Genomic DNA, 55,659 nt, shown 5'->3' with positions numbered 1-55,659 from the left:
CCTGGGCGATTCGCCCCAGGCCACTGGCGTAATCCAGACCGACCCCTTCGGCGGCTCCACGCACCAGCCCATTGGCCAGTTGCGCCAGCAATACCCCCACCAACAGCACCAGCGCGGCCCCGAAAACCTTCGGTACATACAGCGCCAACATGTCGAGCGTAGCCGAAACCCGCTCCAGGCCAAGGGATTCTGCAGCAGAAACCAGAAAAATCAGTAATACGAACCAATACACGATTTTACCGATCAAGGTAGAAATCGGTACCTGCAGGCCCGCACGGGACAGCAGCTTGGTCAAACCGGTACCGCCCATCAAGCGGTCCAGGCCCAGCTTGGCGAGCAATTTCGAAAGCAGGGTATCAAGCAGCTTGGCGACCACGAAGCCCAGCAGCAGCACGACCAGCGCGCCAAACAGGTTGGGAATGAAGTTCGCTACCTTGGTCCACAATGCAGTCATCGCAGTGACGAGGCTCTGAGTCCAGAGATCAAGTTCCATATTCAATCAGCCTTATCAGCAGTGCGAGCAGTAGGTTTACGACGGGAAACCGGCGAGATATGGGCCGATCCGTTATTCAGAGCAATCATCAGCGCCGGCAACCAGCGGCCGAGCAGGCTGAACAGATCCCCCGCCCCCACCTGCCGGTTGGCGGTTTTCAGTACGCGGCCCAGGCACGCATCGTCGTCCCGGGTGGACGGTGTGGCCTTGAGCATGTCACGCAACGACTGTTCAAACGGATCGTGCATACGCACCTCTCGATATGTCTGTGAAAGACGCGATCAAAATTCCTTGGGTCACATAGTTCATGATCAGACCCAGCGCAAACGTCGGAATAACCACCACTGTCCCAGCGCTACCAGCGCCATCAGCAGGCAGGCCACCAGAAACCCGTAGGGGCTGTTGGAAAGCGGAATGCCGCCCACGTTGATCCCCAGCAAGCCGGCCAGAAAACTCATCGGCAGAAAGATCCCGGTGATGACCCCGAAACGAAACATGATGCGATTCATGCGCACGCTCAGACGCCGGTCTTCGGCCTCCAGCACAAGCCCCACGCGCTCTCGGGTCAATTCGAGCTCTTCCAGGTAGCGGGTCAGACTGTTGTTCAATTCGTTCCAGTAATCGCCATCGTCATCGGCGAACCAAGGCAGCCTGATGCGGCTGAGCTGACCAAAAATATCCCGCTGCGGGGCGAGGAAACGCTTGAGTCCGGCAGCCCGTCGACGAATCTGCAAAATGTTGCTGTGCTCGGGGGTATACCGTTCGTCGGCATCCAGTTTTTCTTCCTCGGCATCGACCACTTCCGACAGTTCGCTGACCAGGTCCTGCACCTTATGGGTCAGGTACTCAGCCATATAAAGGATGAGTTCGGAGGCGGTTTTCGGTCCCTTGCCCTCGCCCAGCTGCACCAGCAGCTCATCGGTCGCGCGCAATGGCCGCAGGCGCAGAGAGATCACTCGCTGGGCCGAACCGAAGATGCGTACCGAAACCATGTCCTCCGGCTCCGCGCCGGGGTTGAGGTTGATGCCGCGCAAAAACAGCAGGAACTCGGAGTCCGGCAGCGCCAACAGGCGCGGCCGGGTGTTTTCTTCGAGCAGGAGGTCACAGCTGAACTCGCTCAGACCGCTGGATTTACGCAGCCAGGTCTGGGTTTGCGGATGACTGCGATCCCAATGCAGCCAGAGGCTCTCATGGGCTTGCAGCTGCAGGTCGTCCAGTTCAGTTCGGGCAATCGCACGCGCACCACCTTTACCGTCCAGCACCAGGGCATGTACCAGCCCCCATTGCGCGTTGTCTTCCTCGAACATCCTCATCCCTTGCTTGGTCGACTGCTTATTCAGGCATTTTCAACGGGCTTGGCGAAACGATCACGCCATTGTTGTCGGCATAGACATATTCGCCCGGACGGAACGTCACCCCGGCAAAAGTCACCACCACGTTGAGATCGCCAATGCCGCGCTTGTCGGTTTTCATCGGGTGGCTGGCCAGCGCCTGCACGCCCAGGTCGGTTTGCGCGATGACATCGACGTCACGGATGCAACCGTAGATCACCAGCCCTTCCCAACCGTTCTTGGCAGCCTTCTCGGCCAGCATGTCGCCCAGCAGCGCGCGGCGCAGGGAGCCGCCACCGTCGACCACCAGTACCTTGCCGTGGCCCTTGAGCTCGACTTGTTCCTTGACCAGCGAGTTGTCTTCGAAGCATTTGATGGTCACGATTTCGCCGCCGAAGGAGTCGCGGCCACCGAAATTGCTGAACATCGGTTCAACCACCTGTACCAGATCCGGGTAGGCGTCGCACAGGTCGGGAGTGAGGTAATGGTTCATCGAGAAACTCCTGTAATGGAAAGAACACGTCGCGGTGTCGGAATTCGCAGGGTTCATGCTGAGTGACGAGTGCTGGCGGCAAATGTTTAACGCCTTGCCTTGGCCCTCGCCCCCATGCAGCCACCACCATACGCCAATTCCAGCAGGTGCAATGGGCACGAACGGGATACCGAACCAGCGACCGAATGTGACCAAAACCACTCAATGCGTCATATCTTAGCCGCAAGCGCACCGGAACGAAATGCCCCTGTCAGAGCCCTTGAACTCAACTCGCGGCAGCCAGTTCGCTACCCGACGCCAACAACGGGCTCTGCTGATCCGTCAACCAACGCGCCACCAAAGGCCAGACTTCGGCCTGGGCGGCTTTGCTCACCAGCATCTCGACGTGGCCGAAATTGCCGCTGAACCCTTGTTCGCGCCCCAGGCAGACAAACTGCTTGTGCTCGGAACTCAACTGGTCGAACAGCTTGCGACAAGCCCAGGTCGGATCCTGATGATCCCCGGCTGCGCTCACTGCCAGTACCGGCAGCGAAACATCGGACAATCCGGCCCACCAGTCCTTCTGCCCATCCCCGAAACGTCCGAACAGCCCATACCAGCGCATGCCTTCCAGGGCCAGGCCAATGGGCTCGTCCTCGGGGCCGCGCTTGAGCCGCGAGCCGGACAACTGGGCAAAACGCTTGAGAATGAAACGACCGCCCCACTCCACCGCCGGGATTTTCAATGGCCAATAGGTGCGGCTGACCTGACAGCCGAACAGCGCCGCCGATGCCACTGCCGGCTCTCCCAGATACTGGCCGCCCAGGGCCGCCGCCAGGGTAATGCCGCCCAGGGAATGACCGATCCAGTGCGGAACCTGGCCGCTTTGTTCGCGCACGAAGGCGCCGATGGCGGGCAGATCGTATTGCGCATAGTCGGCGACGCGATTCTTGCGGTAGTCGGCATTGCGTCGCGACAGGCCGTGACCGCGCATCTCGGGGATCCATACATCGAAGCCCAGGCGCGCCAGATACGCGCCCAGGCCGATGCCCTTGGGCGAATACCAGAAACGCCGGTTGGAGAAGCTGCCGTGCAACAGGATCACCGGCACGCCACGGGATTCGGGTTCGTCCGCCATCCCCAGGCGGGTGACGGCCAGCTCGACCGTGGTGTCCGGGCTGTTACCGGGCTTCAGGCGGTAGACGTCTTCACTCAGGTCGCCTCGACGTTCGGCACTGATCAAGGCGACGGGAAATAGGTTGCTGCTGCTTTGCATAATGCTCTTGCACAAAAAAGGGCGGCATCCAGATGGAGCCCGCCCTACTTGAATCTCAAAGCACCGGCCAGCCCGAAGGCTGGCCGGTGCTTCATTCCGCTTAGACCGCACCCTGCCCCTCGGCCAGGAAGAACCAGGTTTCCAGTACGGAATCCGGGTTCAGCGAGACGCTTTCGATGCCCTGTTCCATCAGCCACTTGGCCAGGTCCGGGTGGTCGGACGGGCCCTGGCCGCAAATACCGATGTATTTGCCGGCCTTGTTGCAGGCGGCGATGGCGTTGGCCAGCAGCTTCTTGACCGCTGGATTACGCTCGTCGAACAGGTGCGCGATGATGCCCGAATCGCGGTCCAGGCCCAGGGTCAGCTGGGTCAGGTCGTTGGAACCGATGGAGAAACCGTCGAAGAACTCGAGGAACTCTTCGGCCAGGATCGCGTTGGAAGGCAGCTCGCACATCATGATCACGCGCAGGCCGTTTTCACCGCGCTTGAGACCGTTTTCGGCCAGCAGATCCACCACCTGGCTGGCTTCACCCAGGGTACGGACGAACGGCACCATGATCTCGACGTTGGTCAGGCCCATGTCGTTGCGCACGCGCTTGAGGGCGCGGCACTCGAGCTCGAAGCAGTCACGGAAGGATTCGCTGATGTAACGCGAAGCGCCGCGGAAGCCCAGCATCGGGTTTTCTTCTTCCGGCTCGTAGAGCTTGCCGCCGATCAGGTTGGCGTATTCGTTGGACTTGAAGTCCGACAGGCGCACGATGACCTTTTTCGGCCAGAACGCGGCGGCCAGGGTGCTGATGCCTTCAACCAGCTTGTCGACGTAGAAACCGACCGGCTCGTTGTAGCCGGCGATGCGCTTGTCGACGCTTTCCTTGATTTCCAGCGGCAGGCCGGCGTAGTTCAGCAGCGCCTTGGGGTGCACGCCGATCATGCGGTTGATGATGAACTCCAGGCGCGCCAGGCCGACACCGGCGTTCGGCAACTGGGCGAAGTCGAAGGCGCGGTCCGGGTTGCCGACGTTCATCATGATCTTGAACGGCAGTTCCGGCATGGCGTCGACGGAGTTTTTCTTCACGTCGAAGCCCAGCTCGCCTTCGAAGATGAAACCGGTGTCGCCTTCAGCACAGGACACGGTCACGCCCTGGCCGTCTTTCAACAGCTGGGTAGCGTTGCCGCAACCGACAACCGCTGGAATCCCCAGCTCGCGCGCGATGATCGCGGCGTGGCAGGTACGGCCGCCACGGTTGGTGACGATGGCGCTGGCGCGCTTCATCACCGGTTCCCAGTCCGGGTCGGTCATGTCGGACACCAGCACGTCGCCGGCCTGGACCTTGTCCATCTCCGACACGTCCTTGATGATCCGTACCTTACCGGCGCCGATGCGCTGGCCGATGGCGCGACCTTCCACCAGCACGGTGCCGGTTTCCTTCAACAGGTAACGTTCCATGACGTTGGCCTGGGTACGGCTCTTCACGGTTTCCGGACGGGCCTGGACGATGTACAGCTTGCCGTCGTCGCCGTCTTTGGCCCACTCGATGTCCATCGGGCACTTGTAGTGCTTCTCGATGATCATCGCCTGCTTGGCCAGCTCGCTGACTTCCGCGTCGGTCAGGCAGAAACGCGCGCGATCGGCCTTGTCGACGTCGACGGTCTTGACCGAGCGACCGGCCTTGGCTTCGTCACCGTAGATCATCTTGATCGCCTTGCTGCCCAGGTTGCGGCGCAGGATGGCCGGGCGACCGGCTTGCAGGGTGCCCTTGTGGACGTAGAACTCGTCCGGGTTCACCGCACCTTGAACGACGGTTTCACCCAGGCCGTAGGCGCCGGTGATGAACACCACGTCACGGAAACCCGACTCGGTGTCGAGGGTGAACATCACGCCGGCGGTACCGGTTTCCGAACGCACCATGCGCTGCACGCCGGCAGACAGGGCGACCAGCTTGTGGTCGAAGCCCTGGTGCACGCGGTAGGAAATGGCGCGGTCGTTGAACAGGGAAGCGAAGACTTCCTTGGCGGCGCGAATGACGTTCTCGACGCCACGGATATTGAGGAAGGTTTCCTGCTGGCCGGCGAAGGAAGCGTCCGGCAGGTCTTCGGCGGTGGCCGAGGAGCGCACGGCCACGGCCATGTCAGGGTTGCCCGCGGACAGCTTGGCGAACGCGGTGCGGATTTCGCTATTCAGTTGCTCGGGGAACTCGGCTTCCATGATCCATTGACGGATCTGGGCACCGGTCTTGGCCAGGGCATTCACGTCATCGACGTCCAGGGCGTCGAGCGCGGCGTGGATCTGGTCGTTAAGACCGCTCAATTCGAGAAAATCACGATAGGCCTGAGCCGTCGTGGCAAAGCCTCCAGGGACCGATACACCGGCGCCTGCAAGGTTACTGATCATCTCGCCCAGGGATGCGTTCTTGCCCCCCACATGCTCTACATCATGGACGCCGAGCTTATCGAGGGAAACTACGTACTCTACCAAGGTGATCTCTCCACTAACTGTGTTGGAAAAGCTCAGAAGCCGGCTGCTCGGGGGAGCGCTTGCCAGCTGTATGGCCTGGACCTGGAAAATAAGTGAGAATGCGGGCCATTGGAGGCCGGCAAATCGCGCCTATCATATCCAAGATTCGTCACTAGCTTAAGGCCCAAGGTGCAAATGAAACGATCTGCTTTCTTTATCTCCGACGGTACCGGCATCACCGCTGAAACCCTCGGCCAGAGCCTCCTGGCGCAGTTCGAAAACATTACCTTCAGCAAAATCACGCGGCCGTACATCGACAGCGTAGATAAAGCGCGGGCCATGGTACAACAAATCAACATCGCCGCCGAAAAGGACGGATTTCGCCCGATTATCTTCGACACCATCGTCAATCAGGACATCCGTGAGATCCTCGCGACGTCCAATGGTTTCATGATCGACATCTTCTCGACCTTCCTCGCCCCCCTGGAGCTGGAGTTGAGCGAGCACTCGTCGTACTCGGTCGGCAAGTCCCACTCCATTGGCGGCAACTCCAACTATATGGAGCGGATCGAGGCGGTGAACTTCGCCCTCGACAACGACGACGGCGCCCGTACCCACTACTACGACAAGGCCGACCTGATCCTGGTCGGCGTGTCGCGCTGCGGCAAGACCCCGACCTGCCTGTACATGGCCATGCAGTTCGGCATCCGCGCCGCCAACTACCCGCTGACCGAAGACGACATGGAACGCCTGCAGCTGCCGACCGCCCTGCGCGCCCACCAGCACAAGCTGTTCGGCCTGACCATCGACCCCGACCGGCTCACCGCCATCCGCAACGAGCGCAAGCCCAACAGCCGTTATTCGAGCTATGCCCAGTGCGAGTTCGAAGTGCGCGAGGTGGAAAACCTGTTCCGCCGCGAGAACATTCCGCACATCAACTCCACCCATTTCTCGGTGGAAGAGATCTCGGCGAAGATCCTGGTGGAAAAAGGCGTCGAGCGGCGCTTCAAGTAGCGTTATCTGACCAATAGAAGGCTATCGCGAGCAAGCTCGCCCCTACAGGTTTACAAGATCTTGTAGGAGCGAGCTTGTCGCGATCGGACCAAGGGTTCGCCCTGCCCTCAGATCACCAACAGATCCACGAACCGGTGCACCGCCGTAGCTTCCAACTGCGCCTGGTCCTTGCACAGAGCAAAGATCTGCGCCGAACGCTGGGCGGTGAAGCGGGTGGCCAGATTGGCCTTGAACTTGTCTTCCAGCAGCGGAATGCCTTCGGCACGGCGCCGGCGATGGCCGATCGGGTATTCCACCACCACCTGCTCGGTGCTCGAGCCATCCTTGAAGAACACTTGTAGCGCATTGGCGATGGAGCGCTTGTCGGCCTCCAGATACTCGCGGGTGTAGCGCGGCTCCTCGACGACCTGCATCTTCTCGCGCAACTGATCGATGATCGGATGGGCGGCATGGAAGTCGTCTTCATAGTGCTCCGCCACCAGGTTGCCGAACGCCAGCGGCACGGCGGTCATGTACTGGATGCAGTGGTCGCGGTCGGCGGCGTTGGCTAGCGGGCCGACCTTGGAAATGATGCGGATCGCCGACTCATGGGTGGTGATGACGATCCTGTCGATCTGGTCCAGGCGATCCTTGACCTGTGGATGCAGGGTCACCGCAGCCTCGCAGGCGGTCTGCGCATGGAATTCGGCCGGGAAGCTGATCTTGAACAGCACGTTTTCCATCACATAGCTGCCGTACTGCTGCGACAGGCTGAAGCGGCGCTTGTCTTCGGGCTTGAGCGCCAGGTCCTTGTTGGTGTGGCTGAACAGCACGTCGTAGAAGCCCCACTGCGGCGCGCTCAGCACTCCCGGAATGCCCATCTCGCCGCGCAGGGCGATATCCGCCAGGCGCACGCCACGACTGGAGGCATCCCCTGCCGCCCAGGACTTGCGCGAACCGGCGTTCGGCGCATGCCGGTAGGTGCGCAGCGCCTGGCCATCGACAAAGGCATGAGACAGTGCCGCCAGCAGCTGTTCGCGGCTGGCCCCCATCAGCTTGGCGCAGACCGCGGTCGAGGCGACTTTCACCAGTAGCACATGATCGAGGCCAACCCGGTTGAAGGAGTTCTCCAGGGCAATCACCCCCTGGATCTCATGAGCCATGATCATGGCCTCGAGCACCGCGCGCATGGTCAGCGGCGCCTCGCCATTGGCCACACGCTTTTGCGACAAGTGATCGGCCACGGCGAGGATGCCGCCGAGGTTGTCGGAAGGATGGCCCCACTCGGCGGCGAGCCAGGTGTCGTTGTAATCCAGCCAACGGACGATGCAGCCGATATCCCAGGCCGCCTTGACCGGGTCCAGGCGGAAGCTGGTGCCCGGCACTCGCGCGCCAAAGGGTACGACCGTGCCCTCGACCATGGGCCCCAGGTGCTTGGTGCATTCGGGAAAGCGCAGGGCCAGCAGGCCGCAGCCGAGGGTGTCCATCAGGCAGTTGCGGGCGGTATCCAGAGCCTCGCGGGACTCGATCCGGTAGCTCAGAACGTAGTCGGCGATGTCCTGCAGGACCTGGTCGTAATCGGGGCGTTCGTTCAGATCAACGTTGGCGCTCATGGGCAGTTCACTCCATCAAGGGTTAGGTGTGCGTTGCATCCTCAAGGTCAGGCTGATCGAGTTGTTTTTATTCACCCCATTGTAGGAGCGAGCTTGCTCGCGATGACGGAAGGACTGTCGACATCGCTGTCGAGCCTGGCATCGCTATCGCGAGCAAGCTCGCTCCTACAGGGGTTGTTTATGATTTAGAAAGCATCGCCGGGCACACGCACCCAGCCTTCCATCAGCACTCGTGCGCTGCGGCTCATGATGGCCTTGGTCACGCTCCATTCGCCGTTGTCCTGCACGGCTTCGGCGCCGACGCGCAAGGTCCCCGACGGGTGGCCGAAACGCACCGCGCTGCGCTCACCGCCACCGGCCGCCAGGTTGACCAGGGTCCCGGGGATCGCCGCCGCCGTGCCGATGGCCACCGCGGCGGTGCCCATCATCGCGTGGTGCAGCTTGCCCATGGACAGCGCGCGCACCAGCAGATCGACATCGGCAACCTTCACCGTCTTGCCGCTGGAAGCCTGGTAGTCCGCAGGCGGCGCGACAAAAGCGACCTTGGGCGTGTGCTGACGCTTGGCCGCTTCGTCCAGGTGCTGGATCAGCCCCATGCGCAGCGCGCCGTGGGCGCGGATGGTCTCGAACATCGCCAGCGCCTTGGGGTCGCCGTTGATATCGCCCTGCAGCTCAGTACCGCTGTAGCCGATGTCGCGGGCGTTGATGAAGATGGTCGGGATCCCGGCATTGATCATGGTGGCCTTGAAGGTCCCGACGCCCGGCATCTCCAGGTCGTCCACCAGGTTACCGGTGGGGAACATCGAACCACCGGCGCCCTCTTCTTCGGCCGCCGGATCCATGAACTCCAGTTGCACCTCGGCCGCCGGGAAGGTCACGCCATCCAGTTCGAAATCGCCGGTTTCCTGCACTGCGCCGCTGGTCATCGGCACATGGGCGATGATGGTCTTGCCGATATTGGCCTGCCAGATGCGCACCACGGCCACGCCATTCTGCGGGATGCGCCCGGCGTCCACCAGGCCGCTGCTGATGGCGAAGGAACCGACCGCCGCCGACAGGTTGCCGCAGTTGCCGCTCCAGTCGACGAAAGGCTTGTCGATGGACACCTGGCCGAACAGGTAATCCACGTCGTGACCGGGCTTGATGCTTTTCGACAGGATCACCGTCTTGCTGGTGCTGGACGTCGCGCCGCCCATGCCATCGATCTGCTTGTCGTATGGGTCGGGGCTGCCGATCACCCGCAACAGCAAGGCATCGCGGGCCGCGCCCGGCAGCTGCGCCGCCTCAGGCAGGTCTTGCAGGCTGAAGAACACGCCCTTGCTGGTGCCGCCACGCATGTAGGTGGCGGGAATCTTGATTTGCGCTACGAAAGCCATGAATTTCGGTCCTGATAAAGACCGAGGGCGGCGCCTTGCGGCCCGCCCCCGGTACGTCACTTAACTGGCCACAGCCGATTCGAGGAAGTCCTGGGCAAAGCGCTGCAACACGCCGCCCGCTTCGTAGATCGACACCTCTTCGGCGGTGTCGAGGCGGCAGGTCACCGGCACCTCGATGCGCTCGCCGTTCTTGCGCTGGATCACCAGGGTCAAGGTGGCGCGCGGCTTGCGCTCGCCCACCACATCGAAGGTTTCGGTGCCGTCGATGCCCAGGGTCTTGCGGTCGGTGCCCGGCTTGAACTCCAGCGGCAGCACGCCCATGCCCACCAGGTTGGTGCGGTGGATGCGCTCGAAGCCTTCGGCGGCGATGGCTTCCACCCCAGCCAGGCGCACTCCCTTGGCCGCCCAGTCACGGGACGAACCCTGGCCGTAGTCGGCGCCGGCGATGATGATCAGCGGCTGCTTGCGCTGCATATAGGTCTCGATGGCTTCCCACATCCGGGTGACCTGGCCTTCCGGCTCGATCCGCGCCAGCGAACCCTGCTTGACCTTGCCGCCTTCCTGGACCATTTCGTTGAACAGTTTCGGGTTGGCGAAGGTCGCGCGCTGGGCGGTCAGGTGGTCGCCGCGGTGGGTCGCGTAGGAGTTGAAGTCCTCTTCCGGCAGGCCCATTTTCGCCAGGTACTCGCCGGCTGCGCTGTCGAGCATGATGGCGTTGGACGGCGACAGGTGATCGGTGGTGATGTTGTCCGGCAGCACCGCCAGCGGGCGCATGCCAGTCAGGCTGCGCGCGCCGGCCAGGGCGCCTTCCCAGTACGGCGGACGACGGATGTAGGTGCTCATCTCGCGCCAGTCGTACAGCGGCTCGACCTTGGGCCCGGTGTCTTCGTGAATGGCGAACATCGGGATGTACACCTTGCGGAACTGCTCCGGTTTCACCGAAGCCTTGACCACCACGTCGATCTCTTCGTCGCTCGGCCAGATGTCCTTGAGGCGGATTTCCTTGCCGTTGGCATCCAGGCCCAGTACGTCCTTCTCGATGTCGAAGCGGATGGTCCCGGCAATCGCGTAAGCCACCACCAGCGGCGGCGAAGCGAGGAACGCCTGCTTGGCATAGGGATGGATGCGTCCGTCGAAGTTGCGGTTGCCCGACAGCACCGCGGTGGCGTACAGGTCGCGGTCGATGATCTCTTTCTGGATCACCGGGTCCAGCGCGCCGGACATGCCGTTGCAGGTGGTGCAGGCAAAGGCCACGACGCCAAAGCCCAATTGCTCCAGTTCGTGGGTCAGGCCCGCTTCGTCCAGGTACATGGCCACGGTCTTGGAGCCCGGCGCCAGCGACGACTTGACCCAGGGTTTGCGGGTCAGGCCGAGCTTGTTGGCATTGCGCGCCAGCAGGCCGGCAGCGATCACGTTGCGCGGGTTGCTGGTGTTGGTGCAGCTGGTGATGGCCGCGATGATCACCGCGCCATCGGGCATTTTCCCCGGCACCTCCTGCCACTGGCCGGCGATGCCCTTGGCTGCCAGGTCGCTGGTCGCCACCCGGGCGTGGGGATTGCTCGGGCCCGCCATGTTGCGTACCACCGAGGACAGATCGAACTGCAAGCCACGCTCGTACTGCGCGTTTTTCAGGCTGTCGGCCCACAGGCCGGCCTGCTTGGCATAGGTCTCGACCAGTTGCACTTGCTCGTCTTCACGGCCGGTGAGCTTGAGGTAGTCGATGGTCTGCTGGTCGATGTAGAACATCGCCGCGGTGGCACCGTATTCCGGGGCCATGTTGGAGATGGTCGCGCGGTCGCCCAGGGTCAGCGCCGCGGCGCCTGCGCCGAAGAACTCAAGGTAAGCGCCCACCACCTTCTGCTTGCGCAGGAACTCGGTCAGCGCCAGCACCATATCGGTGGCGGTGATGCCCGGTTGCAGCTTGCCGGTCAGCTCGACGCCGACGATTTCCGGCAGGCGCATCCAGGACGCCCGGCCGAGCATCACGCTTTCGGCTTCCAGGCCGCCGACGCCGATGGCGATCACGCCCAGGGCATCCACGTGCGGGGTGTGGCTGTCGGTGCCGACGCAGGTATCGGGAAAGGCCACGCCATCGCGCGCCTGGATCACCGGGGACATTTTCTCCAGGTTGATCTGGTGCATGATGCCGTTGCCCGGCGGGATCACGTCGACGTTCTTGAAGGCCTTCTTGGTCCAGTTGATGAAGTGGAAACGGTCTTCGTTGCGCCGGTCTTCCACCGCGCGGTTCTTGGCGAACGCATCCGGGTCGAAGCCGCCGCACTCCACCGCCAGCGAGTGGTCGACGATCAACTGGGTCGGCACCACCGGGTTGACCTGGGCCGGGTCGCCGCCCTGGTCGGCGATGGCGTCGCGCAGGCCGGCCAGGTCCACCAGGGCGGTCTGGCCGAGAATGTCGTGGCACACCACGCGGGCTGGAAACCAGGGGAAGTCGAGGTCGCGCTTGCGCTCGATCAGTTGCTTCAGGGAAGCGGTCAGGGTCGCCGGATCGCAACGACGCACCAGGTTTTCCGCGAGTACGCGCGAGGTGTACGGCAGGCTGTCGTAGGCGCCGGGCTGGATCGCCTCGACGGCCGCGCGGGTGTCGAAGTAGTCCAGTCGGGTACCGGGTAAGGGTTTACGAAATGCTGTGTTCATCGTCAGGACTCGGTCACGGTAATGGCAAAAGGTGGTGCTGCTGAAACCGCTCCCTGTAGGAGCGAAGCTTGCTCGCGATAGCGGTTTGACGGTCGACACCAATGTTGAATGTCAGTCCGTCTTCGCGGGCAAGCCTCGCTCCTACAGGGCTCTGGGTTTATCCAGGGCGTTCAGGCAGCCACCATTCAGCGACGTTCGATTGGCACGAACTTGCGCTGTTCGACGCCGACGTACTCGGCGCTTGGACGGATGATGCGGTTGTTGGCGCGCTGTTCGAACACGTGGGCCGCCCAGCCGGTCAGGCGCGAGCAAACGAAGATCGGGGTGAACAGCTTGGTCGGGATGCCCATGAAGTGGTACGCCGAGGCATGGTAGAAGTCGGCGTTGGGGAACAGCTTCTTCTGCTCCCACATAGTCTTGTCGATAGCTTCGGAAACCGGGAACAGCACCTTGTCGCCCACTTCATCGGCGAGTTTTTTCGACCAGCCCTTGATCACCTCGTTGCGCGGGTCGTTGTCTTTGTAGATCGCATGGCCGAAGCCCATGATCTTGTCCTTGCGCTCGAGCATGCCGAGGGTGCCCTTGATCGCCTCCTCCGGCGAAGCGAAGCGCTCGATCATCTCCATCGCCGCCTCGTTGGCGCCGCCGTGCAGCGGGCCGCGCAGCGAACCGATGGCCGCGGTGACGCAGGAGAACAGGTCGGACAGGGTCGAAGCACAGACCCGGGCAGTGAAGGTCGAGGCGTTGAACTCGTGCTCGGCGTAGAGGATCAGCGACACGTTCATCACCTTGACGTGCAGCTCGCTCGGTTTCTTGTCGTGCAGCAGGTGCAGGAAGTGGCTACCGATGCACGGCTCGTCGGTCACGCAATCGATGCGCTTGCCGTCGTGGCTGAAGCGGTACCAGTAGCACATGATCGCCGGGAACGCCGCCAGCAGGCGGTCGGTGACGTCACGCTGCTGGGAGAAATCCTGTTCCGGCTCGATATTGCCGAGGAACGAGCAGCCGGTGCGCATCACATCCATCGGATGGGCGTCGGCCGGAATGCGCTCCAGCACTTCTTTCAGCGCCTGCGGCAGGTCGCGCAGCTTGCTCAGTTTCTGAGCGTAGGCGTCCAGCTGCGCCTGGGTCGGCAGCTCGCCGTACAGCAGCAGGTAGGCCACTTCTTCGAACTGGGCGTCGGCCGCCAGTTCGCGCACGTCGTAACCCCGGTAGGTCAGCCCGGCACCGGCCTGGCCCACGGTCGACAAGGCAGTCTGTCCGGCCACCTGGCCACGCAGGCCAGCGCCACTCAATACTTTTGCTTCGGCCATTGCTCTCTCCAATCTTGAATTTGTTAGGGAATCGGCAACTTCATGGGTCGGGACTCAGCCCGACCCTGTAGGAGCGAGCTTGCTCGCGATGTTGATTGGCACACCCCGGTGTATCTGGGGCTGCGCGTTATCGTTGACGTCCATCGCGGGCAAGCCTCGCTCCTACAAGGGTTGGTTCAGCTTTTCTTCTGGGCGAACAGCGCATCGAGCTTCTGCTCGAAGGTGTGGTAGTCGATGCGGTCGTACAGCTCCATGCGGGTCTGCATGGTGTCGATCACGTTCTGCTGGGTGCCGTCGCGACGGATCGCGGTGTAGACGTTTTCCGCCGCCTTGTTCATGGCGCGGAACGCCGACAGCGGGTAGAGCACCAGGGAAACATCCACGGATTTCAGTTGTTCGGTGGTGTACAGCGGCGTGGCGCCGAACTCGGTGATGTTGGCCAGGATCGGCGCTTTCACCCGGCTGGCGAAGATCTTGTACATCTCCAGCTCAGTGATGGCTTCCGGGAACACCATGTCGGCGCCGGCCTCGATGCAGGCGGCGGCACGGTCCAGGGCCGACTCCAGCCCCTCCACCGCCAGGGCGTCGGTACGGGCCATGATCACGAAGCTGTCGTCGGTGCGAGCATCCACCGCGGCCTTGATGCGGTCGACCATTTCCTGCTGGGAGACGATTTCTTTGTTCGGACGGTGGCCGCAGCGCTTGGCGCCGACCTGGTCCTCGATGTGAATCGCCGCCGCGCCGAACTTGATCATCGACTTGACGGTGCGCGCCACGTTGAACGCCGACGAACCGAAACCGGTGTCCACGTCCACCAACAGCGGCAGGTCGCAGACGTCGGTGATGCGTCGCACGTCGGTCAGCACGTCGTCGAGCCCGGTGATGCCCAGGTCCGGCACGCCGAGGGAGCCGGCCGCCACCCCGCCGCCGGACAGGTAGATCGCCTTGAACCCGGCGCGCTTGGCCAGCAGCGCATGGTTGGCATTGATGGCGCCGACCACCTGCAAGGGTCGTTCGCTGGCGACCGCATCGCGGAAGCGCTGGCCTGGAGTGCTCTTGTTGTTGGAACTCATGACTCACCTCGTGGAGTGGCTGTCTGCTTGGCGCCGTCCTGGTAATGACGGGCAATGTTGCGTTTGGAAGCGCCGATGTGACGGCGCATCAACAACTCGGCCAGTTCGCCGTCGCGATCGGCAATGGCATCGAGAATCCGGTGGTGCTCGGCGAACGCCTGGTGCGGGCGATTGGGTGTGGCGGAAAACTGGATGCGGTACATGCGCACCAGTTGGTACAGCTCGCCGCAGAGCATCTGCGTGAGGGTACGGTTGCCGGCGCCCTGGATGATCCGGTAGTGGAAGTCGAAATCACCTTCCTGCTGGTAGTAGCCGACGCCGGCCTGGAACGCCGCATCGCGCTCGTGGGTATCGAGGACCCGGCGCAGCTCGTCGATTTCCTCGTTGGTCATGCGCTCGGCGGCCAGGCGGCAGGCCATGCCTTCCAGGGACTCGCGGATTTCGTAGAGTTCGATCAGCTCGGCATGGCTCAGGGACACCACCCGCGCCCCGACATGGGGCACCCGCACCAGCAGGCGCTGGCCTTCCAGGCGGTGGATCGCCTCGCGCAGCGGGCCGCGGCTGATGCCGTAGGTGCGCGCCAGTTCCGGCTCGGAAATCTTGCTGCCCGGGGCGATCTCGCCCTTGACGATGGCCGCCTGAATGCGCCGGAAGACGTTTTCGGACAAGGTTTCCGAATCGTCCTGAGTCACGACGGGGGGATCGAGCTGATCCAGCATATTGTCGACACCTTGAAAATCAATGCGACAAAAACTAGCCAATACGGCTCATGCAGTCAAAGGAAAAATAGATATTGTCGACAATCGTCTAATAACCCTTTGCACCAAACCGGTACAAAAGCCCCGCCCCGCCGCTGGCGCCATAAAACCAGCATGCTAGAATGCCGCCCGCATTTGCCTGTCATATTAATAAGGCAGCACACGAGGGAGCTTGCGCAGCAATGCCAGTCGCCTTGAACTGAAGAACCCATGCAACGCACCAGGATCTATGAGACTCAAGGCCTTCTCCATACTGCTCTGCCTGCTCGCCCTGCCGGGCCTGAGTGCCGCCGCCGGCAAGACCGTTTACGGCCTCAATGAATACGCCAGACTGTCCGGGATCGACCTGGAAGTCGCCGCCAAGCTCGACACTGGCGCCAAGACCGCCTCCCTCAGCGCCCGCGATATCAAGCGCTTCAAGCGCAATGGCGAATCCTGGGTACGCTTCTACCTGGCCATCGACGCCGCCCATTCCCACCCCATCGAGCGTCCGCTGGCCCGCGTCAGCAAGATCAAGCGCCGTGCCGGCGACTACGACCCCGATGAGGAAAACAACAAGAAGTACACCGCGCGCCCGGTCATCGAACTGGATATCTGCATGGGCGGAGCCCTGCGCAGCATAGAAGTGAACTTGACCGACCGCAGTGCATTCCAATACCCGCTCTTGATCGGCTCCGAAGCACTCAAGCGCTTCGATGCACTGGTCGACCCCAGTCTTAAATACGCTGCTGGCAAACCTGCCTGCGCCACCGACGCTCATACCGCAGAGTAATTCCAATGCGCTCTCTTACCCTCCATCTGAAAATGCTGATCGCCATCCTGGTGGTGCTGGGCATTTCGGTCACGGCCTATCAGATTTTCGTGCTCGGCATCCCGGTGACCGAAGACGCCACCGACGACCTGTGGAACATCGACGCCAAGGTCGAATTCGTCGCCAACGCCAAGGACCCGATCAAGATCCAGATGTTCGTGCCGCCGCTGAGCCGCGACTACGTCAGCCTGAACGAGAGCTTCATCTCCAATAACTACGGGGTGGCGGTGAACCGCGTCGACGGCAACCGCAAGGTCACCTGGTCGGCACGCCGCGCCAAGGGCAACCAGACCCTCTACTACCGCCTGGTGCTGACCAAGCGCTACACCGCGGAAAAAGCCAAGATCAAGGGCCCGACCTTCCGCGACAGCATCGCCGTCGAAGGCCCGGAAAAGATCGCCGCCGAAGCCCTGCTCGCGCCGATCCGCCAGCACTCGGCCGACGTCGAGACCTTCATCAGCGAAGCCATCAAGCGGGTCAACAACAGCAGCGACGACAACGCCAAGATGCTCCTGGCGGGCGATCCGTCGCCGGCGAACAAGGCCAAGATCGTCGACCTGCTGCTGTCCATCGCCCACGTGCCGATGGAGAAGGTCCACACCATTCGCCTGGTGGCCGACCAGCCACAGGCCCCGGAACTGTGGCTGCGCAGCTTCAACGGTACCGACTGGCTGTACTTCAACCCGGAAACCGGCGAACAGGGCCTGCCCAGCGACCGCCTGCTGTGGTGGATCGGTGACGACAACCTGATCACCGTCGATGGCGGCAAGAAAGCCACCGTCACCTTCAGCCTGAACAACAGCGAAATGAACGCCATTCGCCTGGCCAAGCTGACCGACGAGAACACCGACGCCAACTTCCTCGAATACTCGCTGTATGGCCTGCCGCTGCAGACCCAGCAGACCTTCATGATCATGGTGATGATCCCGATCGGCGTGCTGGTGATCCTGGTGCTGCGCAACCTGATCGGCCTGCAGACCCTGGGGACCTTCACCCCGGTGCTGATCGCCCTGGCCTTCCGCGAAACCCAGCTGGGCTTCGGCATTGTGCTGTTCACCGTGATCACCGCGCTCGGGCTGTCGCTCAGGTCCTACCTGGAACACCTGAAGCTGCAGATGCTGCCGCGGCTGTCGGTGGTGCTGACCTTCGTCGTGGTGCTGATCGCCGCCATCAGCCTGTTCAGCCACAAGCTCGGCCTGGAACGCGGCCTGTCGGTCGCCCTGTTCCCGATGGTGATCCTGACCATGACCATCGAACGCCTGTCGATCACCTGGGAAGAACGCGGCGCCGGCCATGCGATGAAAGTCGCCATCGGCACGCTGTTCGCCGCCTCCCTGGCCCACCTGATCATGAGCGTGCCGGAGCTGATCTACTTCGTCTTCACCTTCCCGGCGATGCTGCTGATCCTGGTGGGCTTCATGCTGGCGATGGGTCGCTACCGCGGCTACCGCCTGACCGAGCTCATGCGTTTCAAAGCCTTCGTCAAGGCTGACTCGTAATGTTCGGCCTGTGGAAGACCTGGAAGGCCCTGGAAGCCCGGGGCATCATGGGGATCAATCGGCGTAACGCGGACTACGTGCTCAAGTACAACAAGCGCAGCCTGTACCCGATCGTCGACGACAAGATCATCACCAAGGAACGCGCGATCAAGGCCGGCATCCATGTGCCGGAACTCTACGGCGTGATCTCCACCGAGAAGGAAATCGACAAGCTCGGCGAGATCATCGGCGGGCGCAACGACTTCGTGATCAAGCCGGCGCAAGGCGCCGGCGGCGACGGCATCATCGTGATCGCCGACCGTTTCGAGGGTCGCTATCGCACGGTGTCGGGCAAGATCATCAGCCACGAGGAAATCGAGCACCACATCTCCAGCATCCTCACCGGCCTCTATTCCCTGGGCGGCCACCGCGACCGGGCGCTGATCGAATACCGGGTGACCCCGGACCAGATCTTCAAGAGCATCAGCTACGAAGGCGTGCCGGACATCCGCATCATCGTGCTCATGGGCTACCCGGTGATGGCCATGCTGCGCCTGCCGACCCGCCAGTCCGGCGGCAAGGCCAACCTGCACCAGGGCGCCATCGGTGTCGGTGTCGACCTGGCCACCGGCCTGACCCTGCGCGGCACCTGGCTGAACAACATCATCGCCAAGCACCCGGACACCACCAACGCGGTGGACGGCGTGCAACTGCCCTACTGGGACGGCTTCATGAAGCTGGCGGCCGGCTGTTACGAGCTGTGCGGCCTGGGCTACATCGGGGTCGACATGGTGCTGGACCAGGAAAAGGGCCCGCTGATCCTCGAGCTCAACGCCCGCCCCGGCCTGAACATCCAGATCGCCAACGACTGTGGCCTGACCCAGCGCACCCATGCGGTCGAAGCGCACCTGGCAGAACTGAAAGCCCGCGGCATCAGCGAAACCGTCGAGCAGCGCGTGCAGTTTGCCCAGGACCTGTTCGGCCATATCCCGGCGGTGGAAGGCTGATCCACGACATTCCCCTGTAGCCGCTGCCGCAGGCTGCGATCGGCCGGAACGGCCGTGGNGAAGACCTTCGGTCTTATCGCAGCCTTCGGCAGCGGCTACAGGGTTGTACGTCGTAAACCGGGCAATCCCCGACATCCCCACTAGGAGCAAATCCTTGAGGGGACTACAATCGCCAGCCGCGCTCCTCCGATGGCTGATCCGCCCCGCATGTTGACCTGCTCCGTACACCCGCTGCCCTATCGCACCAACCCCGCCGAGTATTTCGCGGCGATCCGCCATGCCCCGGGCGCCGTCCTGCTCGACAGCGGCCGGCCCAGTGCCGAGCGCGGCCGCTACGACCTGCTCAGCGCCTGGCCACGGGCCCAGCTGGCCGTCCTCAAGGACGAAAGCGGCGAAGATTTCCTGCAACGCCTGCGGCTCAACCTGGACCAGCTGGGCCAGGCGGCGATCCCCGCGCCTTACCAGCTGCCTTTTGCCGGCGGGCTGATCGGCTACCTGAGCTACGACTTCGGACGCCATCTGGAACGCCTGCCCAGCCAGGCCCTGGACGATCTGCAACTGCCCGATGCGCGCTTCGGCCTCTACGACTGGGCGCTGATCAGCGACCATCAGCAGTGCACCAGCCAACTGGTGTTCCACCCCTCCCTGGCCGCCGCCGAACGCCAGCGCCTGATCGCCCTGTTCAGTCAGGTGCCGGCCAGCACCAATGACAGCTTCAAGCTCAGCGGGCCGATGCTCCCCGACCTCAGCGCCGCGCAGTATCAGCAGGCGCTCGAGCGTATCCAGGAATACATCCAGGCCGGCGACTGCTATCAGGTCAACTTCGCCCAGCGCTTTCGCGCGCCCTGCGCCGGCGATCCATGGAGCGCCTACTGCGCGCTGCGCGCGGCCTGTCCGACGCCTTTTTCCGGGTTCCAGAGCCTGCCGGAAGGTGGCGCGGTGCTCAGCCTGTCGCCGGAGCGCTTCGTGCGGATCAGTGAGCGCCAAGTGGAAACCCGGCCGATCAAGGGCACCCGCCCACGCAGCCAGGATGCCGCCGAAGATGCGGCCAACGCCGCCGAGCTGCTGGCCAGCCCCAAGGACCGCGCGGAAAACCTGATGATCGTCGACCTGCTGCGCAACGACCTGGGCCGCACCTGCCGCATCGGCTCGGTGCGGGTGCCGGAGCTGTTCAGCCTGGAGAGTTACCCGAACGTGCATCACCTGGTGAGCAGCGTTACCGGCGAGCTGGCGGACGACAAGGACGCCCTGGACCTGATCGCCGGCAGTTTCCCCGGCGGCTCGATCACCGGCGCGCCGAAGATCCGCGCCATGCAGATCATCGACGAGCTGGAGCCGACCCGGCGCGGGCTGTATTGCGGTTCGCTGCTGTACCTGGACGTGCGTGGCGAGATGGACAGCTCGATCGCCATCCGCAGCCTGCTGGTCAAGGACGGGCAGGTCTGCTGCTGGGGCGGTGGCGGGATCGTCGCGGACTCGGACTGGCAGGCCGAGTATCAGGAGTCCATCACCAAGGTGAAGGTGCTGCTGGAGACCTTGCAGAGCCTTTGAAAGGCATCGCGGGCAAGTCGGATCGCCGCCCGCTCGCTCCTACAGGTCTGCGTCGTACCACATTGCCATGAACGACATCGATCTGTAGGAGCGAGGCTTGCCCGCGATAGGCGCGCCGCTAACCTACAGGCTCAACTCGCGGTTCGAAGCCTTGAGGAATTCCTGCTTCAGCTCGGCAAAGCTGTGCACCGCCGGGAATTGCGGGAACTCGCGAATCACGTTGTCCGGAGCATGGAACAGAATGCCGGCATCGGCCTCGCCGAGCATGCTGGTGTCGTTGTACGAATCCCCCGCCGCGATCACCCGGTAGTACAGGCTCTTGAAGGCCAGCACCGACTGGCGCTTGGGGTCTTTCTGGCGCAGCTGATAACCCGTCACCCGACCGCTGTCGTCGGTGACCAGGCGATGGCACAGCAGCGTGGGGAAGCCCAGCTGGCGCATCAGCGGCTGGGAAAACTCGTAGAAGGTGTCGGAAAGAATCACCACCTGGAAACGCTCGCGCAGCCAGTCGACAAACTCGATGGCGCCGTCCAGCGGCTTGAGGGTGGCAATCACTTCCTGGATATCCGCGAGCTTCAGGCCGTGCTCGTCGAGAATCCGCAGGCGCTGCTTCATCAGCACGTCGTAGTCGGGGATATCCCGGGTGGTCGCCTTGAGGGATTCAATCCCGGTTTTTTCGGCAAAGGCGATCCAGATTTCCGGGACCAGTACACCTTCCAGATCGAGACAGGCAATTTCCACAGGACACTCCCATTTGTATTGGTTATTCGAGCGAGCAAAAGACTGCCGAACTCTAGCGACTCGCCCTGACCCACGCAACGCAAGGAGCGCGCCAGCCGGGGGCGGATTTGTTACCATCGCCAGTATCTAGAGCGCTCAGCGCCACCGACCTGCAGGAACCGCCTTGATGAGCCCATCGTTCAATGTCGCTGAACTCGCCGCGACCTATGCCCAAAAATCCGCCCAGGACATTCTCAAACTGGCCTTTGCCGAGTTTGGCGATGACCTGTGGATCTCTTTCAGTGGTGCCGAGGATGTGGTGCTGGTGGACATGGCCTGGAAGCTGAACAAGAACGTCAAGGTCTTCAGCCTCGACACCGGTCGCCTGCACCCGGAAACCTACAGGTTCATCGAGCAGGTACGCGAGCACTACAAGATCGACATCGAAGTGGTTTCGCCGGACCACGCCAGGCTCGAACCCTTCGTCAAGGAGAAGGGCCTGTTCAGCTTCTACAAGGACGGCCACGGCGAGTGCTGCGGCATCCGCAAGATCGAGCCGCTGCGCCGCAAGCTGTCCACCGTCCGCGCCTGGGCCACCGGCCAGCGCCGCGACCAGAGCCCGGGCACCCGCAGCCAGGTGGCGGTGCTGGAAATCGACAGCGCCTTCTCCACCCCGGAACACCCCCTGTACAAGTTCAACCCGCTGGCGCAGATGACCAGCGAAGAGATCTGGGGTTACATCCGCATGCTCGAACTGCCGTACAACAGCCTGCATGAGCGCGGCTTCATCAGCATCGGTTGCGAGCCCTGCACCCGTCCGGTGCTGCCGAACCAGCACGAGCGCGAAGGCCGCTGGTGGTGGGAAGAAGCCACGCAGAAGGAATGCGGCCTGCACGCCGGCAATATCATCAGCAAGGGCTAAGCCCCCGCTTTTCTCTGTCCTGTAGGAGCGAGCTTGCTCGCGAAGCGGTGTGTCAGGTACGCCGTCTCGCGAGCAAGCTTCGCTCCTACAGAAGCCTCTCCTCTCGGCAAAAAATCTTGTACACATAAGTGTCACCACAGGTGCCATTTTTGTGTGCACTTTATGCCTCGACGCCCCAAAAAGTTACACCCTTCTCCCTGGGCCATCCTCCACCGCGCTCACCCCTCATCCCCTCGAAAAATAAATACCTGTTCGAACGGTCAATTTATAACTTCGAAATTTCAGTCATTTATAAATTATTAAGAACAAACCGAAATTATCGGTCGCTTGCTTAGATTGGGATCTGGCACGGAAGTGGCTTAAGTCGCCTCGCATCTTGTATACAACTTAATTAAAAAATACATACACTTCATATCCGCAAGCCGGGTTCCCGAATCCGCCTGCTGATGCCCAGAACCCAGTGATTCCCGGACCCGCGCCGAAGACTGCCGAGCCTTGCGCTCAAGCACAGTCAGCGCCGGCCCGCGATCAGGAGCCAGCCGGAATGCGTACAAGCCTTGCCAATGACATCGCACTGGATTTGCCCTCCTCCCACGCCCACGCCAACCTCGATCCCAGCATCGCCCAGGGCACCGCTTCCACGGTCGACCTCAGCCCGCGCCTGCACAACCGCGACCTGGCGCCGACCAAGGCCGAAGGCCGGCGCTGGGGTGGCTACAGCATCTTTGCCCTGTGGACCAATGACGTGCACAACATCGCCAATTACTCCTTCGCCATCGGCCTGTACGCCCTGGGCCTGGGCGGCTGGCAGATCCTCCTGTCCCTGGGGATCGGTGCGGCGCTGGTGTACTTCTTCATGAACCTGTCCGGCTACATGGGCCAGAAGACCGGCGTGCCCTTCCCGGTGATCAGCCGTATCAGCTTCGGCATCCATGGCGCGCAGATTCCGGCGCTGATCCGCGCGGTGATCGCCATCGCCTGGTTCGGCATCCAGACCTACCTGGCCTCGGTGGTGTTCCGCGTCTTGCTCACGGCCATCCACCCCGGCTTCGCCGACTACGACCACAACTCGATCCTCGGCCTGTCGAGCCTGGGCTGGGTGTGTTTCGTGGCGATCTGGCTGGTCCAGCTGGCGATCCTCGCCTACGGCATGGAAATGGTCCGGCGTTACGAAGCCTTCGCCGGCCCGGTGATCCTGGTGACCGTTGCCGCCCTCGCCGCCTGGATGTTCACCCAGGCCAACGCCCGCATCGCCTGGTCGATCCACGAGCCTCTGAGCGGTGGCGAGATGTGGCGCCAGATCTTCGCCGGCGGTGCGCTGTGGCTGGCGATCTACGGCACGCTGGTGCTCAACTTCTGCGACTTCGCCCGCTCCTCGCCCTGCCGCCGGACCATCAGGATTGGCAATTTCTGGGGGCTGCCGGTGAACATCCTGGTGTTCGCCACCATCACCGTATTGCTCTGCGGCGCGCAGTTCCAGATCAACGGCAAGATCATCGAAAGCCCGACCGAAATCATCGCCTCGATCCCCAATACCTTCTTTCTGGTGCTCGGCTGCCTGGCGTTCCTGATCGTCACCGTGGCGGTGAACATCATGGCCAATTTCGTCGCCCCGGCCTTCGTGCTCAGCAACCTGGCGCCGAAGTACCTGACCTTCCGCCGCGCCGGGCTGATCAGCGCGACCCTCGCGGTGCTGATCCTGCCGTGGAATCTCTACAACAGCCCGCTGGTGATCGTCTACTTCCTGTCCGGGCTCGGCGCCCTGCTGGGGCCGCTGTACGGGGTGATCATGGTCGACTACTGGCTGCTGCGCAAAGGCCGGATCAACGTGCCCGAGCTGTACAGCGAAAACCCGCAAGGTGCTTATTTCTACAGCCGCGGGGTCAACCTGCGGGCGGTGGCGGCGTTCATTCCGTCGGCGCTGATCGCCATCGTCCTAGCCCTGGTGCCAGGCTTTGCCAGCGTCTCGCCCTTCTCCTGGCTGATCGGCGCCGGCATTGCCGGCCTGCTGTACCTGATCATCGCCAAACGCCAGCCGCACTATGCGGATGTCAGCGGCGAATCCATCGCCGTCGACAACGTCTGCCACTAACCTTGAACGGCCCGCGTGCGGCGGGCCCCGAATGCCTCACCGATAAGGACAGCCCATGCGAATTCTCGTGGTCAACGTCAACACCACCGACTCCATCACCCAGGCCATCGCCCGCCAGGCCCAGGCTGTGGCCGCGCCCGGCACCGAAATCATCGGCCTGACCCCACACTTCGGCGCCGACTCCATCGAAGGCAACTTCGAAAGCTACCTGGCCGCCATCGCCGTCATGGACCGGGTGCTGTCCTACGACCAGCCCTACGACGCGGTGATCCAGGCCGGTTATGGCGAGCACGGCCGCGAAGGCCTGCAGGAGCTGCTCAAGGTGCCGGTGGTGGACATCACCGACGCCGGCGCCAGCACCGCGATGTTCCTCGGCCATGCCTACTCGGTGGTGACCACCCTGGATCGCACCGTGCCGCTGATCGAGGACCGCCTGAAACTCTCCGGCCTGTACGACCGCTGCGCCTCGGTACGGGCCAGCGGGCTGGCGGTGCTGGAGCTGGAAGAAGACCCGGCGCGTGCCGTGGAAGCCATAGTGCGCCAGGCCGAGCTGGCGGTCAGCGAAGACAAGGCCGAGGTGATCTGCCTGGGCTGCGGCGGCATGGCCGGCCTCGACGAGCAGATCCGCCAGCGCACCGGCGTGCCGGTGGTGGACGGCGTGACCGCGGCGGTGACCATTGCCGAATCCCTGGTGCGGCTGGGGCTGTCCACCTCCAAGGTACGCACCTACGCCACGCCGCGGCCGAAGACCATCATCGGCTGGCCAGGGCGGTTCGGGCGCTGAATCGGCGCTTTCGTCGAGGGCCTATCGCGAGCAAGCTCGCTCCTACAGGAAGCGGGTTTGCGCGCATTTTCAAACCGCGCTGAAGCGTTGCTCCAGGCCCAGCTCGGCGAACTGCTCGATCACGAAGTCGACGAAGGCCCGGGTCTTACCCGGCAGCAGTTTGTGCTCGGCGTAGTAGATCGAGATGTTGCCGTCGTCGACGTACCAGTCCGGCAACACCCGCTGCAGAGTGCCGGCGCTCAAGTAACCGACGGCGAACGGCATGCTCACCAGGGCCACCCCCAGGCCCTGGACGGCGGTAGCGCAGGCCGCTTCCGAATCGCTCATGGTCATCCGCGCCTTCAGGTTCAGCGGGCTTTGCTGCCGACTGCGGCTGGTCAGGGCCCAGGAACGCACCCGCCCGGTCTGCGGCGAGCGAATCAGGATGCCTTCGCAATGTTGAAGATCCTCGGGCTGCTCGACTGCCGCGCAGCGCGCCAGATACTCAGGCGAGGCCACCAGGATGCGGTGAGCCGGGGTCAGTCGTCGCGCCACCACCCCTTGGGGCAGTTCGAAGCCGCCGCCGATCGCCGCGTCGAAACCCTGACCGATCAGGTCCACCTGGCGATTATCGAAATGCCAGTCCGGGCTGATCTCCGGAAAACGCCGCAGGAACTCGCCGAGCATGGGCACTATGTACAGCCGCCCGAACACCGTGCCCATGCTGACTTTCAGGGTGCCGGCCGGGCGCCCTTCGGCGCTGGCCAGGTTGGCCACGGCGTTCTGGATGGTGTGCAGGCTGGCGCTGACCTCGCCGAGAAACAGCTTGCCGGCTTCGGTCAGGGTCAGGCTGCGGGTGCTGCGCTGAAACAGCCTGACCCCAAGCCGGGCCTCGAGCTTGGCCACGCTTTTGCCCACCGCGGCGGGGGTCAGGCTCAAACGTCGCGCGGCCTCGGCAAAGCTGCCGACTTCGGCGCTGCGCACGAAGCATTCGATGCTGCTGAAGGTTTCCATGGCGCCTCACTATAAACTTCTGGTTTACACAGACTATAGCGATTCCTATCTACACAGTACCTAATCCGAGGTCGATACTCGACTCCAACCACAAGGCAGCCCGCCTTGGACTTTTTTGGAGAACGACATGACCACTCAATCCCTCAGCGGCAAAGTAGCCCTGGTTCAAGGCGGTTCCCGCGGCATCGGCGCAGCCATAGTGCAACGCCTGGCAGCCGAAGGCGCCGCCGTCGCCTTCACCTACGTCAGCTCCAGCGCCAAGGCCCAGGCCTTGCAGGACCGCATCACCCAGGCCGGCGGCAAGGCCCTGGCGATCCAGGCCGACAGCGCCGATGCCGCGGCCATCCGCCAGGCGGTCGACAGCACGGTGAAAACCTTTGGCCGCCTGGACATCCTGGTCAACAATGCCGCCATCCTGGCCGCCGGCCCGCTGGAAGACTTCAAGCTGGAAGACTTCGACCGGACCCTGGCCGTCAACATCCGCAGCGTGTTCGTCGCCACCCAGGAAGCGGCCCGGCACATGGGCGAAGGCTCGCGCATCATCAACATCGGCAGCACCAACGCCGAGCGCATGCCCTTTGCCGGCGGCGGCCCCTATGCCATGAGCAAGTCGGCCCTGGTCGGCCTGACCAAAGGCCTGTCCCGCGACCTCGGCCCACGGGGCATCACCATCAACAATGTGCAGCCCGGCCCGGTCGACACCGACATGAACCCGGCCCACGGCGATTTCGCCGAAAGCCTGATCCCGCTGATGGCCATCGGGCGCTACGGCCACGCGAAAGAAATCGCCAGCTTCGTGACGTACCTGGCCGGCCCGGAAGCGGGTTACATCACCGGCGCCAGCCTGAGCATCGATGGTGGCTTCAGCGCCTGATTCCTGCGCCCATGAAAAACGCCGGACCACCTTCATCAGGTGGCCCGGCGTTTTTTGTAGCCGCTGCCGCAGGCTGCGAACGCCTCCGCAGGAGGCGCCACACTTGAGACCGCTGAAGCCCTACCGGGCTTATCGCAGCCTGCGGCAGCGGCTACAGGTTCAGCTCCATTGCAGCAGCGGCAAGCCGCAGGCCGCCGGCTGGAACCCCTTCAGCGAACGCAGAATGGCGTCGGCATGGGCGTACTTGGCGTCCGCCATCGCCGGGTCGGGAATGGCGATCGCAGTCATCCCCGCCGCCTTCGCCGCGGTGACACCAAAGGGCGAATCCTCGAACACCAGGCAATCCTCGGGGGCGACGCCCAGGCGCCGCGCGGCGGTAAGGAAGATGTCCGGCGCCGGCTTGGCCGCGCCCACTTCCGGGTCGTCGGCGGTGACTATGGTGTCGAACAGCGCGAACCAGTCGCCATGCAAGGTGGTTTTCTGGGCGAAAGACTGGCGTGAAGAACTGGTGCCCACGGCGATCGGCACATTATTGGCCTTGAGGTGTTGCACCAGCTCCTGCGCCCCCGGCATCGCCAGCGCGCGGGGAAAACGCTCGCGCATCAGCGGCTCGCGAATCACCAGGAACTCCTCCGGGGTGATCGGCAGATCCAGGGCCTCGACCACGTAGCGGGCCAGGTCCGCGGCGCCACGGCCGATGATGTTCTGCTTGATCGTCCAATCGAAGGTGCGGCCGTAACGATCGGCGATGAGCTGGGTCACCTCGGTGTAGATACCTTCGGTGTCCAGCAGCAAACCGTCCATATCGAAAATCACGGCCTTGATCGGGCCCACATCATTCAACTGTGCATTCATCGCATCTGATCCGTTAACAAAAAACATCCCGGGGAGCGGCTCAGGTACGGCCAGTTTTTTGCCCGATTAAAGGGTTCAGCAGCATAGCCGCGGCGGATGACGGGGAGCAACCTCGGACCAGCGTGCAGACAGACGAAAGCCCGGACAGGCCGGGCTCGAACGTCGACATCGTGAATGAACAAAGCAGGCTAGCGCCCCGCGCGTCCGCTGCCGCCTCCGGGACCGCCGGTACCCCCACCCGCGCTGCCGGTTCCGCCGCCGGCACCGCCACCGCCCATGATGGAACCATTGACGCCGGTAGACCCCATGCCGCCGCCCTGGCTGGAAGAGCCGCGCGAGTTATTGGTCCGTGAATAGCTGTCCGTGACGCCTACACCATTCCCGCCCAGGGCCCCCGGTTGCAGCATCAGATCCTTGCCTGAACCGCTCTCGAAAGAGCGCCCGGAAGTATTGGTTGCAGCCCGTCCGTCAGCGGATTCCGCCAGGCTGGAGAAGAAGAAAATCGAGACCAGAGCGACCAGCACCAGGCTCAGCAGTTTTGCCCGGCTCATGACGGGCCTCCCGGGGCGGAGCGACGCTTGCCCCTGGCCGCCTTGCGCTGCGGCTCGGATCGAGACAGCTCCTGCTCGGCGTTGGCGTCCGGGAGGATCTGCTCGGGACTCAGCGCATCCGTGGGGGCAGGCAGCGGGTATTCGGGAGTGTCATCCCGGTCGAGATGTTTCGGATCATGCTTCATATGCACCTCACACCGGTCATGCCGGCGTGCTGGACGCAGACTTCACGGGCCCTTTTCCTCCGACTCGCCTGCCTCATCGTCATCACTCAGTGGGACCAGGGCGTCATCCATCAGCGAGCCCGGGTCTTCATTGCCCGGATCGTTGACCAGGGGCACGCCCGAGGAGTCTTCTTCTTTCTTGCCAGCAGTTTCCGAAGTCATGGCAAACCTCGTCGATACAGTGTGTCCATCATTGAATTCGAGGGGCTGGAGCGATATTCGTTCCCATAAAAAAGCCCGGCACAAGGCCGGGCTTTTTTGCGCACTGCAGCTGAATCAGTCGTGCTTGTGCTTGTGTTTCTTGTGCTTTCCGCCGCCGGAGTGACGGTCATCGTCACCCATGCTGCTGCCCAAGGCACCACCGGCCGCGCCACCCAGGCCTGCGCCGATGGTCGAGCCCGTTTTGCCGCCCAGCTTGTTGCCGATCACCGAACCGCCGGCCGAACCCAGGCCGCCACCGATGGCCGCTTCGGTCCGGCTGCCTTTACGGGCACCGACCGCACTGCCGGCAGCGCCGCCAATACCCGCGCCCACCGCAGCACCGGTGCTGCCGCCAATCTGTTGTCCAACCACGTTGCCCAGCGCGCCACCCAAACCGCCACCGACCGCAGCAGTGCCATCACCGGCAGCCATCGCACCTTGAGCAGCCAGAAGCCCCAAAACCAGAGCAGGCAGTGTTAAACGCATGATGTAAACCTCGAAAAAGATGCTGGAGAGTCATTCTATAGCGGTGTCTGACCAAAGCTGAGCGGCGACAGCGCAACGCTGTAATCCTTTTAGTCAAAGTGTTGGACCGTTTTTGCGCAAAGAGTTTTCACCCAGGCAAAAAAAAGCCCGCTGGGGAGACGGGCTAATAGGATTTGCTTTAACGGATGAGTCGAGCCTACGCACTCACTTGTGAAGAAATTGTGAAAACAACGCCTCCCACAAATAAACGGGATGAGGGCATGTTTCCATCCCCTCTCCCAGCTGAAGCAGACTCATGCACGAAGAACCCGTGCCACTGAAGAACGCCCCGGGGAATGCGGGCTGCCAATGGCATGGGGTTCTGCGCGAGACGTCACGCAAATTGCCTTGTTCAGGAGTTCCAGCGACAGGTTTACTGGATGCTACGGATGCTGCCTTTGTTGCCTTTGACAGTGACCGATACCTTCTTGAAGACGAAGTAGTTTTCTTCGCTGACTTCATAACGTGGCGCAACGATCAGGTCGGCACCGGAAGCCTTGACGGCCTTGTAGGCTGCGGCCGACTTCACCGCACTGACCGGGTCCAGCATGCCCAGGCCACCACCGGTGTCGCCACCATAGGTCACGCCATCGGCGAACTGGTTGTCACCACCGAACTTGAGCACGCCGAACAGAATATTCACCGAGGATTGCCCCGAGATGGCTTCGCCTACCGCAACGTCTGCCTTGAGGTCGGCCTTGACCTGGCTGTCGATCGGGGCGGCGGGTTGGCTGATGTTGTAGCTGGTGCAACCGCTGGCAGCGATGAGGGTCGACAGGGCAATGAATTTGAAAGCCTTTTTCACTGGTTTTATTTCCTTATACCTGATCAAAAACAGTATCCGACGGAATGTCGGCCCCACACGAAATGTGAGGGGGCGGACCTTATCGCCGAGGGAAAACCAGGAATATGGGACCTATCTCAAAGCCTTCTGGATAGTTCTGAAACAATCAATTTCGAGACTTTCAGATCGAAAAAACCCCGCTGCGAGGCGGGGTTTCATGCTGCAAGTCAGCGCCTCGTGGTGGGCGCCACTTTTGGGAAAAACTTTGTCTGAGTCACCTTGGGTAATGCACTGGATCTGGTCTTGCCTGCCACCGACGCCTTCACCGGAGGCTCACTGTCAAACGCTGCCTGACCGCAGCGCACCAGGTTGTTGATTGGGAACTCATCCCCGTTGTCCTCGATAAAAGGATCGCTCATCTCCCTGCTCCCTCCAACAACCGGACGATACCGGCAAACACCTGATTGCCTAGAAAATATCGGCCGTCACGGCGCTTCAGACTAGACGGTCATTTAAGGACTTGCAGTTCACAAGAGAAAAGACCGACGAATGGACCAAGCGGGAGTTCTTCGTCCAAGGGCGTGGATCGTCGTTGAAAAAGGAGCTGATGGCCTGCATCAGCTCCTTTTTCCGGCTGCGTTTCGCCTAGACCTTACGAGCGTAGTTGCTGGCCCCGAACCAGTCGACCACCACCACGGTTTCATCCCCCACCACCCAGGCGTCATGACCTTTAGGCAGGGAGGTGATATCGCCCGGTCCGGCGATGATTTCGGTGCCGTCATCCATCAGGATCGCCAGCCTGCCGGCCACGTGATACTGAAAGTGCGGCGCCTGGCAACTCGGCGTCTGCGCCAGCGGCCGGATATCGTTCGACCAGCGCCAGCCCGGCTTGAAAGTGAAGCGCCCCACTTCGCAATGACCGATCTTCAGTATCTCTGCCTTGCCATTGGAAAACTCGCGGGTCTCATCCGGTTCGGAGAAGGATTTATGCTCGGTGACCTGTTCATGCGTGGACATGATCGTGCCCTCGATTGAGTAGCTGCAAAGCCTGCCGACGCCGGCAACATCGCCCGCGCCCGCAGACCGCCAGCATCGCCCCACTCGATGCGCATGACCATTCTAGACCTGAAAGCGTAGAGTGCCCGCGACAAACGCTAAACGTAAGGCTGCCCGCCAAAGCCCCGAGGCAGCCGCTGCAACCCAGCCATGGCCGTCAGCCGCTGGGTCCAGGCTGCACGCCAATCGATTGCCGTGTGCGCAGCCTTCGCTTTGCGCGCCGCTCGACGTGCCGCATTGCGCTGATTCTTACGGGCTTCCTTGAACACCTCGGTATTGCGGCAACTGCGGCATTTGACCCGCGCCGGCTCGGTGCTGGATATGAGATTGGAACCCTTGTGGCCGCAGGCCAGATGCCCGGCGACCTTGAAGTGAATGACCATTGCGCGTCTCCTCGTAGCCAGTACGGGGCACAGAAAACCTCACGCTGATGCCCACCTGATATCGGCGGAAAACCTCACCTTCAAGGTGACCGGACCGCCAGGCTTCGCAGGGGTAACAAAGCCAAAGACCACTCAGGTATCCAGCGTGATCGATACCTCGCTGGAGCAACTTTGGCTGTTGCGAACTCGTAATGATTTTGACCGTTGCGGGGAAACGGCGTTCAGCAAAAAAGCCGCTCGCCAACAGCTGCGACAAGTAGGACCCAGAAAGCACAAAACCCCTGACCTCTCAAGGAAATCAGGGGTTTTGCGTAGATCGAATATGGCGGTTGAGGAGGGATTCGAACCCTCGATACAGTTTCCTGTATACACACTTTCCAGGCGTGCTCCTTAAGCCACTCGGACACCCAACCGTGTCTCGTCAAACCGATTCAGTCTGTCGAGGCGCGCTAATGTAGTCGAAAGCTTTTCTGATGGCAAAGGTTTTTTTCAGAATTTTCATGCGCTTAAGACATTTCTTCGGATTCCTGCGCTGCGCTGGCATCGGCGCCATGGCAAACCGGCCAATCTCTGGCCTGGCCGACCGCTATATAGAAGGGCCGATACGCGCCCCAGGTGGCCGGCTACGCTTGTCAGGCCCGAAAGGGCTGACTCACCAGTCAGTCACAGCGCTTTACCTGACCTGTGACCGTGGGTAACGTCTGCCCCACTTCAATACAAGGAATTGCGTCATGAGTGAGTTGATTTCTTACCACCTCGAAGACGGTATCGCGACCCTGACCTTGAGCAATGGCAAGGTCAATGCCATTTCCCCGGACGTGATTGCCGCCTTCAATGCCGCGCTGGATCGGGCGGTCACCGATCGCGCCGTAGTGATCATCACCGGGCAGCCCGGCATTCTGTCGGGCGGCTACGACCTGAAAGTGATGACCGCCGGCCCTAAAGAAGCCGTGAGCCTGGTGACCTCGGGTTCGACCCTGGCCCGTCGCCTGCTGTCGCACCCCTTCCCCGTCATCGTCGCCTGCCCTGGCCACGCCGTGGCCAAGGGCGCGTTCCTGCTGCTGTCCGCGGACTACCGCATCGGCGTCGAAGGCCCGTTCAGCATCGGCCTGAACGAAGTGCAGATCGGCATGACCATGCACCACGCCGGCATCGAGCTGGCCCGTGACCGTCTGCGCAAATCCGCGCTGCACCGCTCGGTGATCAATGGCGAGATGTTCGACCCGCAAGGCGCGGTGGATGCCGGCTTCCTCGACAAGGTGGTGAGCGCCGAGGAACTGCAAGGCGCCGCCCTGGCCGCCGCGCACCAGTTGAAGAAGATCAACATGACCGCCCACAAGAACACCAAGCTGAAAGTGCGCAAGGCGCTGCTGGAAGCCCTGGACAACGCGATCATCCTCGATCAGGAACACCTGGGCTAAGCCTGATCCCGCTGCACACCAGCCCGGCCCCTGCGCCGGGCTTTTTTATGCCCGCGCCGCGAGAAAGACCGGCGCGATGCTCTAGTTCGCCGCTGACCAAAGAGTCGGAAACATGCGCTTAAACATCGGCCATCTTCCCCTTCTATACAGGTAATTGCCGAAAACAGTGCACATCCGTACACTGCGCCACCTTTTGTCCCCGGTGGGCCTGTAGATGCTGTATCTGTTTCGTATGTTATTGATGGGCCTGCATTTTGTTGCAGCGGGGATTCTCGGCGTGGTGCTGGGGCTGTGCCGCCCGTTCAACCCGGATAACAGCCGCCTGTGCGCGCGCCTGTATGCCTTGCCGGCCATGTGCATCCTGCGCCTGCGGGTCAAGGCCGAAGTCGGGCCGCTGATGGACAAGCCCGAGAGCTGCGTGATCATCGCCAACCACCAGTCCAACTACGACCTGTTCGTGTTCGGCAACGTGGTGCCCCACCGCACTGTGTGCATCGGCAAAAAGAGCCTGAAATGGGTGCCGCTGTTCGGCCAGCTGTTCTGGTTGGCGGGCAACGTGCTGATCGACCGCGGCAACGCGCACAAGGCGCGCCGCTCGATGCTGACCACCACCCACACCCTGCAACACAAGGACACCTCGATCTGGGTCTTTCCGGAAGGCACTCGCAATCTCGGCGAAGACCTGCTGCCGTTCAAGAAAGGCGCCTTCCAGATGGCCATCGCCGCCGGCGTGCCGATCGTCCCGGTGTGCGCCAGCAGCTACATCCGCCACATGCGCCTCAACCGCTGGCACAGCGGCAGGATCCTGATCCGCTCGCTACCGGCGATCCCCACCGCCGGGCTGAGCCTGGACGACATGCCGAGGCTGATCGAGCAATGCCGCGAACAGATGCGCGAGTGCATCGAGTCGATGGACCGCCAGCTACAGGCCGTCTGAAAACAGCCCGCCGCGTGCGGGCTTTTTTATTGCCGGCGAACTCCGCCCTGCTGGCTGACTCTGATCAGTCATGAGGCTAAGCTGCACGGAGTCTCACTCCTCATTTCGATAAGAAGAAGCGAACAGGAACCATGGGTAGAGTTGTTGCCGCCGCAGTCTACAGCGCGGGTAAAAGAGTCACGGATATCACCCTCGACGAAGGTGCAGCCTGGGCCGCCAAACCCGGGCACTTCGTCTGGATCGGCCTCGAAGAACCCAACGCTCAGGAGCTGGCCAATCTGCAACGCCAGTTCAACCTGCACGAACTGGCCATCGAGGACGCCCTGGAAAAACACAGCCGGCCGAAACTCGAAACCTTCGGCGACGCGCTGTTTATCGTCACCTACTCGCCGGTGCGCGAAAACGGCAAGCTGGAGTTCATCGAGACCCACATCTTTGCCGGCAAGGGCTACATCATCACAGCCCGCAACGGCCACTCCAAATCCTATGCGTTCGTCCGCCAGCGCTGCGAGGCACGGCCGTTGCTGCTGGAGCACGGCGAAGACTTCGTGCTCTACGCGCTGCTGGATTTCGTCACCGAAAACTACCAGCCGGTCAGCGAAGCGATCCATGCCGAGATCGACGCGCTGGAGCACAGCGTGCTGTGCAGTTCGCTCAACGAGCGGGATATCCAGCACCTCCACAGCCTGCGCCGCGATGTGCTGCGCCTGAGGCGCCACGTAGCGCCGATGGTGGAGATCAGCGAAGAGCTGCAGAAGCTCAGCTTCCCCTTTATCGACAAGAACATGCGCCCGTACTTTCGCGATGTGCAGATCCACGTCACCCGGCAGATGGAAGACCTGGCGACCTTGCGCGACATCGCCAGCCAGACCATCGAGATCGGCGTGCTGCTGGAGGCCTCGCGACAAAGCGTGGTGCAACGCAAGTTTGCCGCCTGGGCGGCGATCCTGGCGTTCCCGACGGCGGTGGCGGGAATCTACGGCATGAACTTCGACAACATGCCAGAACTGAAGATGCACTACGGCTACTTCGGCGTGCTGACGTTCCTGATACTGGGTTGTACGGGGCTGTGGGCGAGCTTCAAGCGCTCGGGGTGGCTGTGAATCAAGTAAGCAGTCACTGTAGAACGATAAGCTGATGGTGGACATGAGCCCGGCCCAGCTCATGTCCACCATCAGGCAAACATGAACTGGGCATATCGCTTTATCTTTTTTGCGGGACAACCAAGTGCCATGCCTGCATTTTGCGAATATATGGCAGCTACACTTTTCAAGTGTATTCAATAATTCCAAGTTGCCTGGCCATGAACAATTCATTGCGCTCTACAATCTCTTCAACGATCTTGCCTGAATCGTTGAAGCGAAAGTAAGTTAATGCCGTCCAGCTCACATCCTTACCCTGCACATCGAAACCGTGCCATGTATTCGACCCACGAGCCTGATGTGTCAGATGAACAACGACCACATCATCAGCGACAACCTCTTTGCTAAATGTGGTGGTGATTGACTCATATCGCTCCAGCACATTTTCACGCAAGGCACGCTTGAAGTTACTCACGCCACGAATGGGGGCATCGCAGTCGGGCCTATGCACAATGACATCGGCATCGAAGTACTCAAGCACCCGTTCTGCATCTTTGCCATCTACACAATATTGAAAATACTTTTTTACGACTTCCAGGTTTTTGGCGCTCACTTGGCAACTCCTCTCATGGTTAAAAGCCATAAATATTCCCTAGTTGAGCAAAGTGCCGAGAAGCACTTGTGATCAAGTTATAAATCACACGTACAACATCGCATCAAAGTGTCAACCAAGGCAGAACGATCATGTCCGAATTCATTCTAGGGAGGGTTTTGCTATCCGTAAATTCACATTATATTTAGCGTGATATCAGAAATCGGAATACCAAATGAAACTCGACAGACTTGAACGATGGGCGACGGTAAGGCATTTCCGCTTAGCGATTGCACTGGTTGAGTACGGCAGCATCTTGCATGCGGCGCGCGCACTTCACCTTTCGCAACCCACAGCTACCAAGCTGCTGCAGGATCTGGAGGAAGCGATTGGTGCCCCGCTCTTTATCCGGGGCCGCCGAGGCGTGACGCCTACGGAGCTTGGACAAGCCTTTGTCGATCGTAGCCGGATGGTCCTCGCCCAGATCGACCATGTTTCGCACGCAATCGACGCTCTGGGCAGAGGGTATGCCGGGCGGGTCGCTATAGGTTGCGTGCTCACAGGATCGAGTTACCTCGTACCCGCGGCGATCGCGCGGCTCAGGTCATCCCGCCCTGACATCCGGATCAAAATTGTTGATGGGGTAAGTGCCGAGCTCATCCCTCGGCTCATATCAGGCGAACTTGATTTCCTGATTGGAAGGCTGTCCGACGTCAGTACAAGCGCGGTTGTGGCTCAGGAGGCTCTATTCAGCGAGAACGCGATTATTGTTGCGAGGCGGGATCACCCACTCGCTCAGCAACCCGACGTCAAGCTTGAACAACTCGCGCGCGAGGCATGGCTACTCCCACATACGGAAACAACCTTGCGCAAGCAATTCGATAATATTTTTTACCGGGAAAATATCGATCCACCACATGCCACCATCGAAACGGTGTCCATGTTCAATATTCTTTGGTTACTCAGGCAGACGGATCTTCTTGGCATTTTGCCGCAGTCGGTGGCGTTTGATCCGGCATACCGCACCGAGATTGTTCCTCTGCCCGCTTTCGAACCACTGGTATTGGAGCAAATCGGCGTCTCTCGACTTTCCGGCGCCGGATTATCCCCGGCCGCCTCCGCCCTGGTGGAGGCACTAAGGGAGATCATGCGCAGTACTTCGGAAGTTTTGGCAGGTTTGCGGGGCCTCAACCCTCAAGATTGAAAACTCGCCCCAGACCCGCAACGAAGCTGCTCGCCTACAAGGGCTTTGAAGCCCTTGTAGAAGCGAGTCAGCTCGCGATGCTGCTATGGATTCAGACCGACCCGGCCTGCGGCTTGTGCGCCACAAAACGCATCATCCACTCGGCAACGGTGCTGCCGTGGTGGTCCCGGTCCAGGCTGGCGATGCCCTTTTGATAGACCTGCTCGCCCAGGTGCTGCTGGCGCAGGTCCAGCAAGGCCCGCGAGTAATCGTGGATGAACTCCGGGTGGCCCTGGAAGCACAGCACCTGGTCATTGATGTGATAGGCGGCGAACGGGCAGAAATCGCTCGAAGCGATGACCGTGGCGTTTTCCGGCAAGGCGGTTACCTGGTCCTGGTGGCTGATCAGCAGCGTCAGTTCTTCCACCACCGGGCTCATCCACGGCGCCTTGGCCGCCAGTTTGTAGTTGTGGGTACCCACGCCCCAGCCCTGGGTCGCGCGTTCGCTCTTGCCGCCCAGCAGCAACGCCAGCAACTGATGGCCAAAGCAGATGCCCAGCAGTTTATCGCCGCGCTTATAACGCTCCAGCAGGTAGGTCTTGAGGGTCTGAATCCAGGGGTCGGTACCGAAGGAGTCGGCTTTGCTGCCCGTGACCAGATAAGCGTCGAAGCTTTGGTCGTCGCTCGGGTAGTGGCCCTGCATCACGTTGTAGACGGTAAATTCGGCAGCAATCGGCTGCTGTGAAAACAGGCGCTGAAACATCTGCCCGTAACCCTGATATTGATCGACCAGTTCTGGACGCAGGATGTCGGTTTCCAGAATGCAGATGCGTAGCGACATAAAAAATACCTGACACGATGATGGGAATAATGAACACCCCAGAGCCTGCCTTGAAACGCCCGATCAAGGCAAGCCCCGCGATGTATCACTGTGCTCCCTTCAGTCTCAGAACAACTGGCCCTTGGCGGCTTTCTCCAGCAGCAGCGCCGGCGGTGTGAAACGCTCGCCATATTGCTCGGCCAGGTACTGGGCACGGGCAATGAAGTCCTTCAGGCCGTACTGGTTGATGAACTGCAAGGCCCCGCCGGTCCAGGCCGCGAAGCCGATACCGAAGATCGAACCGATGTTGGCATCGGCCGTCGAGCGCAACACGCCCTCCTCCACACAACGCACGGTTTCGATGGCCTGCACGAACAACAGGCGATCGCGCACGTCCTGCGGCGAAATCTGCCCGTCGGCTTTCTCGAAGCGGGTTTTCAGCTGCGGCCACAAGTGCTTCTGCGCCCCGGCCGGATACTCGTAGAAACCACCGCCCGCCGCCTTGCCTGGGCGCTTGTATTCATTGAGCAGCAGGTCGATCACGGCAAAGGCCGGATGCTCCGGCAGCGGCTTGCCTTCGGCCAGCAGGTCCTTGGCGGTCTGTTGGCGGATATGGCTCAGCAGGCTCAGGGAAACCTCGTCGCAGATCGCCAGCGGGCCAATCGGCATCCCCGCCTTGCGCGCCTCGGTCTCGATCATCGGCGCAGCCACGCCCTCGCCGAGCATGGCGATGCCTTCGTTGGTGAAGGTGCCGAACACCCGCGAGGTGAAAAAGCCGCGGCTGTCGTTGACCACGATCGGGGTCTTCTTGATCTGCTGAACGAAGTCAAAGCCCCGCGCCAGGGTTTCGTCGCTGGTCTGCTCGCCCTTGATGATTTCCACCAGGGGCATTTTTTCCACCGGGCTGAAGAAATGCAGGCCGATGAACTTGCCTTGATCCGGCACTGCCTTGGCCAGGCCGCTGATGGGCAAGGTCGAGGTGTTGGAGGCGATCACCGCCTGCGCCCCCACCACTTGCTGCGCCGCCGCCGAGACCCTGGCCTTGAGCTCGCGATCCTCGAACACCGCCTCGATGATCAGATCGCAACCGGCCAGGTCGGCGTCCTGCTCGGTGGTGCGGATCCGCGCCAGCGTGGCGTCACGCTGCTCGGCGCTCAAGTGGCCACGGGCGACCTTCTTCTCCAGCAGCGCCGCCGAATGGGCCTTGCCCTTCTCGGCTGCCGCCAGGCTGATGTCCTTGAGCACCACCTCGATACCGGCCACAGCGCTGACATAAGCGATCCCGGCGCCCATCATCCCGGCACCGAGTACCCCGACCTTCCTGGTCACATAGGGTGCAAAGCCTTGGGGGCGGGAGCCACCGGCATTGATCTCGTTGAGCTGGAACCAGAAGGTGCCGATCATGTTTTTCGCCACCTGGCCGGTGGTCAGCTCGGTGAAATAGCGGGCTTCGATCAACTGCGCGGTATCGAAATCGACCTGGGCACCCTCCACTGCCGCACAGAGGATTTTCTCCGGCGCCGGCAGGCAGCCCTGGGTCTTGCTGCGCAGGATCGATGGCGCGATGGCCAGCATCTGCGCGACTTTCGGGTGCGACGGCGTGCCCCCGGGGATCTGGTAGCCGGTCACGTCCCAGCGCTGTTTGGCCGCCGGATTGGCGACAATCCACGCCCTGGCCTTGGCCAGCAGGTCATCGCGGTCGCTGGCCAGTTGGTCGATCAGGCCGGCTTGCAGTGCCTGCTGCGGCCGCACCTTCTTGCCTTCCAGCAGATACGGCAGGGCTTTTTCCAGCCCCAGCAAACGCACCATGCGCACCACCCCGCCACCGCCCGGCAGCAGGCCGAGGGTCACTTCCGGCAGGCCGATCTGCAGCGACGGGTCGTCCAGCGCCACCCGGTGATGGCAGGCCAGGCAGATCTCCCAGCCGCCGCCCAGGGCCGCGCCATTGATCGCCGCTACCACGGGCTTGCCCAGGGTCTCCAGGGCCCGCAGCTGGCCCTTGAGGCTCAGCACCATGTCATAGAAGGCCTGGGCTTCGGCCTTGCCGACCTTGATCAACTCATTGAGGTCGCCGCCGGCGAAGAAGGTCTTTTTCGCCGAAGTGACGATCACCCCGGCAATCGATTCCTGCTCGGCTTGCAGGCGGGCCACGCAAGCGGCCATGGCCTCGCGGTACACCGCGTTCATGGTGTTGGCGCTCTGGCCCGGCATGTCGATGGTCAGAACGACGATCTGGTCCTGGCCCTTTTCGTAACGGATGGCTTCGGTCATGAAAGTGTTTCCTTGAAGTCAGGGCTCAGAGGCGTTCGATGATGGTGGCGATACCCATGCCGCCGCCGACGCAGAGAGTCGCCAGGCCGTAACGCTGGCGCCGCGCTTCCAGCTCGTCGAGCAGGGTGCCGAGGATCGCGCAGCCGGTGGCGCCCAGCGGGTGGCCCATGGCGATGGAACCGCCATTGACGTTGACCTTGCCGGGGTCGATGGCCATGTCCTTGATGAACTTCAGCACCACCGAGGCAAAGGCCTCGTTGACCTCGAACAGATCGATGTCCTCGACCCGCAGCCCGGCCTTGGCCAGCGCCTTGCGCGTGGCCGGCGCCGGCCCGGTGAGCATGATGGTCGGATCGGTGCTGGTGACCGCCGTGGCGACGATCCGCGCCCGTGGCTTGAGGCCCAGTGCCAGGCCCTTGGCTTCGGAACCGATCAGCATCAGCGCCGCGCCGTCGACTATCCCTGAGCTGTTGCCCGGGGTGTGCACGTGGTGGATGCGCTCGACATGGCTGTAGACCCGCAAGGCGGTGGCGTCGAAACCCATCTGGCCGATCATCTCGAAGCTGGGCTTGAGCTTGCCCAGGCCCTCGAGGGTGGAATCGGCGCGAATGAACTCATCGTGATCCAGCAGGACGATGCCGTTCTGGTCCTGCACCGGCACCAGGGACTTGCTGAAAGCCCCCGCCGCCCTGGCCCGCGCGGCCTTTTGCTGGGATTGCAGGGCAAAGCTGTCGACATCCTCGCGGCTGAAGCCTTCCAGGGTGGCGATCAGGTCCGCGCCTATGCCTTGCGGGGTGAAATGGCTGTGCATGTTGGTTTGCGGGTCGAGCACCCAGGCGCCGCCGTCGCTGCCCATGGGCACCCGCGACATCGACTCGACACCGCCGACCACCACCAGGTCCTCGAAGCCGGAGCGCACTTTCATCGCGCCCAGGTTCACCGCCTCGAGGCCCGAGGCGCAAAAGCGGTTGATCTGCACCCCGGCCACGCTGACGTCCCAATCAGCGACCAGGGCCGCGGTCTTGGCGATGTCGGCCCCCTGGTCGCCAATCGGCGTCACGCAGCCGAGCACGATGTCGTCGACCTGGCTGGTGTCGAGTTCGCTACGCCGCTGCAGGGCATCGAGCAGCCCGGCCAGCAGGTTCACTGGCTTGACGCTGTGCAGGGCGCCGTCGGCCTTGCCTTTGCCACGGGGGGTGCGTAATGCATCGAATATCAAAGCCTGGGTCATGACGTCCTCGAACCGCTGTGCAGATGAATGATGACAGGGCTCCCACTCTTGGCCCCGAGGGCCCCGGATTCAATGACCGATGCGCTCACTGACCTTGACGGTCACGCTCAGACGAACGGTAGTGAGCTAATGGATTCCGCCTGCCGCATAACGGAACTGTCTAGACAAAGGGCGGGCAAGAAGATGGCAATAGGCCTCATGCATTTTTAAAAGCATTCGCCTATTAGCTGATATGAAATGGATCTAAGCCAAGGGTTACAAGGACCCTAAGGTAGAAACTGTAGGCAGTGAATCGTTGCAGCCGGGTCTTGCCGGTGCACGCGTAAGAAAAGGGACACATCGCCTGGCCATAGTGAAGCGGCAGGCATGCATTTGATGTTGAGGAATAACAACAAAAGGCATTCAGCCATGTTCAAGCATTCGAAAGTCCGTCAAGCGGGGCTCATTCTGTTCGCAACCACCTTGCTTCTGATCTTGCCGAACCTCACCAAAGTGATCGGCTAGAGGCGTGGCCATCCCGTCACGCAATCGCATCTTTGTGCTCCGGTTCGCTACCGGGGCCGGCGCTTGTGTGCCACTCTTTCTGACGCCGCGGCCACGCTGAATCAGGGCGGCGTCGCGCTTATCAGAAAACTGGAGACAGGCCCTACGCGCTGCTCTCCACCCCAGCGACGGAACAGCGATCAATTGAAATCTCTTATCCTCCTGTGCAGCGCCCTGCTGCTCGCCACGCCTGTGCATGCCGCGCAGCTGACCCTGGAACTGGGGGCCGGCAGCCGCACCTGGCAGACCGATGAACTGCTCAAGCACCCTCTGGCCCGGACCGTCACCGTCAAGGACGACGTGTCGTACAAACGCGACATGAGTTACCGCGCGGTGCCGATCTCGGCCCTGCTCACCGGGGTCAAGGCCGACGACCATCTGCAGGCCGTCGCCCTGGACGGTTTCGCCGCCGAACTGCCCGCCGCGCCCCTGCTCAACCAGGACGGCGCCCAGGCCTGGCTGGCCATCGAAGACCCGGCCAAGCCCTGGCCGCCCCTGGCTGAAGGCAAGCACAGCGCCGGGCCTTTCTACCTGGTGTGGACCAACCCCCAGGCCGGTCATATCAGCCCCGAGCAATGGCCGTTCGAAGTGGCGAGCATCAAGCGCCTGGCGCCGGTGGCCGAACGTTTCCCGGCCCTGCGCCCGGATCCCAAGCTGGCGGCCAGCGACCCGGTGAACCAGGGCTTCGCCCTGTTCCAGAAGAACTGCCTGGCCTGCCATCGCCTCAACGGCGCCGGCGACTCGCAGTTCGGCCCGGATCTGAATATCCCCTACAGCCCCACCGAGTATTTCGGTGCGGACTTCCTCAAGCGTTATATCCGTGACCCACAGAGCCTGCGCCGCTGGCCGCAGGCAAAGATGCCGGCCTTTGCAAGCAGCGTATTGCCGGATGCCGAGCTGGAGTTGCTGGTGGGGTATCTGAAGCATATGGCAGGGCGTAAGCAGGCGGCGCAATAGGGCTGGTCTTGCGGTGTTCTTCAGGGCGCTATCGCGGGCAAGCCTCGCTCCTACAGTCGAGCGCATTCCCCGGCAAGCGCTCCATTGCAATGCAATGGCTATCGACGGCATAGCCAGACTTGATTTCACCGCTTGGGCAAAACTGCGCAGAATTCGCTGCAACAGCGCAGATGACTTCAGCACCACCAGGGTGCGCAGTCGATGCCCCACCTCTCATGGCGCCAATGGCAGCCGGACCCGGAATGTCCCCGACCGGTTTCCTCTCCTACCGGTCTTCCCTTTTGGCCACCCTCAGCGGGTGGCCTTTTTTTGCCCCGCCTCTGTAGGAGCGAGGNGACAGCGCGGTATTTCGGTAGAACCGCATCAGCCTTATCGCGGGCAAGCCTCGCTCCTACAAATTCCGGTGGCAGAAACGAAATCGGCCGACCCGAAGGTCAGCCGATGCTGAGTCTTGACGCTATTCATATGCACTAAACGAGTCGCCCTCGAACCTCCTGCTTCACGCCCCAACCCTCGATGATCCCGCCCAGGGGCGCGACCACTGCTTCAAAGTCCTGTTCGAAATCGCCGATGCCGCCATAGGTGGCGTACATCACCTTGCTCAGCTCCAGGTACCAGGCGCCGTCATCGCGCACGCTGACCTGGGCATTCAAGGATTCACCGCGGAACTGTCCTGCTGCCCTGCGTGCCCGCTCCTCGTCCGGGAAAATGGCGTAGAACTCGATGGGATGGAATCGTGAAAAGTCGAAACCGCCTTCTTTCATGCGGCGCAGCACGCTGCTGCTGATGTCTTCTTGATAGGCTGTGCTCATGAAACGTCCTCCTCAAACCGATGGATAGACTTTCCGTACTCCCTTGCCTGTCACCGCACGGTGCAGGCTTGCGGCGAGAAGATCGCCGCCAGGAAACAAGCATGTAGCTGACAAGACCAGACCTTAGCGATTCATTCGCTGATCTCGGATGCAGAGTAGCGCCAAGACACAGGCGCTGCCAAGGTCTGGGTTCAAGCTCGGTAGGGCTTTGCGCATTAAAGATTAAATCGGCGTAATGCTGAGGATTTGAATGCTGTTCTGATCTTTCAGGCTCTTGAGCGTAGGGTCGTCGGTACGCCCCTCCAGATCGTTGAGGTCAAGCTCGGCCGGAACCGGCAGAAGCTTTGCGCGAATCAATTGTGCCGCCTCCTCCATGCTGGGCTGCTGCTCACAGTCGAATTGCTCCACTGACTGGACACCATGATCGTCAACGAAAGTGACTTGCCACTTTTGCATCAGTGCCTCCTTGATGAAGCCCATGAATGGACTCATAAGATGTCGACCCTGAAGAGCCAATGATCGTTCAAACCAGGGGCCCGGCGGCGCCATTAAAAAAGGCTGCCCTGGGGCAGCCTTTTCGCAACGATCGGCGCTTATGGCTTCTCGGCGCGCGCCTTCAATGCCTTGAGGGTGTTGAACGGCGCATCCACGACAAACTTGTTGGCCAGCCAGGACGGCACGCTGCCACCCGGCTCGGTGTGCACCTGGTAGGTCACTTCGACCTGGTCCGCGCCCTTGGGCACGAATTTCCAGAAGCCTTCGACCTGGGCGACACGCACGAAACCTTTCTCCTCGGGAACATAGGTCGGTATGCCCTCGAGCTTGCGGGTCAGGCTGCCGTCGGCCGCTTCGCTGGTGGTGACGTGCAGCACCGAATCACGCGGGGTGACCGGCCACGGGGTATTGAACTGGGTGTAGGTCCAGCTCTGCTCACCTTCGTGCTTGAGCAGCTTCTGCGACTTGCATTCGTGGATCCAGGCGCAGGCGCCCGTCACGTCGTCCTGCAGCGCGCGCAGCTTGGCCACGCTGGTTTTCATGGTGGTCACGCCCCGGTAGGCCTTGTATTTGGAACCGGCCACTTCACTCAAGGAGACCTTGATACCGTCCTCATCCTTGGCCGTTTGCCAATCTTCGGCGTGGGCGGTTGCCGAGAGCAGAACGGTCAACCCACAGAGCACAGCAATTCGATGCAGCGAACCCATTGTCTTATTCCTTATTGTTGAAGTTCCGTTCATTGAAAACACTTCACGCCGCCGTCATTTGCTCCCACCAGCCCAACAAGCGGATAGCCTCTTCCCGACTGCCGCCGCAGACTTCGACATCGGCCTGGAACGCACCACAGACGGCGGGCCGTTCGGGTTGGCCGAACAAACCGCACAGCAGTTCGACGGAAAGATGGATGCAACGCTCTCCGGCCGGTTTGCCATTGGGCATTCCGGGTATCGGGGTACTGATGGAAGGGGCAATGCAACAGGCGCCACAGCCTTCACGGCAGTTCATGACGACAAGCTCCTCGCGACGGGCAAAGTATTGAAATGACGCGGACTAGAGTAACCGCTAAAACAGCCGTTTGAAATTGGCCATCCGCTGGTTTTTGCTCTCAGGCTCGCGTGACTGACCAGTCTCCGACAAAGCGTCAGGGCCGCGGGTCACAGTCAGGATGAGGCTTTACTGCTTGAACTCGAAATCCAGCGCCGCGCCTTCCACATCCCGCCGCTCGTCATTGCGCAGCTGCAACTGCATTTCGTTGCTCAGCAGGCGGCCGTTGAGCTGGAACGGACTGTCGTCCTTGGGTTTCTCGCCGAACATCGGCGGCAGCAACGGAGTGCGCTTGGGTTGGTTGACCGAGCCGATCGGCTGCAATTGCTTGACCATTTCCGGCGGCAGGCTCAGATCCACCTTGGCCGAAGGCAAAGGCATCTTCACGATCTCGCTGGCAGACTTGGACTTGGAGGCGATTGGCGCGCGCCTTGGCTGTGCCTTGGCCTTGGGTTTGGCCTTGCTAGCCGCCGCCTTCTTTACCGGTGCGGTTTTCTTGGCTGCTGCGGTTTTCTGCGACTTATTCGCGGTGGCGCTTGCCGCGACCTTTTCCTGGGCCGGAGCCGCCAGAACGCTGGCCGTGCCGAAAGCACCCAAGACACTGACCAATACCCAGGCAACAGGAAAAATCGCTTTCATAGAGAGGCAACAGGATCGGCGGCAAAGAGCCATATGCTCGCCTGTTGACCGCGCGAAAACAAGCGCGGTAACCGATCCTTCAAAAACCGCCCGCGGCCTCCTGGCACAGCTGGCTGGCCAACATGCCCAGGGTCATCAGTGCCCGCTCGGCCTCGCGATTCCACGGCGTGCCGCAGTTGAGGCGAATGCAGTGGTTGAACTGCTCGGTATTACTGAAGATCAGCCCCGGCGCGATACTGATGCCCTGCTGCAATGCCCGGACATGCAATTCCTGGGTATTGACCCGCCCCGGCAGGCTGACCCAGAGAATGAAACCGCCGTTCGGACGGGTAATCTGCGTGCCCTCCGGGAAGTACTGCTGCACCGCCAGCTGAAAGGCACTGAGGTTCTTGCGGTACTCCTGACGGATGAAACGCAGATGCCGGTCGTAACCGCCGTTCTCCAGGTAGGCTGCGACGCCCATCTGGGTGACGCTGCAGGCCGAGTGGGTGCTGAAAGTCTGCAAGCGCTGGATTTCCTGCTGGAACTTGCCGGCAATCATCCAGCCGATGCGCACGCCGGGTGACAGGGTCTTGGAAAAGCTCGAGCAATAGATCACCCGATCCAGCCGGTCATAGGCTTTCAGCGCCTTGGTCCGACCGACCTCGAACATCAGTTCGCCGTAGATATCGTCTTCGACCACCTGGATATCGAAATCCGAGGCCAGGCGCAGCAACTGCTTTTGCCGCTCTTCCGGCATGGTGCCGCCCAGTGGATTGCTCAGGCGCGTGGTCAACACCAGGGCCTTGATCGACCACTGGTTGGCTGCCAGTTGCAGCGCTTCCAGGCTCATGCCGGTGGAAGGGTCGCTGGGAATCTCGATGACCTTGAGCCCCAGCAGGTCGGCCAGTTGCAGCAGGCCGTAGTAAGTCGGCGACTCCGCGGCGATCAGGTCGCCCGGGCGAGTCAGCACGCGCAACGACATCTGCAGGGCATCCACGCAGCCGTGGGTGATCACCACCTCGGACGGATCGACCACCACGCCGGCGTCGCGCATACGGATCGCCACCTGGCGGCGCAACGGCTCGAAACCGGGGCTGAACATGTAGCTGAAGGCGCGCGGGCTGTGGAAACGAGTGACCTTGGCCAATTGCTGGTGCAGCGCCCGCACCGGCAGGTAATCGACGCTCGGCACCGCAGCGCCCAGCGGAAACACGCCTTCACGGCGCGACTCCACCAGTACCTGATGAATGATGCTGCTGCGCGTCACCAGGCCCGGCCGCTCGACCCGGGCGATGTCCGGGGTCGGCGCGGTCAGCGCCGGGGTCTGGTGCACGTAATAACCCGACTGCGGACGGGCGCGGATCAGCCCCTGATCCTCGAGATTGGCGTAGGCCTGGAGCACCGTGGCGTGGCTGACGTTGAGCTGGGAACTCATCTTGCGTACCGAGGGTACGCGCTCCCCGGGCTGGTACACACCACGACGGATATCTTCAGCCAACTGCTGAGCGATACGTTGATAAAGCAAGAGATTGGTCATGACGCTGCACTCGATTTCACCGGCATTTTATTCTTGTGGATGACGATACCGGAACAGTTCATAAGTGTACTGGGACAGTTGCCACAATAGTCGACCATACAGGGCAGTGTCAGCAAAAACTGTACTGTTTTGTGTGCCAATCGTCAGGCACAAAAAAACCCGGCGCCACAGGGATACCGGGTTGTTTTGACCATCCGCGTCTTAGCGCGCGGCGCCCAGCTGGCCTTTCTCGTCGGAGAAGACGATTTCCACCCGACGGTTCTGCGCCCGCCCACGTTCCGAGGCGTTGGCCTCGACCGGGTACTCATCGCCATAACCTTCGACCTGGACCCGTTTCTCCTCGACCCCCAGGTCCACCAGGATATCGGCCACGGCCTGCGCCCGGTCGCGGGACAGTTTCAGATTGCTCTGCTTGTCGCCGGTGTTGTCCGTATAGCCCTCAATCCGCACCACACGCTTGGGGTTCAACTGGAGAAATTGCACAACCTTCAACACGGTGCGGTTGGCCGAGCTTTTCAGCTCCGCTTCACCGGTGTCGAACAGCACATCGCCCAGGGTCATCACCAGCCCGCGATCGGTCTGGGTCGTCGCCAGGTTGATGATCTGCTCTTCCAGCCACTTGCCCTGTTGCTGCACGCTCAGCAGCTTGGCCTCGCGCAGGGCCAGTTGCAGGCGCTGGCGTTCCAGCTCGAGCTTGGCCGCCTGCTCCTGGTTCAGCGCCTGGTTGGTGTGCTCGCGGGCGATTTCGCTGTAGCGCTGGCTGAGGTAGGCGTAATGCACCACATCCGAACCGCTGCCCCAGTAGCTGGACAGGCGATCGGCCCGGGCCAGGGACTCACCGGCGCGGATCACGTCCTTGGGCGCGATGCGTAGCACGTTGGAGTCTTCCTTGACCTTCTGGAAGTCCTCGCCGGCCTGTTCCAGCGCCGATTCGCTGCGCTGTCCGGCGCAGCCGTAGAGGCCGGTGCAGGCGATCAGCAGGACACCACCCAATACTCGAGTCAGACGAATCATTGGGCATCTCCCAACTGCTTGCGCAGACGAGTGATGCGGGTCTGGACGAGGTTCAGCTGTTCCTGGCTTTTCAGGGTCAGGACTCGCGCCTCGGCCAGGCGCGCATCCAGTTCCGCCTGTTCGGCACGCATGCGCGCGTGCTTGAACGACTCTTCCTGCATGTTGCGTTGGGCGCGGGCGAACTTGTCCTCGGCCAGTTTCATTTCCGGCACATCCTCTGCCGTGGCCCCCACGGCCTTGGCCTGGGCCAGGGTTTGTTCGGTCAAGCGCATTTGTTCATTCGGCGCCGGATCGGCTGCACAACCCGCCAGAGCCAGGACGGCCAGGGCAGCGAAAAGAGGTCGAATACTCACTAGAAATCCCTACTGTTTGGGGGTGCTGACAGGTTGCTGCAACTGTGCCTTCCAACGCTCGAGATTGCGCTGCAGCACGGCTTCCGTCAGACCGGACGCGGGCAATTCTGTCATCTTTTTCGCCAACTGTCCGCGCAACCATGGGTCGTTGCAGGCGGAGTTGTGCGAGACGGCCAGAAACAGCCCGGGTTTGTCGGCAGGTTGCGGGAATGCCAGCAGATCGTTGGCCATGCCCAGTGACTGGGCCAGGGCCGTGCCGGCGTAGCGTCCAGCCAGTACGTACTCCACCTCCCCCAGCAGCAGTTTCTGGAACGCCTGGGTCAGGTTCGGCATGCGGGTCAGGCTCAATTGCTCCTTGGCGAAGGCTTCGAAGGACGGCGTCAGGCGCGCCCTTTCCGACAATGCGCCGGTATGCCCATGCAGGTCCGACGGCTGGCTGTAGCTCAGCGTCGAGCCCTTGCGGGTCCAGACCAGGAAATCGTTCTCCAGCAGCGGCGGATGAATGTAGTCCAGTGCTTCCAGCTCATTCACCGTCAGTGGCGCGTCGGCCAGCATGTCCATGCGCCCGCTGCGCACTTCGTCCAGGGCGGCGGAGCGTTTGCCGGCATACAACAGCTCGACCTTGATCCCCAGTTCCTGCGCCACGTGCTGCAGCAGTTCGGCGCTGGCGCCAATCAGGTGGCTGGGGTCCTGCGGGTCGCGCCACAGATACGGCGGGGCGTCCGGACTGCCGGTCACCACCAGGCGCTCGCATTTGCCAGCGGCCATCGACGACAACGGCATCAATGTCAGTCCCAGCAGCACTGACAGGCCACCCAGGCGGCGCAGATCCATGGCGAAATTCTCCCACTCAAATCCCAGACAATAAAAAAGCCCGGCCAAAAGACCGGGCTCTCTTATAAGTGAAGCCGCTGGATTAGACCAGCTTCTCCAGCTCAGGTACGGCTTCGAACAAGTCCGCCACCAGGCCGTAATCGGCCACCTGGAAGATCGGCGCTTCTTCGTCCTTGTTGATCGCAACGATCACCTTGGAGTCTTTCATGCCGGCCAGGTGCTGGATCGCGCCGGAGATACCGACGGCGATGTACAGCTGTGGCGCAACGATCTTGCCGGTCTGGCCGACCTGCATGTCGTTGGGTACGAAACCTGCGTCGACCGCGGCGCGCGAAGCACCCACGGCAGCGCCCAGCTTGTCGGCCAGGGCGTACAGGTGTTTGAAGTTGTCGCCGTTCTGCATGCCGCGGCCGCCGGAAATGACGATCTTGGCAGCGGTCAGTTCAGGACGGTCGGACTTGGCCAGCTCTTCGCCGACGAAGTTCGATTTGCCTGCATCGTGAGCGGCAGCAACCGCTTCGACAGCGGCCGAACCGCCTTCGGCGGCAACCGGGTCGAAACCGGTGGCGCGCACGGTGATGACCTTCACGGCAGCGTTCGATTGCACGGTGGCAATGGCGTTACCGGCATAGATCGGACGCTTGAAGGTGTCGGCGCTTTCTACCGAGATGATCTCGGAGATCTGGTCGACGTCCAGCTGCGCAGCAACGCGCGGCAGGATGTTTTTGCCGTTGGAAGTGGCGGCGGCCAGGATGTGGCTGTAGCCCTTGCCCAGCTCGGCGACCAGCGGAGCAACGTTTTCCGGCAGCTGATGCGCGTAGGCAGCGTTGTCAGCGGACAGGACTTTACTCACGCCAGCGATTTTCGCAGCGGCTTCAGCCACGGCGCCAGCGCCCTGGCCGGCAACCAGAACGTGGATGTCGCCGCCAATTTTGGCAGCGGCAGCAACGGTGTTCAGGGTGGCCGGAGCCAGCACCTTGTTGTCGTGTTCAGCGATTACCAAGATAGTCATGGTCAGATTACCTTCGCTTCGTTTTTCAGTTTCTCGACCAGTTCAGCGACCGACTTGACCTTGATACCCGCGCTGCGTGCAGCCGGCGCTTCGACTTTCAGGGTCTTATTGGTAGAGGCGGTGGAAACGCCCAAAGCATCAGGAGTCAGCACTTCAAGCGGCTTCTTCTTGGCTTTCATGATGTTTGGCAGAGACGCGTAGCGCGGCTCGTTCAAACGCAGGTCGGTGGTGACGATCGCTGGCAGGTTCAGCGAAACGGTTTGCAGACCGCCGTCGATTTCACGGGTCACGGCAACCTTGTCGCCCGCAACGATGACCTTGGAGGCGAAGGTGCCTTGAGCGTAACCGCTCAGGGCAGCCAGCATCTGGCCGGTCTGGTTGTTGTCGCTGTCGATGGCTTGCTTGCCAAGGATCACCAGCTGAGGCTGTTCCTTGTCGACCACGGCCTTGAGCAGCTTGGCCACGGCCAGGGAGTTCAGTTCATCAGCGGATTCGACGAGGATGGCACGATCGGCACCCAGCGCCAGGGCGGTACGCAGTTGCTCTTGAGCAGTAGCGGGACCGATGGAGACGACGACGATTTCAGTCGCTACGCCTTTTTCTTTCAGGCGTACGGCTTCTTCCACTGCGATTTCGCAGAAAGGGTTCATCGACATCTTGACGTTGGCGAGGTCGACGCCGGAATTGTCCGCCTTGACGCGAACCTTGACGTTGTAATCGACAACGCGTTTGACAGCTACAAGAACCTTCATGGATTCCTCGTTACTCTCCGGTGAAAAGAAAGTCGCCTAGGCGAACCTGGCGGTTGATGCTCATCGGGCACAAGGGCACCTCTAAAAACGCTGGCATGGACTCTTGCAACAGCAGACAGATGACCCTGCTCACGGGATGATGACCGTTCGTCAGTAGCGACTGGCCGGTCATTCTTTATCGCGGCGTGTAAACTGCACGTTGCGTCACCTTTGTACTGCCTTCGCCCTGTCTTTAGAGGTGCTCTTGAAACCAACAGTCAGCCTACGGCGAGCGCAAAACCGACCGTATCTTGACCGGAACGCCTATTCTGGTCAATACGGCAAAATGGTCAGTCATAAGCCGCGTTTCTTCGATTCTACACGGCCTCCAGCAAATTCAAACAAACGTTTGTATTGGCCCCTGGGAGTGGTGTAGATATAATGCGCCGCCTAGAGAAAAAGGCGGGTCGTTCATTGTCCACTCCCCTGTCCGGCGGAGAAAATCATCGATGCGACACCCAACCTCCAATTAGAAAAAACCGTTGAGCCTTGAGTAGGAGATAGCCTGTGGAACGCGAATACATGGAATTCGACGTGGTCATCGTCGGTGCCGGCCCCGCTGGCTTGTCCGCCGCCTGCCGACTGAAGCAGAAGGCCGCCGAAGCCGGTAAGGAAATCAGCGTCTGCGTGGTCGAAAAAGGCTCCGAAGTCGGTGCTCACATTCTTTCCGGCGCCGTGTTCGAACCGCGCGCCCTGAACGAGCTGTTCCCGGACTGGAAGGAACTCGGCGCGCCGCTGAACACCCCGGTCAAGCGCGATGACATCTATGTCCTGAAAAACGCCGACAGCTCGATCAAAGTTCCCGACTTCTTTGTGCCCAAGACCATGCACAACGAAGGCAACTACATCATCTCCCTGGGCAACCTGTGCCGCTGGCTGGCCCAGCAGGCCGAGAACCTGGGCGTGGAAATCTACCCGGGCTTCGCCGCCCAGGAAGCCCTGTTCGACGACAACGGCGTGGTTCGCGGGATCATCACCGGCGACCTGGGTGTCGACCGCGAAGGCAATCCGAAGGAAGGCCTGTACACCCCTGGCATGGAACTGCGTGGCAAGTACACCCTGTTCGCCGAAGGCTGCCGTGGCCACATCGGCAAGCAGCTGATCCAGCGCTTCAACCTGGACAGCGACGCCGACGCCCAGCACTACGGCATCGGCCTCAAGGAAATCTGGGAAATCGACCCGGCCAAGCATCAGCCAGGCCTGGTGGTCCACACCGCCGGCTGGCCGCTGGACATCATGGGCACCGAGAACACCGGCGGCTCCTTCCTTTATCACCTGGAAAACAACCAGGTGGTGGTCGGCCTGATCGTCGACCTGTCCTACAGCAACACTTATCTGTCGCCGTTCGACGAGTTCCAGCGCCTCAAGCATCACCCGGTGCTCAAGCAGTACCTCGAAGGCGGCAAGCGCGTCAGCTACGGCGCGCGGGCCATCTGCAAAGGCGGCCTGAACTCGCTGCCGAAAATGGTGTTCAAGGGCGGCGCGTTGATCGGCTGCGACCTGGGCACCCTGAACTTCGCCAAGATCAAGGGCAGCCACACCGCCATGAAGTCCGGCATGCTCGCCGCTGACGCCGTGGCCGATGCGCTGTTCGCCGGTTCCGAAGGCGCCGACGAGCTGAATACCTATGTAGAAGCGTTCAAGTCCAGCTGGCTGTACGAAGAACTGTTCGCCAGCCGCAACTTCGGCTCGGCGATCCACAAGTACGGCGCCATCGTCGGAGGCGGTTTCAACTGGGTCGACCAGAACATCTTCGGCGGCAAGCTGCCATTCACCCTGCACGACACCAAGCCGGACTACGCCTGCCTGAAGCTGGCGGCGGACTGCAAGAAGATCGACTACCCGAAACCGGACGGCAAGCTCAGCTTCGACAAACTCAGCTCGGTGTTCATCTCGGGTACCAACCATGAAGAAGAACAGCCTTGCCACCTGAAGCTGACCGACCCGAGCATCCCGATCGGCAAGAACCTGCCGCTGTACGACGAGCCTGCTCAACGCTACTGCCCTGCCGGGGTGTATGAAGTGATCACCAAGGAAGATGGCGAGAAGCGCTTCCAGATCAACGCCCAGAACTGCGTGCACTGCAAGACCTGCGACATCAAGGACCCGGCGCAGAACATCACCTGGGTCGCGCCGGAAGGCGCGGGCGGCCCGACTTACCCGAACATGTAAGGCGTACGCTTGAAGAAAAAAGGCTCCCGAACGGGGGCCTTTTTTATTGCCCGCGCTCCGCTTCTGTAGGAGCACAGCTTGCGTGCGATGAAACCACTGCGCTGCGTCTGCCGGACCGTGGCGCCATTCATCGCGGGCAAGCCTCGCTCCTACAGAAGAGTGTCGCTCCAACCCATCAGGCCGCTCGCTCATCCCCCGGATTGCGCTCGAAGTAGCGCTTGTACTCGCGGCTGAATTGCGAGGTGCTCTGGTAACCCACCCGATGCGCCACCTGGGCCACGCCCAGCCCCTCCCCCAGCAGCAACTGCTGCGCCTTGAGCAAGCGCAGGCGCTTGAGGTACTGCACCGGCGACAGCAGCGTGCTGCGCTTGAAGTGCTCATGGAAGGTCGAGGCGCTCATGTTCGCGCAACGGGCCAGGGTCTCGACGTTCAGCGGCTCGGTGTAATGCTCGTGCAAGTGATTCAGCGAGGCGGAAATCCGGGCGAACTGCCCGTGCTGCTCCACCAGCGCGCGCAGCACATCGGCCTGGGGCCCGCGCAAGACGGTGAACATCAATTCGCGCAAGCGCGCCTGGCCCATCACCTTGCACTCCAGAGGATCGTGCAGGCAGCGCAGCAGGCGCTCCACGCAACCGCGCATGGTGTCGTCGAGCACCACCGAGGTCATGGACTCCGGGGTCTGTGCCTGGACACTGCGCCCCGCGGCACCTCCCATCGCCAGCACCAGTTCGCCCAACAGCGCCCGATCGATGGCGATGGAAACCCCGAGCAACGGCGCATCGGACATGGCGAAGGTCTCGCACTCGAAGGGCACCGACAATGCCTGGATCAGGTAATGCCCGGCGCCGTACTCCAGGGTCCGCGGGCCCAGGTACGCCAGTTTGCTGCCCTGGACGATGATCATCAGGCTCGGCTCGTAGATCTGCGGGCCACGAGCCACATCGCAACTGGCCCGCAGCACCTTGACCTCGGGCAGCGCCGTGGGGACGAAACCGTCGCGGGTCGCAAGGGGCTGGATCAGGGACACCAGGGTGGCGTTGGCATCGAGATGACGGGTCAACAACATGGGGAAAACTTCACGGAAAAAGGGATGAAAACATCATCGCAGGTCTGAACGCCAATGCCGCGGGCAAATGGCCGATGGCGGAGGAATAGGCATGACATGGCGAGGAATCGCCATGTTCGCACCAGGCAGCGGCGCCGAGAATGGCCCGCCTCACCTGTCAGTGCTTTTGCGAGGTTCATCATGTACACAGCCATAGGTTACGCCGCCCAGTCAGCCACCACGCCCCTCGCCCCCATGAGCTTTCAGCGACGCAGCCCGCGCCCCGACGACGTGGCCATCGAGATTCTCTACTGCGGCGTCTGCCACTCCGATATCCACCAGGCCCGCAATGAATGGGGCATCGCCGTGTACCCGCTGATGCCGGGCCATGAGATCGTCGGCAAGGTCACCGCGGTCGGTGCCCAAGTGACCAAGCACAAGGTCGGCGATCTGGTCGGCGTCGGCTGCATGGTCGACTCCTGCCGGCATTGCGAAGCCTGCGCCGCCAACCTGGAGCAGTACTGCCTGGAAGGCCCGACCATGACTTACGCCACCCCGGACCGGGTCGACGGCAGCAACACCATGGGCGGTTACTCCGACAGCATTGTGGTCAGCGAGCACTTTGTCGTGCGCATCCCCGAGCAGCTCGACCTGGCCAGCGCCGCGCCGATCCTCTGCGCGGGCATCACCACCTACTCGCCGCTCAAGCACTACGGGGTGAAGGCCGGCGACAAGGTGGGCATTCTCGGCATGGGCGGCCTGGGCCACATGGGCATCAAGTTCGCCAAGGCCCTGGGCGCGGAAGTGACCCTGTTCACCCGTTCGGCAAGCAAGGCTGAGGAAGGTCGTCGCCAGGGCGCCGATCATGTGATCGTCTCCACCGATGCCGAACAGATGAAGGCCGCGGCCGGCCGCTTCGACTTCCTGCTGGACACCATCCCGGTGCAACACGACCTCAACCCCTACCTGGATACCCTGCGCTTCGACGGTGTACACATCCTGGTCGGCCTGATCGAACCGGTGGACCCGCCCGTGCACGCGGCCAAGCTGGTGTTGGGCCGTCGCGTGCTGGCTGGCTCGCTGATCGGCGGCGTCACCGAAACCCAGGAAGTGCTGGATTTCTGCGCCGAGCACAACATCAGCTGCGACATCGAAATGCTCGACATCCGTCAGATCAACGAGGCTTACGCGCGGATGATCGCCGGCGATGTGAAATACCGTTTCGTCATCGACATGGCCACCCTCAAGCAATAAACGCGACCCCGTAGGAGCG

54 protein-coding genes and 1 tRNA gene (1 of these 55 cut by a window edge) are annotated in these 55,659 nt (G+C 61.8%); 16 read left to right on the top strand and 39 right to left on the bottom strand.

The annotated features are described in order from the left end of the window. The 6 genes from ACTJKT_RS08320 to ppsA form a co-directional block, all read right to left on the bottom strand. Positions 1-493: the 5' portion of a mechanosensitive ion channel family protein gene (locus ACTJKT_RS08320; protein ID WP_025804281.1), read on the bottom strand. The gene continues 332 nt to the left of window position 1, outside the view; only the first 493 of its 825 coding nucleotides appear in the window; it begins with the start codon at positions 491-493; the stop codon falls past the left edge of the window. A 2-nt stretch (positions 494-495) separates the two neighbouring features. After that, positions 496-741, bottom strand: a complete 246-nt coding sequence (locus tag ACTJKT_RS08315; protein WP_007927518.1) for a hypothetical protein — start codon at positions 739-741, stop codon at positions 496-498. 63 nt (positions 742-804) lie between these two features. Next, complete coding sequence (locus ACTJKT_RS08310; protein ID WP_440786752.1) at positions 805-1,800, bottom strand: zinc transporter ZntB; 996 nt, start codon at positions 1,798-1,800, stop codon at positions 805-807. 25 nt (positions 1,801-1,825) lie between these two features. Then, entirely contained in the window at positions 1,826-2,317 is a 492-nt protein-coding gene (gene rraA / locus ACTJKT_RS08305; RefSeq protein WP_007927511.1) for a ribonuclease E activity regulator RraA, read from the bottom strand. A 265-nt stretch (positions 2,318-2,582) separates the two neighbouring features. After that, positions 2,583-3,572, bottom strand: coding sequence for an alpha/beta fold hydrolase (locus ACTJKT_RS08300; RefSeq protein WP_440786751.1), 990 nt, complete (start codon positions 3,570-3,572; stop codon positions 2,583-2,585). Between the two features lie 100 nt (positions 3,573-3,672). After that, positions 3,673-6,048: a phosphoenolpyruvate synthase gene (ppsA, locus tag ACTJKT_RS08295; protein ID WP_440786750.1), complete on the bottom strand. Its 2,376-nt coding sequence runs from the start codon at positions 6,046-6,048 to the stop codon at positions 3,673-3,675. A gap of 174 nt (positions 6,049-6,222) precedes the next feature. On the opposite strand from ppsA, the gene ppsR reads away from it, so the two are divergent. Next, positions 6,223-7,041, top strand: coding sequence for a posphoenolpyruvate synthetase regulatory kinase/phosphorylase PpsR (ppsR, locus tag ACTJKT_RS08290; protein ID WP_007927505.1), 819 nt, complete (start codon positions 6,223-6,225; stop codon positions 7,039-7,041). A gap of 107 nt (positions 7,042-7,148) precedes the next feature. Here ppsR and prpD read toward each other — a convergent pair whose 3' ends face one another. The 6 genes from prpD to ACTJKT_RS08260 all read right to left on the bottom strand — a co-directional run bounded on the left by prpD (position 7,149) and on the right by ACTJKT_RS08260 (position 15,769). After that, positions 7,149-8,633 (bottom strand): 2-methylcitrate dehydratase, encoded by a 1,485-nt coding sequence (gene prpD / locus ACTJKT_RS08285; RefSeq protein WP_440786749.1) that lies wholly within the window; start codon positions 8,631-8,633, stop codon positions 7,149-7,151. A 185-nt stretch (positions 8,634-8,818) separates the two neighbouring features. Continuing rightward, the gene (gene prpF / locus ACTJKT_RS08280; RefSeq protein WP_440786748.1) at positions 8,819-10,009 is read right to left on the bottom strand and encodes a 2-methylaconitate cis-trans isomerase PrpF; all 1,191 of its coding nucleotides are present in this window, start codon (positions 10,007-10,009) and stop codon (positions 8,819-8,821) included. Positions 10,010-10,069: 60 nt separating this feature from the next. Then, a complete protein-coding gene (acnD, locus tag ACTJKT_RS08275) occupies positions 10,070-12,664 on the bottom strand; it encodes a Fe/S-dependent 2-methylisocitrate dehydratase AcnD (RefSeq protein ID WP_440786747.1) in 2,595 nt (864 codons plus the stop codon). A 185-nt stretch (positions 12,665-12,849) separates the two neighbouring features. Continuing rightward, positions 12,850-13,977, bottom strand: a complete 1,128-nt coding sequence (prpC, locus tag ACTJKT_RS08270; RefSeq protein WP_307950405.1) for a bifunctional 2-methylcitrate synthase/citrate synthase — start codon at positions 13,975-13,977, stop codon at positions 12,850-12,852. Positions 13,978-14,153: 176 nt separating this feature from the next. Next, on the bottom strand, positions 14,154-15,050 hold the full coding sequence (gene prpB / locus ACTJKT_RS08265; protein ID WP_007930643.1) for a methylisocitrate lyase: 897 nt from the start codon (positions 15,048-15,050) through the stop codon (positions 14,154-14,156). Further along, entirely contained in the window at positions 15,047-15,769 is a 723-nt protein-coding gene (locus ACTJKT_RS08260) for a GntR family transcriptional regulator (RefSeq protein ID WP_124310702.1), read from the bottom strand. The genes prpB and ACTJKT_RS08260 overlap by 4 nt, the downstream gene beginning before the upstream one ends. Before the next feature lie 268 nt (positions 15,770-16,037). Between ACTJKT_RS08260 and rloA the strand changes: the two genes are divergently transcribed. From rloA to pabB, 4 genes are all read left to right on the top strand, one after another. Next, entirely contained in the window at positions 16,038-16,580 is a 543-nt protein-coding gene (rloA, locus tag ACTJKT_RS08255) for a retropepsin-like aspartic peptidase RloA (RefSeq protein ID WP_226304962.1), read from the top strand. A 5-nt stretch (positions 16,581-16,585) separates the two neighbouring features. Next, complete coding sequence (gene rloB, locus ACTJKT_RS08250) at positions 16,586-18,118, top strand: osmotic stress tolerance membrane protein RloB (protein WP_440786746.1); 1,533 nt, start codon at positions 16,586-16,588, stop codon at positions 18,116-18,118. After that, a complete protein-coding gene (locus tag ACTJKT_RS08245) occupies positions 18,118-19,104 on the top strand; it encodes an alpha-L-glutamate ligase-like protein (protein WP_009047893.1) in 987 nt (328 codons plus the stop codon). Before rloB ends, ACTJKT_RS08245 begins: the two co-directional genes overlap by 1 nt. 207 nt (positions 19,105-19,311) lie before the next feature. Continuing rightward, positions 19,312-20,655, top strand: a complete 1,344-nt coding sequence (gene pabB, locus ACTJKT_RS08240) for an aminodeoxychorismate synthase component I (RefSeq protein ID WP_440786745.1) — start codon at positions 19,312-19,314, stop codon at positions 20,653-20,655. A gap of 123 nt (positions 20,656-20,778) precedes the next feature. Here the strand turns inward: pabB and thrH are convergent, their stop codons facing one another. After that, positions 20,779-21,396 carry a bifunctional phosphoserine phosphatase/homoserine phosphotransferase ThrH gene (gene thrH, locus ACTJKT_RS08235; RefSeq protein ID WP_106696873.1) on the bottom strand — a complete coding sequence of 206 codons (618 nt, stop codon included), beginning with the start codon at positions 21,394-21,396 and terminating at the stop codon, positions 20,779-20,781. Positions 21,397-21,562: 166 nt separating this feature from the next. Here thrH and ACTJKT_RS08230 point away from each other — a divergent pair, with 166 nt between their 5' ends. The 3 genes from ACTJKT_RS08230 (at position 21,563) to ACTJKT_RS08220 (ending at position 25,173) form a co-directional block, all read left to right on the top strand. Continuing rightward, the gene (locus tag ACTJKT_RS08230) at positions 21,563-22,297 is read left to right on the top strand and encodes a phosphoadenylyl-sulfate reductase (RefSeq protein ID WP_440786744.1); all 735 of its coding nucleotides are present in this window, start codon (positions 21,563-21,565) and stop codon (positions 22,295-22,297) included. A gap of 544 nt (positions 22,298-22,841) precedes the next feature. Beyond that, entirely contained in the window at positions 22,842-24,389 is a 1,548-nt protein-coding gene (locus tag ACTJKT_RS08225; protein WP_440786743.1) for an NCS1 family nucleobase:cation symporter-1, read from the top strand. Between the two features lie 55 nt (positions 24,390-24,444). Continuing rightward, on the top strand, positions 24,445-25,173 hold the full coding sequence (locus tag ACTJKT_RS08220) for an aspartate/glutamate racemase family protein (RefSeq protein WP_097302639.1): 729 nt from the start codon (positions 24,445-24,447) through the stop codon (positions 25,171-25,173). Between the two features lie 69 nt (positions 25,174-25,242). Here the strand turns inward: ACTJKT_RS08220 and ACTJKT_RS08215 are convergent, their stop codons facing one another. Continuing rightward, positions 25,243-26,166, bottom strand: coding sequence for a LysR substrate-binding domain-containing protein (locus tag ACTJKT_RS08215; protein WP_440786742.1), 924 nt, complete (start codon positions 26,164-26,166; stop codon positions 25,243-25,245). A 127-nt stretch (positions 26,167-26,293) separates the two neighbouring features. Between ACTJKT_RS08215 and ACTJKT_RS08210 the strand changes: the two genes are divergently transcribed. Continuing rightward, on the top strand, positions 26,294-27,040 hold the full coding sequence (locus ACTJKT_RS08210) for a 3-oxoacyl-ACP reductase family protein (RefSeq protein WP_440786741.1): 747 nt from the start codon (positions 26,294-26,296) through the stop codon (positions 27,038-27,040). Positions 27,041-27,199: 159 nt separating this feature from the next. Here ACTJKT_RS08210 and ACTJKT_RS08205 read toward each other — a convergent pair whose 3' ends face one another. From ACTJKT_RS08205 to ACTJKT_RS08165, 9 genes are all read right to left on the bottom strand, one after another. Further along, positions 27,200-27,895, bottom strand: a complete 696-nt coding sequence (locus ACTJKT_RS08205) for an HAD-IA family hydrolase (protein WP_038580784.1) — start codon at positions 27,893-27,895, stop codon at positions 27,200-27,202. 188 nt (positions 27,896-28,083) lie between these two features. Beyond that, complete coding sequence (locus ACTJKT_RS08200) at positions 28,084-28,446, bottom strand: hypothetical protein (RefSeq protein WP_440786740.1); 363 nt, start codon at positions 28,444-28,446, stop codon at positions 28,084-28,086. A gap of 227 nt (positions 28,447-28,673) precedes the next feature. Beyond that, on the bottom strand, positions 28,674-28,832 hold the full coding sequence (locus ACTJKT_RS08195; RefSeq protein ID WP_189635835.1) for a hypothetical protein: 159 nt from the start codon (positions 28,830-28,832) through the stop codon (positions 28,674-28,676). A gap of 114 nt (positions 28,833-28,946) precedes the next feature. Continuing rightward, positions 28,947-29,357 carry a hypothetical protein gene (locus ACTJKT_RS08190; RefSeq protein WP_097302634.1) on the bottom strand — a complete coding sequence of 137 codons (411 nt, stop codon included), beginning with the start codon at positions 29,355-29,357 and terminating at the stop codon, positions 28,947-28,949. Positions 29,358-29,769: 412 nt separating this feature from the next. Next, positions 29,770-30,201: a hypothetical protein gene (locus ACTJKT_RS08185; RefSeq protein ID WP_025804301.1), complete on the bottom strand. Its 432-nt coding sequence runs from the start codon at positions 30,199-30,201 to the stop codon at positions 29,770-29,772. Positions 30,202-30,407: 206 nt separating this feature from the next. Further along, positions 30,408-30,599, bottom strand: a complete 192-nt coding sequence (locus ACTJKT_RS08180; protein WP_025804302.1) for a hypothetical protein — start codon at positions 30,597-30,599, stop codon at positions 30,408-30,410. A gap of 226 nt (positions 30,600-30,825) precedes the next feature. Continuing rightward, a complete protein-coding gene (locus ACTJKT_RS08175; RefSeq protein ID WP_025804303.1) occupies positions 30,826-31,197 on the bottom strand; it encodes a cupin domain-containing protein in 372 nt (123 codons plus the stop codon). Positions 31,198-31,334: 137 nt separating this feature from the next. Next, on the bottom strand, positions 31,335-31,619 hold the full coding sequence (locus ACTJKT_RS08170; protein WP_440786739.1) for a hypothetical protein: 285 nt from the start codon (positions 31,617-31,619) through the stop codon (positions 31,335-31,337). Between the two features lie 323 nt (positions 31,620-31,942). Beyond that, positions 31,943-32,032 (bottom strand) — tRNA-Ser (locus tag ACTJKT_RS08165). A 318-nt stretch (positions 32,033-32,350) separates the two neighbouring features. Between ACTJKT_RS08165 and ACTJKT_RS08160 the strand changes: the two genes are divergently transcribed. The 3 genes from ACTJKT_RS08160 to ACTJKT_RS08150 all read left to right on the top strand — a co-directional run bounded on the left by ACTJKT_RS08160 (position 32,351) and on the right by ACTJKT_RS08150 (position 35,080). Next, the gene (locus ACTJKT_RS08160) at positions 32,351-33,040 is read left to right on the top strand and encodes a crotonase/enoyl-CoA hydratase family protein (protein ID WP_025804305.1); all 690 of its coding nucleotides are present in this window, start codon (positions 32,351-32,353) and stop codon (positions 33,038-33,040) included. 214 nt (positions 33,041-33,254) lie between these two features. Next, positions 33,255-33,977: a 1-acylglycerol-3-phosphate O-acyltransferase gene (locus ACTJKT_RS08155; protein ID WP_440786738.1), complete on the top strand. Its 723-nt coding sequence runs from the start codon at positions 33,255-33,257 to the stop codon at positions 33,975-33,977. Between the two features lie 131 nt (positions 33,978-34,108). Further along, on the top strand, positions 34,109-35,080 hold the full coding sequence (locus ACTJKT_RS08150; protein ID WP_440786737.1) for a magnesium and cobalt transport protein CorA: 972 nt from the start codon (positions 34,109-34,111) through the stop codon (positions 35,078-35,080). Between the two features lie 166 nt (positions 35,081-35,246). On the opposite strand, the gene ACTJKT_RS08145 is transcribed toward ACTJKT_RS08150, so the two are convergent. Further along, positions 35,247-35,672: an ester cyclase gene (locus ACTJKT_RS08145; protein ID WP_440786736.1), complete on the bottom strand. Its 426-nt coding sequence runs from the start codon at positions 35,670-35,672 to the stop codon at positions 35,247-35,249. Between the two features lie 214 nt (positions 35,673-35,886). Here ACTJKT_RS08145 and ACTJKT_RS08140 point away from each other — a divergent pair, with 214 nt between their 5' ends. Further along, the gene (locus tag ACTJKT_RS08140) at positions 35,887-36,855 is read left to right on the top strand and encodes a LysR substrate-binding domain-containing protein (RefSeq protein WP_440786735.1); all 969 of its coding nucleotides are present in this window, start codon (positions 35,887-35,889) and stop codon (positions 36,853-36,855) included. Positions 36,856-36,946: 91 nt separating this feature from the next. On the opposite strand, the gene ACTJKT_RS08135 is transcribed toward ACTJKT_RS08140, so the two are convergent. The 3 genes from ACTJKT_RS08135 to ACTJKT_RS08125 form a co-directional block, all read right to left on the bottom strand. Further along, the gene (locus ACTJKT_RS08135) at positions 36,947-37,675 is read right to left on the bottom strand and encodes an amidotransferase (protein ID WP_016704995.1); all 729 of its coding nucleotides are present in this window, start codon (positions 37,673-37,675) and stop codon (positions 36,947-36,949) included. A gap of 105 nt (positions 37,676-37,780) precedes the next feature. Then, positions 37,781-39,925 carry a 3-hydroxyacyl-CoA dehydrogenase NAD-binding domain-containing protein gene (locus ACTJKT_RS08130; protein ID WP_440786734.1) on the bottom strand — a complete coding sequence of 715 codons (2,145 nt, stop codon included), beginning with the start codon at positions 39,923-39,925 and terminating at the stop codon, positions 37,781-37,783. Positions 39,926-39,950: 25 nt separating this feature from the next. Continuing rightward, positions 39,951-41,156 (bottom strand): acetyl-CoA C-acetyltransferase, encoded by a 1,206-nt coding sequence (locus ACTJKT_RS08125; protein WP_440786733.1) that lies wholly within the window; start codon positions 41,154-41,156, stop codon positions 39,951-39,953. Between the two features lie 687 nt (positions 41,157-41,843). Here ACTJKT_RS08125 and ACTJKT_RS08120 point away from each other — a divergent pair. Beyond that, a complete protein-coding gene (locus ACTJKT_RS08120; RefSeq protein ID WP_440786732.1) occupies positions 41,844-42,656 on the top strand; it encodes a c-type cytochrome in 813 nt (270 codons plus the stop codon). 470 nt (positions 42,657-43,126) lie between these two features. Here the strand turns inward: ACTJKT_RS08120 and ACTJKT_RS08115 are convergent, their stop codons facing one another. The 11 genes from ACTJKT_RS08115 to ACTJKT_RS08065 all read right to left on the bottom strand — a co-directional run bounded on the left by ACTJKT_RS08115 (position 43,127) and on the right by ACTJKT_RS08065 (position 51,130). After that, on the bottom strand, positions 43,127-43,468 hold the full coding sequence (locus ACTJKT_RS08115; protein WP_009042886.1) for a ribonuclease E inhibitor RraB: 342 nt from the start codon (positions 43,466-43,468) through the stop codon (positions 43,127-43,129). 222 nt (positions 43,469-43,690) lie between these two features. Further along, a complete protein-coding gene (locus ACTJKT_RS08110; protein ID WP_007928144.1) occupies positions 43,691-43,948 on the bottom strand; it encodes a hypothetical protein in 258 nt (85 codons plus the stop codon). A 113-nt stretch (positions 43,949-44,061) separates the two neighbouring features. Continuing rightward, positions 44,062-44,670, bottom strand: a complete 609-nt coding sequence (locus tag ACTJKT_RS08105) for an START domain-containing protein (RefSeq protein WP_440786731.1) — start codon at positions 44,668-44,670, stop codon at positions 44,062-44,064. 43 nt (positions 44,671-44,713) lie between these two features. Then, positions 44,714-44,968: a YkgJ family cysteine cluster protein gene (locus ACTJKT_RS08100; protein ID WP_080710501.1), complete on the bottom strand. Its 255-nt coding sequence runs from the start codon at positions 44,966-44,968 to the stop codon at positions 44,714-44,716. A 168-nt stretch (positions 44,969-45,136) separates the two neighbouring features. Then, positions 45,137-45,646: a translation initiation factor 2 gene (locus ACTJKT_RS08095; RefSeq protein WP_440786730.1), complete on the bottom strand. Its 510-nt coding sequence runs from the start codon at positions 45,644-45,646 to the stop codon at positions 45,137-45,139. A 79-nt stretch (positions 45,647-45,725) separates the two neighbouring features. Continuing rightward, positions 45,726-47,165: an aminotransferase-like domain-containing protein gene (locus tag ACTJKT_RS08090; protein ID WP_007928140.1), complete on the bottom strand. Its 1,440-nt coding sequence runs from the start codon at positions 47,163-47,165 to the stop codon at positions 45,726-45,728. A gap of 201 nt (positions 47,166-47,366) precedes the next feature. Beyond that, positions 47,367-48,179 carry an OmpA family protein gene (locus ACTJKT_RS08085; protein WP_440786729.1) on the bottom strand — a complete coding sequence of 271 codons (813 nt, stop codon included), beginning with the start codon at positions 48,177-48,179 and terminating at the stop codon, positions 47,367-47,369. Beyond that, positions 48,176-48,532 (bottom strand): DUF4398 domain-containing protein, encoded by a 357-nt coding sequence (locus tag ACTJKT_RS08080; protein WP_009042881.1) that lies wholly within the window; start codon positions 48,530-48,532, stop codon positions 48,176-48,178. The genes ACTJKT_RS08085 and ACTJKT_RS08080 overlap by 4 nt, the downstream gene beginning before the upstream one ends. Before the next feature lie 9 nt (positions 48,533-48,541). Further along, entirely contained in the window at positions 48,542-49,366 is an 825-nt protein-coding gene (locus ACTJKT_RS08075) for a substrate-binding periplasmic protein (protein WP_440786728.1), read from the bottom strand. Positions 49,367-49,448: 82 nt separating this feature from the next. Further along, positions 49,449-50,378 (bottom strand): electron transfer flavoprotein subunit alpha/FixB family protein, encoded by a 930-nt coding sequence (locus tag ACTJKT_RS08070; RefSeq protein ID WP_440786727.1) that lies wholly within the window; start codon positions 50,376-50,378, stop codon positions 49,449-49,451. Between the two features lie 2 nt (positions 50,379-50,380). Further along, complete coding sequence (locus tag ACTJKT_RS08065; RefSeq protein WP_062823161.1) at positions 50,381-51,130, bottom strand: electron transfer flavoprotein subunit beta/FixA family protein; 750 nt, start codon at positions 51,128-51,130, stop codon at positions 50,381-50,383. A 546-nt stretch (positions 51,131-51,676) separates the two neighbouring features. On the opposite strand from ACTJKT_RS08065, the gene ACTJKT_RS08060 reads away from it, so the two are divergent. Next, positions 51,677-53,341 carry an electron transfer flavoprotein-ubiquinone oxidoreductase gene (locus ACTJKT_RS08060; protein ID WP_063429157.1) on the top strand — a complete coding sequence of 555 codons (1,665 nt, stop codon included), beginning with the start codon at positions 51,677-51,679 and terminating at the stop codon, positions 53,339-53,341. Positions 53,342-53,516: 175 nt separating this feature from the next. Here the strand turns inward: ACTJKT_RS08060 and ACTJKT_RS08055 are convergent, their stop codons facing one another. Further along, on the bottom strand, positions 53,517-54,407 hold the full coding sequence (locus tag ACTJKT_RS08055) for an AraC family transcriptional regulator N-terminal domain-containing protein (RefSeq protein ID WP_440786726.1): 891 nt from the start codon (positions 54,405-54,407) through the stop codon (positions 53,517-53,519). A 180-nt stretch (positions 54,408-54,587) separates the two neighbouring features. Between ACTJKT_RS08055 and ACTJKT_RS08050 the strand changes: the two genes are divergently transcribed. Further along, positions 54,588-55,640 carry an NAD(P)-dependent alcohol dehydrogenase gene (locus ACTJKT_RS08050; protein WP_440786725.1) on the top strand — a complete coding sequence of 351 codons (1,053 nt, stop codon included), beginning with the start codon at positions 54,588-54,590 and terminating at the stop codon, positions 55,638-55,640. Positions 55,641-55,659: the final 19 nt, after the last annotated feature.

It is taken from the genome of Pseudomonas sp. 22526, from assembly GCF_052044735.1.
In the GTDB taxonomy this organism is placed as follows: Bacteria; Pseudomonadota; Gammaproteobacteria; order Pseudomonadales; family Pseudomonadaceae; genus Aquipseudomonas; species Aquipseudomonas piscium.
Note: the sequence above shows the minus strand (reverse complement) of the source record. Positions and strands in the feature narration are given on the sequence as shown.

What these genes read in the sequence shown, in the direction of transcription:
- ACTJKT_RS08315 (WP_007927518.1), bottom strand. Translation starts at nt 741, where the DNA reads ATGCACGATCCGTTTGAACAGTCGTTGCGTGACATGCTCAAGGCCACA.
- ACTJKT_RS08310 (WP_440786752.1), bottom strand. Translation starts at nt 1,800, where the DNA reads ATGTTCGAGGAAGACAACGCGCAATGGGGGCTGGTACATGCCCTGGTG.
- rraA (WP_007927511.1), bottom strand. Translation starts at nt 2,317, where the DNA reads ATGAACCATTACCTCACTCCCGACCTGTGCGACGCCTACCCGGATCTG.
- ACTJKT_RS08300 (WP_440786751.1), bottom strand. Translation starts at nt 3,572, where the DNA reads ATGCAAAGCAGCAGCAACCTATTTCCCGTCGCCTTGATCAGTGCCGAA.
- ppsR (WP_007927505.1), top strand. Translation starts at nt 6,223, where the DNA reads ATGAAACGATCTGCTTTCTTTATCTCCGACGGTACCGGCATCACCGCT.
- prpD (WP_440786749.1), bottom strand. Translation starts at nt 8,633, where the DNA reads ATGAGCGCCAACGTTGATCTGAACGAACGCCCCGATTACGACCAGGTC.
- prpF (WP_440786748.1), bottom strand. Translation starts at nt 10,009, where the DNA reads ATGGCTTTCGTAGCGCAAATCAAGATTCCCGCCACCTACATGCGTGGC.
- acnD (WP_440786747.1), bottom strand. Translation starts at nt 12,664, where the DNA reads ATGAACACAGCATTTCGTAAACCCTTACCCGGTACCCGACTGGACTAC.
- prpC (WP_307950405.1), bottom strand. Translation starts at nt 13,977, where the DNA reads ATGGCCGAAGCAAAAGTATTGAGTGGCGCTGGCCTGCGTGGCCAGGTG.
- prpB (WP_007930643.1), bottom strand. Translation starts at nt 15,050, where the DNA reads ATGAGTTCCAACAACAAGAGCACTCCAGGCCAGCGCTTCCGCGATGCG.
- ACTJKT_RS08260 (WP_124310702.1), bottom strand. Translation starts at nt 15,769, where the DNA reads ATGCTGGATCAGCTCGATCCCCCCGTCGTGACTCAGGACGATTCGGAA.
- rloA (WP_226304962.1), top strand. Translation starts at nt 16,038, where the DNA reads ATGAGACTCAAGGCCTTCTCCATACTGCTCTGCCTGCTCGCCCTGCCG.
- rloB (WP_440786746.1), top strand. Translation starts at nt 16,586, where the DNA reads ATGCGCTCTCTTACCCTCCATCTGAAAATGCTGATCGCCATCCTGGTG.
- ACTJKT_RS08245 (WP_009047893.1), top strand. Translation starts at nt 18,118, where the DNA reads ATGTTCGGCCTGTGGAAGACCTGGAAGGCCCTGGAAGCCCGGGGCATC.
- pabB (WP_440786745.1), top strand. Translation starts at nt 19,312, where the DNA reads ATGTTGACCTGCTCCGTACACCCGCTGCCCTATCGCACCAACCCCGCC.
- ACTJKT_RS08230 (WP_440786744.1), top strand. Translation starts at nt 21,563, where the DNA reads ATGAGCCCATCGTTCAATGTCGCTGAACTCGCCGCGACCTATGCCCAA.
- ACTJKT_RS08225 (WP_440786743.1), top strand. Translation starts at nt 22,842, where the DNA reads ATGCGTACAAGCCTTGCCAATGACATCGCACTGGATTTGCCCTCCTCC.
- ACTJKT_RS08220 (WP_097302639.1), top strand. Translation starts at nt 24,445, where the DNA reads ATGCGAATTCTCGTGGTCAACGTCAACACCACCGACTCCATCACCCAG.
- ACTJKT_RS08215 (WP_440786742.1), bottom strand. Translation starts at nt 26,166, where the DNA reads ATGGAAACCTTCAGCAGCATCGAATGCTTCGTGCGCAGCGCCGAAGTC.
- ACTJKT_RS08210 (WP_440786741.1), top strand. Translation starts at nt 26,294, where the DNA reads ATGACCACTCAATCCCTCAGCGGCAAAGTAGCCCTGGTTCAAGGCGGT.
- ACTJKT_RS08205 (WP_038580784.1), bottom strand. Translation starts at nt 27,895, where the DNA reads ATGAATGCACAGTTGAATGATGTGGGCCCGATCAAGGCCGTGATTTTC.
- ACTJKT_RS08200 (WP_440786740.1), bottom strand. Translation starts at nt 28,446, where the DNA reads ATGAGCCGGGCAAAACTGCTGAGCCTGGTGCTGGTCGCTCTGGTCTCG.
- ACTJKT_RS08195 (WP_189635835.1), bottom strand. Translation starts at nt 28,832, where the DNA reads ATGACTTCGGAAACTGCTGGCAAGAAAGAAGAAGACTCCTCGGGCGTG.
- ACTJKT_RS08190 (WP_097302634.1), bottom strand. Translation starts at nt 29,357, where the DNA reads ATGCGTTTAACACTGCCTGCTCTGGTTTTGGGGCTTCTGGCTGCTCAA.
- ACTJKT_RS08180 (WP_025804302.1), bottom strand. Translation starts at nt 30,599, where the DNA reads ATGAGCGATCCTTTTATCGAGGACAACGGGGATGAGTTCCCAATCAAC.
- ACTJKT_RS08175 (WP_025804303.1), bottom strand. Translation starts at nt 31,197, where the DNA reads ATGTCCACGCATGAACAGGTCACCGAGCATAAATCCTTCTCCGAACCG.
- ACTJKT_RS08170 (WP_440786739.1), bottom strand. Translation starts at nt 31,619, where the DNA reads ATGGTCATTCACTTCAAGGTCGCCGGGCATCTGGCCTGCGGCCACAAG.
- ACTJKT_RS08160 (WP_025804305.1), top strand. Translation starts at nt 32,351, where the DNA reads ATGAGTGAGTTGATTTCTTACCACCTCGAAGACGGTATCGCGACCCTG.
- ACTJKT_RS08155 (WP_440786738.1), top strand. Translation starts at nt 33,255, where the DNA reads ATGCTGTATCTGTTTCGTATGTTATTGATGGGCCTGCATTTTGTTGCA.
- ACTJKT_RS08150 (WP_440786737.1), top strand. Translation starts at nt 34,109, where the DNA reads ATGGGTAGAGTTGTTGCCGCCGCAGTCTACAGCGCGGGTAAAAGAGTC.
- ACTJKT_RS08140 (WP_440786735.1), top strand. Translation starts at nt 35,887, where the DNA reads ATGAAACTCGACAGACTTGAACGATGGGCGACGGTAAGGCATTTCCGC.
- ACTJKT_RS08135 (WP_016704995.1), bottom strand. Translation starts at nt 37,675, where the DNA reads ATGTCGCTACGCATCTGCATTCTGGAAACCGACATCCTGCGTCCAGAA.
- ACTJKT_RS08130 (WP_440786734.1), bottom strand. Translation starts at nt 39,925, where the DNA reads ATGACCGAAGCCATCCGTTACGAAAAGGGCCAGGACCAGATCGTCGTT.
- ACTJKT_RS08125 (WP_440786733.1), bottom strand. Translation starts at nt 41,156, where the DNA reads ATGACCCAGGCTTTGATATTCGATGCATTACGCACCCCCCGTGGCAAA.
- ACTJKT_RS08115 (WP_009042886.1), bottom strand. Translation starts at nt 43,468, where the DNA reads ATGAGCACAGCCTATCAAGAAGACATCAGCAGCAGCGTGCTGCGCCGC.
- ACTJKT_RS08110 (WP_007928144.1), bottom strand. Translation starts at nt 43,948, where the DNA reads ATGGGCTTCATCAAGGAGGCACTGATGCAAAAGTGGCAAGTCACTTTC.
- ACTJKT_RS08105 (WP_440786731.1), bottom strand. Translation starts at nt 44,670, where the DNA reads ATGGGTTCGCTGCATCGAATTGCTGTGCTCTGTGGGTTGACCGTTCTG.
- ACTJKT_RS08100 (WP_080710501.1), bottom strand. Translation starts at nt 44,968, where the DNA reads ATGAACTGCCGTGAAGGCTGTGGCGCCTGTTGCATTGCCCCTTCCATC.
- ACTJKT_RS08095 (WP_440786730.1), bottom strand. Translation starts at nt 45,646, where the DNA reads ATGAAAGCGATTTTTCCTGTTGCCTGGGTATTGGTCAGTGTCTTGGGT.
- ACTJKT_RS08090 (WP_007928140.1), bottom strand. Translation starts at nt 47,165, where the DNA reads ATGACCAATCTCTTGCTTTATCAACGTATCGCTCAGCAGTTGGCTGAA.
- ACTJKT_RS08085 (WP_440786729.1), bottom strand. Translation starts at nt 48,179, where the DNA reads ATGATTCGTCTGACTCGAGTATTGGGTGGTGTCCTGCTGATCGCCTGC.
- ACTJKT_RS08075 (WP_440786728.1), bottom strand. Translation starts at nt 49,366, where the DNA reads ATGGATCTGCGCCGCCTGGGTGGCCTGTCAGTGCTGCTGGGACTGACA.
- ACTJKT_RS08070 (WP_440786727.1), bottom strand. Translation starts at nt 50,378, where the DNA reads ATGACTATCTTGGTAATCGCTGAACACGACAACAAGGTGCTGGCTCCG.
- ACTJKT_RS08065 (WP_062823161.1), bottom strand. Translation starts at nt 51,130, where the DNA reads ATGAAGGTTCTTGTAGCTGTCAAACGCGTTGTCGATTACAACGTCAAG.
- ACTJKT_RS08055 (WP_440786726.1), bottom strand. Translation starts at nt 54,407, where the DNA reads ATGTTGTTGACCCGTCATCTCGATGCCAACGCCACCCTGGTGTCCCTG.
- ACTJKT_RS08050 (WP_440786725.1), top strand. Translation starts at nt 54,588, where the DNA reads ATGTACACAGCCATAGGTTACGCCGCCCAGTCAGCCACCACGCCCCTC.